The 57,671-nt window shown below is 70.0% G+C and carries 49 protein-coding genes and 1 tRNA gene (1 of these 50 running past the window's edge); 22 read left to right on the forward strand and 28 right to left on the reverse strand.

Features of this window, described 5'->3' with window-relative positions; genetic code table 11:
- On the reverse strand, positions 1-310 hold a 310-nt coding region (locus tag PFX91_RS19865; RefSeq protein ID WP_285734104.1), incomplete at its 3' end, for a ClpX C4-type zinc finger protein.
- Between the two features lie 288 nt (positions 311-598).
- Between PFX91_RS19865 and PFX91_RS19870 the strand changes: the two genes are divergently transcribed.
- Positions 599-1,303: a hypothetical protein gene (locus PFX91_RS19870; RefSeq protein ID WP_285734107.1), complete on the forward strand. Its 705-nt coding sequence runs from the start codon at positions 599-601 to the stop codon at positions 1,301-1,303.
- Positions 1,304-1,332: 29 nt separating this feature from the next.
- On the opposite strand, the gene PFX91_RS19875 is transcribed toward PFX91_RS19870, so the two are convergent.
- The gene (locus tag PFX91_RS19875) at positions 1,333-2,412 is read right to left on the reverse strand and encodes a TetR/AcrR family transcriptional regulator (RefSeq protein ID WP_285734109.1); all 1,080 of its coding nucleotides are present in this window, start codon (positions 2,410-2,412) and stop codon (positions 1,333-1,335) included.
- Positions 2,413-3,552: 1,140 nt separating this feature from the next.
- On the opposite strand from PFX91_RS19875, the gene PFX91_RS19880 reads away from it, so the two are divergent.
- Entirely contained in the window at positions 3,553-5,997 is a 2,445-nt protein-coding gene (locus PFX91_RS19880; RefSeq protein WP_285734111.1) for a M14 family metallopeptidase, read from the forward strand.
- A gap of 761 nt (positions 5,998-6,758) precedes the next feature.
- Here PFX91_RS19880 and PFX91_RS19885 read toward each other — a convergent pair.
- Entirely contained in the window at positions 6,759-7,100 is a 342-nt protein-coding gene (locus PFX91_RS19885; protein WP_285734112.1) for a hypothetical protein, read from the reverse strand.
- Positions 7,101-7,189: 89 nt separating this feature from the next.
- Between PFX91_RS19885 and PFX91_RS19890 the strand changes: the two genes are divergently transcribed.
- Positions 7,190-8,326: a Shedu immune nuclease family protein gene (locus PFX91_RS19890; protein WP_285734113.1), complete on the forward strand. Its 1,137-nt coding sequence runs from the start codon at positions 7,190-7,192 to the stop codon at positions 8,324-8,326.
- Between the two features lie 159 nt (positions 8,327-8,485).
- Here the strand turns inward: PFX91_RS19890 and PFX91_RS19895 are convergent.
- The 4 genes from PFX91_RS19895 to PFX91_RS19910 all read right to left on the reverse strand — a co-directional run bounded on the left by PFX91_RS19895 (position 8,486) and on the right by PFX91_RS19910 (position 10,186).
- Positions 8,486-8,559, reverse strand: a tRNA-Val gene (locus PFX91_RS19895).
- 50 nt (positions 8,560-8,609) lie between these two features.
- Positions 8,610-9,068, reverse strand: coding sequence for a peroxiredoxin (locus PFX91_RS19900; protein ID WP_285734115.1), 459 nt, complete (start codon positions 9,066-9,068; stop codon positions 8,610-8,612).
- A 91-nt stretch (positions 9,069-9,159) separates the two neighbouring features.
- Positions 9,160-9,585, reverse strand: coding sequence for a DUF3052 domain-containing protein (locus PFX91_RS19905; protein WP_285734117.1), 426 nt, complete (start codon positions 9,583-9,585; stop codon positions 9,160-9,162).
- A 190-nt stretch (positions 9,586-9,775) separates the two neighbouring features.
- On the reverse strand, positions 9,776-10,186 hold the full coding sequence (locus tag PFX91_RS19910; protein ID WP_285734119.1) for a YjbQ family protein: 411 nt from the start codon (positions 10,184-10,186) through the stop codon (positions 9,776-9,778).
- 127 nt (positions 10,187-10,313) lie between these two features.
- Between PFX91_RS19910 and PFX91_RS19915 the strand changes: the two genes are divergently transcribed.
- Positions 10,314-11,957 carry an alkaline phosphatase D family protein gene (locus tag PFX91_RS19915; protein WP_285734120.1) on the forward strand — a complete coding sequence of 548 codons (1,644 nt, stop codon included), beginning with the start codon at positions 10,314-10,316 and terminating at the stop codon, positions 11,955-11,957.
- 43 nt (positions 11,958-12,000) lie between these two features.
- Here PFX91_RS19915 and PFX91_RS19920 read toward each other — a convergent pair whose 3' ends face one another.
- Both PFX91_RS19920 and PFX91_RS19925 read right to left on the reverse strand, forming a co-directional pair.
- Positions 12,001-13,116 carry a hypothetical protein gene (locus PFX91_RS19920; protein ID WP_285734122.1) on the reverse strand — a complete coding sequence of 372 codons (1,116 nt, stop codon included), beginning with the start codon at positions 13,114-13,116 and terminating at the stop codon, positions 12,001-12,003.
- Positions 13,117-13,384: 268 nt separating this feature from the next.
- On the reverse strand, positions 13,385-14,644 hold the full coding sequence (locus tag PFX91_RS19925; RefSeq protein ID WP_502888341.1) for a PucR family transcriptional regulator: 1,260 nt from the start codon (positions 14,642-14,644) through the stop codon (positions 13,385-13,387).
- Positions 14,645-14,959: 315 nt separating this feature from the next.
- On the opposite strand from PFX91_RS19925, the gene PFX91_RS19930 reads away from it, so the two are divergent.
- The 5 genes from PFX91_RS19930 (at position 14,960) to PFX91_RS19950 (ending at position 19,990) form a co-directional block, all read left to right on the forward strand.
- The gene (locus PFX91_RS19930; protein WP_285734124.1) at positions 14,960-15,937 is read left to right on the forward strand and encodes an ACP S-malonyltransferase; all 978 of its coding nucleotides are present in this window, start codon (positions 14,960-14,962) and stop codon (positions 15,935-15,937) included.
- Positions 15,938-15,939: 2 nt separating this feature from the next.
- Entirely contained in the window at positions 15,940-16,896 is a 957-nt protein-coding gene (locus tag PFX91_RS19935) for a beta-ketoacyl-ACP synthase III (protein WP_285734125.1), read from the forward strand.
- Between the two features lie 104 nt (positions 16,897-17,000).
- The gene (locus tag PFX91_RS19940) at positions 17,001-17,240 is read left to right on the forward strand and encodes an acyl carrier protein (protein ID WP_285734127.1); all 240 of its coding nucleotides are present in this window, start codon (positions 17,001-17,003) and stop codon (positions 17,238-17,240) included.
- Between the two features lie 128 nt (positions 17,241-17,368).
- Entirely contained in the window at positions 17,369-18,607 is a 1,239-nt protein-coding gene (gene fabF, locus PFX91_RS19945; RefSeq protein ID WP_285734129.1) for a beta-ketoacyl-ACP synthase II, read from the forward strand.
- 210 nt (positions 18,608-18,817) lie between these two features.
- Positions 18,818-19,990 (forward strand): EAL domain-containing protein, encoded by a 1,173-nt coding sequence (locus tag PFX91_RS19950; RefSeq protein ID WP_285734131.1) that lies wholly within the window; start codon positions 18,818-18,820, stop codon positions 19,988-19,990.
- Between the two features lie 63 nt (positions 19,991-20,053).
- Here the strand turns inward: PFX91_RS19950 and PFX91_RS19955 are convergent, their stop codons facing one another.
- Positions 20,054-20,944 carry an SGNH/GDSL hydrolase family protein gene (locus tag PFX91_RS19955; protein WP_285734235.1) on the reverse strand — a complete coding sequence of 297 codons (891 nt, stop codon included), beginning with the start codon at positions 20,942-20,944 and terminating at the stop codon, positions 20,054-20,056.
- A gap of 739 nt (positions 20,945-21,683) precedes the next feature.
- On the opposite strand from PFX91_RS19955, the gene PFX91_RS19960 reads away from it, so the two are divergent.
- Positions 21,684-24,011 carry a hypothetical protein gene (locus PFX91_RS19960; RefSeq protein ID WP_285734133.1) on the forward strand — a complete coding sequence of 776 codons (2,328 nt, stop codon included), beginning with the start codon at positions 21,684-21,686 and terminating at the stop codon, positions 24,009-24,011.
- A 99-nt stretch (positions 24,012-24,110) separates the two neighbouring features.
- Here PFX91_RS19960 and PFX91_RS19965 read toward each other — a convergent pair whose 3' ends face one another.
- From PFX91_RS19965 to PFX91_RS20000, 8 genes are read right to left on the reverse strand one after another with little or no spacing between them, the layout of a single operon-like run.
- Entirely contained in the window at positions 24,111-24,479 is a 369-nt protein-coding gene (locus PFX91_RS19965) for a metal-sulfur cluster assembly factor (protein ID WP_285734135.1), read from the reverse strand.
- On the reverse strand, positions 24,479-24,955 hold the full coding sequence (gene sufU / locus PFX91_RS19970) for a Fe-S cluster assembly sulfur transfer protein SufU (protein WP_285734137.1): 477 nt from the start codon (positions 24,953-24,955) through the stop codon (positions 24,479-24,481). The genes PFX91_RS19965 and sufU overlap by 1 nt, the downstream gene beginning before the upstream one ends.
- Before the next feature lie 13 nt (positions 24,956-24,968).
- Positions 24,969-26,270, reverse strand: coding sequence for a cysteine desulfurase (locus tag PFX91_RS19975; protein WP_285734139.1), 1,302 nt, complete (start codon positions 26,268-26,270; stop codon positions 24,969-24,971).
- 3 nt (positions 26,271-26,273) lie between these two features.
- Positions 26,274-27,035, reverse strand: a complete 762-nt coding sequence (gene sufC / locus PFX91_RS19980) for a Fe-S cluster assembly ATPase SufC (protein WP_285734141.1) — start codon at positions 27,033-27,035, stop codon at positions 26,274-26,276.
- A gap of 8 nt (positions 27,036-27,043) precedes the next feature.
- Positions 27,044-27,379: a non-heme iron oxygenase ferredoxin subunit gene (locus PFX91_RS19985; RefSeq protein ID WP_285734142.1), complete on the reverse strand. Its 336-nt coding sequence runs from the start codon at positions 27,377-27,379 to the stop codon at positions 27,044-27,046.
- Complete coding sequence (gene sufD, locus PFX91_RS19990; protein WP_285734144.1) at positions 27,372-28,532, reverse strand: Fe-S cluster assembly protein SufD; 1,161 nt, start codon at positions 28,530-28,532, stop codon at positions 27,372-27,374. The genes PFX91_RS19985 and sufD overlap by 8 nt, the downstream gene beginning before the upstream one ends.
- A 1-nt stretch (position 28,533) precedes the next feature.
- Positions 28,534-29,946, reverse strand: a complete 1,413-nt coding sequence (gene sufB / locus PFX91_RS19995) for a Fe-S cluster assembly protein SufB (protein ID WP_285734146.1) — start codon at positions 29,944-29,946, stop codon at positions 28,534-28,536.
- A gap of 19 nt (positions 29,947-29,965) precedes the next feature.
- Positions 29,966-30,742: a helix-turn-helix transcriptional regulator gene (locus tag PFX91_RS20000; RefSeq protein WP_285734148.1), complete on the reverse strand. Its 777-nt coding sequence runs from the start codon at positions 30,740-30,742 to the stop codon at positions 29,966-29,968.
- Between the two features lie 320 nt (positions 30,743-31,062).
- Here PFX91_RS20000 and PFX91_RS20005 point away from each other — a divergent pair, with 320 nt between their 5' ends.
- Together PFX91_RS20005 and PFX91_RS20010 are read left to right on the forward strand one after the other, a co-directional pair.
- Positions 31,063-32,007 (forward strand): ABC transporter ATP-binding protein, encoded by a 945-nt coding sequence (locus tag PFX91_RS20005; protein WP_285734150.1) that lies wholly within the window; start codon positions 31,063-31,065, stop codon positions 32,005-32,007.
- 119 nt (positions 32,008-32,126) lie between these two features.
- Positions 32,127-32,951 carry an ABC transporter permease gene (locus tag PFX91_RS20010; protein WP_285734152.1) on the forward strand — a complete coding sequence of 275 codons (825 nt, stop codon included), beginning with the start codon at positions 32,127-32,129 and terminating at the stop codon, positions 32,949-32,951.
- Positions 32,952-32,980: 29 nt separating this feature from the next.
- Here the strand turns inward: PFX91_RS20010 and PFX91_RS20015 are convergent, their stop codons facing one another.
- Positions 32,981-33,679, reverse strand: a complete 699-nt coding sequence (locus tag PFX91_RS20015) for an RICIN domain-containing protein (protein WP_285734154.1) — start codon at positions 33,677-33,679, stop codon at positions 32,981-32,983.
- Positions 33,680-33,805: 126 nt separating this feature from the next.
- On the opposite strand from PFX91_RS20015, the gene PFX91_RS20020 reads away from it, so the two are divergent.
- From PFX91_RS20020 to PFX91_RS20035, 4 genes are all read left to right on the forward strand, one after another.
- A complete protein-coding gene (locus tag PFX91_RS20020; RefSeq protein ID WP_285734156.1) occupies positions 33,806-34,210 on the forward strand; it encodes a hypothetical protein in 405 nt (134 codons plus the stop codon).
- A 6-nt stretch (positions 34,211-34,216) separates the two neighbouring features.
- A complete protein-coding gene (locus PFX91_RS20025) occupies positions 34,217-35,149 on the forward strand; it encodes an EamA family transporter (protein WP_285734157.1) in 933 nt (310 codons plus the stop codon).
- Positions 35,150-35,304: 155 nt separating this feature from the next.
- Positions 35,305-35,532: a hypothetical protein gene (locus PFX91_RS20030; protein ID WP_285734159.1), complete on the forward strand. Its 228-nt coding sequence runs from the start codon at positions 35,305-35,307 to the stop codon at positions 35,530-35,532.
- A gap of 163 nt (positions 35,533-35,695) precedes the next feature.
- Entirely contained in the window at positions 35,696-36,811 is a 1,116-nt protein-coding gene (locus tag PFX91_RS20035) for a COX15/CtaA family protein (protein ID WP_285734161.1), read from the forward strand.
- Here PFX91_RS20035 and PFX91_RS20040 read toward each other — a convergent pair.
- Together PFX91_RS20040 and PFX91_RS20045 are read right to left on the reverse strand one after the other, a co-directional pair.
- Positions 36,744-38,033, reverse strand: coding sequence for a PrsW family intramembrane metalloprotease (locus PFX91_RS20040; RefSeq protein WP_285734162.1), 1,290 nt, complete (start codon positions 38,031-38,033; stop codon positions 36,744-36,746). The genes PFX91_RS20035 and PFX91_RS20040 overlap by 68 nt on opposite strands.
- A 129-nt stretch (positions 38,034-38,162) precedes the next feature.
- Complete coding sequence (locus tag PFX91_RS20045) at positions 38,163-39,128, reverse strand: heme o synthase (protein ID WP_285734163.1); 966 nt, start codon at positions 39,126-39,128, stop codon at positions 38,163-38,165.
- Between the two features lie 695 nt (positions 39,129-39,823).
- On the opposite strand from PFX91_RS20045, the gene tkt reads away from it, so the two are divergent.
- The 5 genes from tkt to pgl all read left to right on the forward strand — a co-directional run bounded on the left by tkt (position 39,824) and on the right by pgl (position 46,529).
- Positions 39,824-41,917, forward strand: coding sequence for a transketolase (gene tkt, locus PFX91_RS20050; RefSeq protein ID WP_285734164.1), 2,094 nt, complete (start codon positions 39,824-39,826; stop codon positions 41,915-41,917).
- 93 nt (positions 41,918-42,010) lie between these two features.
- Positions 42,011-43,117 (forward strand): transaldolase, encoded by a 1,107-nt coding sequence (gene tal / locus PFX91_RS20055; protein ID WP_285734165.1) that lies wholly within the window; start codon positions 42,011-42,013, stop codon positions 43,115-43,117.
- Positions 43,118-43,277: 160 nt separating this feature from the next.
- A complete protein-coding gene (gene zwf, locus PFX91_RS20060; protein WP_285734238.1) occupies positions 43,278-44,831 on the forward strand; it encodes a glucose-6-phosphate dehydrogenase in 1,554 nt (517 codons plus the stop codon).
- 28 nt (positions 44,832-44,859) lie between these two features.
- Positions 44,860-45,786, forward strand: a complete 927-nt coding sequence (locus tag PFX91_RS20065; RefSeq protein ID WP_285734166.1) for a glucose-6-phosphate dehydrogenase assembly protein OpcA — start codon at positions 44,860-44,862, stop codon at positions 45,784-45,786.
- Positions 45,783-46,529: a 6-phosphogluconolactonase gene (pgl, locus tag PFX91_RS20070; protein WP_285734167.1), complete on the forward strand. Its 747-nt coding sequence runs from the start codon at positions 45,783-45,785 to the stop codon at positions 46,527-46,529. Before PFX91_RS20065 ends, pgl begins: the two co-directional genes overlap by 4 nt.
- A gap of 82 nt (positions 46,530-46,611) precedes the next feature.
- Here the strand turns inward: pgl and PFX91_RS20075 are convergent, their stop codons facing one another.
- Both PFX91_RS20075 and PFX91_RS20080 read right to left on the reverse strand, forming a co-directional pair.
- A complete protein-coding gene (locus PFX91_RS20075; protein ID WP_285734169.1) occupies positions 46,612-48,789 on the reverse strand; it encodes a PDDEXK family nuclease in 2,178 nt (725 codons plus the stop codon).
- Positions 48,790-48,937: 148 nt separating this feature from the next.
- Positions 48,938-49,363: a hypothetical protein gene (locus PFX91_RS20080; RefSeq protein ID WP_285734171.1), complete on the reverse strand. Its 426-nt coding sequence runs from the start codon at positions 49,361-49,363 to the stop codon at positions 48,938-48,940.
- 359 nt (positions 49,364-49,722) lie between these two features.
- On the opposite strand from PFX91_RS20080, the gene PFX91_RS20085 reads away from it, so the two are divergent.
- Positions 49,723-50,868, forward strand: coding sequence for a hypothetical protein (locus tag PFX91_RS20085; protein WP_285734173.1), 1,146 nt, complete (start codon positions 49,723-49,725; stop codon positions 50,866-50,868).
- 24 nt (positions 50,869-50,892) lie between these two features.
- On the opposite strand, the gene PFX91_RS20090 is transcribed toward PFX91_RS20085, so the two are convergent.
- From PFX91_RS20090 to PFX91_RS20110, 5 genes are all read right to left on the reverse strand, one after another.
- Entirely contained in the window at positions 50,893-53,109 is a 2,217-nt protein-coding gene (locus PFX91_RS20090; RefSeq protein WP_285734174.1) for a TIGR03986 family type III CRISPR-associated RAMP protein, read from the reverse strand.
- Positions 53,106-53,852 (reverse strand): hypothetical protein, encoded by a 747-nt coding sequence (locus PFX91_RS20095; protein ID WP_285734176.1) that lies wholly within the window; start codon positions 53,850-53,852, stop codon positions 53,106-53,108. Before PFX91_RS20095 ends, PFX91_RS20090 begins: the two co-directional genes overlap by 4 nt.
- Positions 53,853-53,855: 3 nt before the next feature.
- Positions 53,856-55,475 (reverse strand): RAMP superfamily CRISPR-associated protein, encoded by a 1,620-nt coding sequence (locus tag PFX91_RS20100; protein WP_285734177.1) that lies wholly within the window; start codon positions 55,473-55,475, stop codon positions 53,856-53,858.
- Positions 55,472-57,289, reverse strand: coding sequence for a hypothetical protein (locus PFX91_RS20105; RefSeq protein WP_285734179.1), 1,818 nt, complete (start codon positions 57,287-57,289; stop codon positions 55,472-55,474). The genes PFX91_RS20100 and PFX91_RS20105 overlap by 4 nt, the downstream gene beginning before the upstream one ends.
- Before the next feature lie 168 nt (positions 57,290-57,457).
- Positions 57,458-57,671, reverse strand: the final stretch of a protein-coding gene (locus PFX91_RS20110; RefSeq protein ID WP_285734181.1) for a hypothetical protein. It continues 491 nt past the right edge of the window; the window shows 214 of its 705 coding nt (coding positions 492-705); its start codon lies beyond the right edge, outside the window — the gene reads right to left on this strand; it ends in the stop codon at positions 57,458-57,460.

The following is a 57,671-nucleotide window of genomic DNA, read 5'->3' on the forward strand; positions in this document are numbered from 1 at the left end:
GCTCACTCTCCGACCGCACCCGCTTGTAATGGTTGTACACCGCCACCGACAACGCCTTCTTGGCCTGATCCTGACCGATCACATACGAGTCCAGGAACTCATAGATCTCCCGAGGCTTGGGAAGGGACTCGTCCTCGTTCCCCGTGGGAAGGGCGCCGTCCTCGTCCTCCATGATCTCGTTGCACAGGCCGACGCACTCGTCGCAGATGCAGATATGGCCGGGGCCGGCGATCAGTCTGCGGACCTCGCTCTGGTCCTTGCCGCAGAACGAGCATTTGAGCAGGGGCCCACTGGCACCGGTGCGTGTCACTGGAAACGTTCTCCTCACGCGGGTCGCGCCCGGGTGTGTCGGTGAGGTCACAAGCCAGATGTTTTCAACATCCGAAATCTCACGGTATCCCCTGCCGGAACGGGTGGCAAAGCAGCGCCGTCGCGCATCGGTCAACCATGATTGACTTCTTCGGCCTGTCAACATAAGTTGACAAGCCGAGGGTTCGACCTCTCGGACCAGCGAAGACGTGCGCGAAGCCGCAGGGCTTGCGCCTTCCGGAAGCGAGCAGCCGGGGACATGGTGCGTGTCCCGGGAACGGAGGAGACCATGACCGTCGCGTTCGACGACGAGCCCGAGCAGCCGCACGTGTGGACGGACCGCGGTTTCACCGCCCCCGACGCGCGTCGCTGGATCGGGGCGGGGTTCACAGTGGAGGAGGCGGTGCGCTGGCGCGAGGCCGGCGTGTACCGGCCCAGGCCCGCGCAGGCGTGGCGGACCGCGGGGGTGACGCCCCGGACTCTGCGCCCTCTGCTCAGGGCCGGGATGACGCCCCGGGACGCCGTGCGCTGGCACGAGTTCGGCTACTCCCGCGCAGAGGCCGTGGAACGACACCTGGCCGGCGAGCATCCCCGTCCGCGGCGTCCGTGGCGCACGCTGCTGCCCGTACGACGGAGCCGCGGTCTCGACCTGAGCGACGCGCAGGCCGAGTTCATGGACGCCCTGCTGTCGATCGGGGTCCCCGCGACCACGGCCCGCGCCTACCTCGACGCCGGTTGGCGGCGGGAGGAGGCGGCGCTCTGGGCCCACTCGGGGGTCGACCCGGTGCGGGCGGGGGTGTACCGGGCGCTGGGGTTCTCCGCACGCGAGGGGAGCGCGCCGGCTCGGGACGGCCGCGAGGCCCTGGACCTGCTATGCCAGTGGTGGGACGCGGGTGTACCCCGTGGTGAGGTCGCCGCCTGGGTGAGGGCGGGGCTCGGTCCGGCCGCCGCCGCCCGGGCCAGGGCCGAGGGCTCCGGACCACCGACGGTCTGACCCGCTCGTGCGGTCGCCGGCCCCTCGACCTACCCGTGGGCCGTGATCGGGTCGAAGGAGGCCACGGCGTGGCAGGCACCGGGGGCCTCGGAGCGGGCCGTGATCCGCCCGTCCTCGACACGGACGGCGGCCTCCGTGGCGTCGCCGACCGCGGTCACGCCCGCGGCGGCGGCGATCCGACCGGACTCGTCGAACACCACGCGCAGGCGCGGCCAGGCGCTCTCGGGGAAGGCCTGGCGTAGACAGCCGCACAGGTCGGCCACGGCCAGCCGGGCCAGGGGGATCCGTTCCGCCGGGTCGTCGGTGACCACCACGGCGGTCACCTCCACTCCCTCCGGAGCGGAGCGCAGGGCCTCCTCCGCCGCCTCCAGGCGGCCCACTCCCAAGACGGCCACGACCCCGTCCCCCGCCAGGGACACGGTTCGTCGGCGGACCGCGTCGAAGACCTCCGGCGGCGACCACTCCCGATCGACCGGTCCGGCCGAAGGCGCGTACACCAGGCGGGGCGGCGGCCAGGCATCGTCCAGGTCCAGGTCCGCCAGGCGTTCGCAGGCGCGGACCACCGTGAAGGGGTCCACGAAGCCGGGCGCGATCCCGAGCACCTGCCTGGCCCCGTGCAGGGTGGTGAGCACGCTCTCGGCCACGCGCACCCGGCGTCCACCCGGCTCGGACGGGGGCTCCAGCGCCTCCAGCGCGTCGCCGAGCAGGATCGCGTTCAGCCGCATGAGTTGGGCGAACGCGTCGCGGTTCGCGTCGCCGGCGAGGATCTCGGGGGTGAGAGCGGAGCCGATCAGCGAGGGTCGACCCGTGAGGGGGAACCGGGAGACCCAGGCCCGGGCGAGCGCGCCCAGTACGGCGCGAGGGGTGTGTCCGGGCTCGGAGCGCACGTTCTGGGCGACGTGCTCGGCGCCCTCGGCCAGGACCGAGAAGTACAGGGCGCGTTTGCCGGGGAAGTTGGAGTAGACGGCGCCCCGGGTGAGATCGACACGTTCGGCGATGCGATCGACCTTGGCGTCACGGAAGCCGTGCTCGGCGAACTCCTTCCTGGCCGCGGACAGCACACGCGCCCGGTTACGGGCCTGTTGTTCCGCCCTCGTGAGCCGGGCCATCGTCCTCCTTCGCCTCAATGTCCGCCCCATCCTACGTTGGGATATCCCCGTCACCCAGATACTCTCCACATCCAGATGCTGAGAGCATGTGAAGTGAGGGTCCACCGACCATGGGCGCGTACGCGTTCCGCACCCGCGGTCTGGTCGAACGCTTCGGAGGGACCGAGGCCCTGGCGGGGGCGGATCTCGCCGCACGACCCGGTTCGGTGCTCGGTGTCGGGTCTCCCAAGGCCTACATGCAGTACCTGTTCTCGGGGGATCCCGGTCATGGGCGCCGGACCGAACGGCATGCTCTCCAGCGGCCTGAGCATCGACATCGCCATGGAGAAGGGCGTCTTCGACCGGTTCCGCGGCCTTCCCGTCAGCCGGCTCGCCCCCTTCTCGGCTCGGTCCCGGCCGACATGGTCCGGTACGCGGTCGCTGTGGCGCTGCTGTTCGCGATCGCTTCCTTCTGGGGTTCCGGGTCGAAACCGACGCGCCCTCCGCGCTCGCCGCCGCACTGGCGATCGGTTTCGGCTCCGCCCTGAGCTGGGTCACCGTCCTCCTCGGCGTGCTAGTGCGGAACCAGAACACCGTCCTGGCGTTCGCCTTCCTCGCCTTCCTGCCACTGCTGCCGGGGACGAGCCTGGCCGCCCCGGCGGACACGCTCCCGGGCCGGCCGCGCGCCTGGGCGGAGGTCGACCCGGCCTCCCGAGGAAGTACCCGGCGTCCGGGTCCTCGCTCGATCCGAGCCCCGTACCGCGCCCTGTACCCCACTCGCTCGGTGTCCGTCCGGTGTCCCGGTCCCGTGAGGAACCCCCGTGTCGACGGCCCCGGCCTCGAACCGGAGCCCCAGGTTCGGGGAATTCATGCTCTTTTTCCCCTTTGGTGACCTTGACGTGACTCAGGCGACACGGCAACCTCTGACGCACAGCCAGATGTGGGTGCGCGACGGTGACCGCGCCGTCCACCCGGGCACTTCCCCCCGACCCCCGCCCCTCCCCATCCCAGAGCACGTAGATCCCCACAACGGTGTGAGTGCTGTCGAGTGGTCCCGCGGTCGGTCCGACCGTGCCCGTAGCCCCCGCCCGAACGGCGGTGGCGCCACAGGTCGCGGACGACGGGTGACCGACCCGCTCCGTGCTGAGCAGAAGGACTGGGATGCGACAGTCAGTGACATCGTCACGGCATCGGCGTGTGAGCCGGGCCGGCCTCTCCATGGGGACGGCCATAGCGCTGCTCCTGCCGACGGCGGTACCGGCGTCCGCCGAACCCACCACGACGAAGTTGGAACTCGACGAGACGTCGGTGGTGGAGATCTTCCTCCAGGACCGCGACGAGTTGGACCGGCTGGTGGAGCTGGACGGCGACATCGCCCAACTGGAACCGACGGCCGACGGCGGCTTCGTCGCCCAGGCCGTGGTCAGCCCCTTCGCGTTGGACACCTACAACGAGGCGGGCCTCACCTTCGGTGACGTGATCTACACCGAGTCCGACGCCGAGGAGCGTCTGGCCGAGCGGGAGGAGACCATCGCCCGGCTGCGGGCGGAGAACGAACCCGCGGCCGAGGACGGGGTGGGCACCCTGTCCGTCACCGAGGACCTGGAGATCCTCCGGGCGGACTACTTCGAGAGCCGTAACGGCGACTTCCTGTCCGTGGAGGTCAGGTCCAGCCTCGGACAGACCGAGAACTTCCAGCTGACCGTGGAGCGCGACGCCGGGCCCGGCACCGAGATCGGCGACGGCGGAACGCAGACGCTGGGTCGCTTCGTCGACGTCGGCGTGTACATGTACCACCGCGGCCAGGCCCGGGTGGACGAGCGCCCCGAACGCATCCGGGTCACCAGTCCGCACGGCGGCAGTGCCGTGGCGAAGGTCACCGAGTGGCTGCCCGACCCCGACAGGCCCGGGGACCCGCTGCCCTACACCGACTTCCTCAACGCCTACATGACGCCGGGCGAACTCTACGACCGGATCCACCAGATCGCCGACGAGTACCCCGACATCGCCGAGGTCATCGAACTGCCCCACCGGACCAACGGCTACCGCCGTCACGCCCAGGCGATCCTCGGAGTGAGCGTCAACGGCCAGAACGCCGCACGCGGCGTGGTCGTGGAGACACTGGCCTACGGCCACGAGGGAGGAAACGACGTCGTCGTGGACCTGTCGGACCCCTCCAGGCCCGACTCCGCGTTGTCGGTGGACGTGGAGGGCGACGAGATCACCGTCCACCTGGCCACCGACGGCGACGGTGCCGTCACCACCACCGCGGCCGAGGTCGTGGACGCGATCAACGCCGCGGCCGGCGACATGGTCCGAGCCTTCACCTTCCGGGGCAACGCCGGCCAGGGGGTGGTCCGTGCCGAAAGGGTCCAGGCCGACGACTTCCTCAACGCCCCCGAGGAGGTGTCGCGTGAACCGGCCCCGGTCTACGCGCTGCGCATCGGCGCGACGAGGGACGGGTCCAAGACCGGGGTGCTGGGCTATGCCCAGGAGCACGCCCGGGAGTGGCAGACCCCGCTGGTGACCATCGAGACCGCCGAACGCCTGGTGCGCAACTACGGCATCCACGACACCACCACCGAACTGGTGGACGAACTGGACATCTTCCTGATGCCCTCGTTCAACCCCGACGGCGCGAACTACTCCTTCTATGACGTGCCGCTGCACCGCAAGAACATGACCAACTACTGCGACACCGACGGGGCCCGCGACCAGTGGGCCGTGGCGCAGGGAGCGCAGTGGGGCGTGGACAACAACCGCAACTACGGTGCCTACACCCTGTGGGACGGTTACTCCGGCGCCTCCTTCAGCTGCACCGGCACCAGCTTCGCCGGTCCCCGGGAGCTGGGACCGCTCTCCCAGCCGGAGAACAAGAACCTGGTGTGGTTGGTCGACACCCACGACAACATCGACTTCTCGATGAACATCCACTCCTCCGGCGACTACTTCATGTGGTCCCCCGGCGCCTACATCGCCGACGGCCGCGTCTCCACCCCCCGACCGACCGCGATGCAGGAGAGCTACTTCTGGGAGGCCTCCGCCGGCATCCTGGGCGCGATCAAGGAGCACCGCGGCACCGTGGTGACCCCGGCCCGTACCGGCCCGATCATCGACGTGCTCTACTCCGCGGCGGGCAACTCCGGTGACCACCTGTGGTACGAGAACGGGATCTTCGCCTGGAACTTCGAACTGGGCCAGGCCGGGTTCCAGCCACCGTGGGAGGAGGCCCACGCCCAGGGCATGGAGTACGCCAACGGGCTGTACCACATGCTGGAAGTGGCCCTGGACTACCAGAACGACCGGTTCCGGCCGCGTTCGGACGTCTCACCGCGCCCCGGTGAGCACGACGGACCGGTGGAGGTCACCTTCAGCACCAACGAACCCGCCGAGATCTACTACACCCTCGACGGCAGCCGTCCGACCTTCGACTCCCCCAAGCTCGAACTGACGGGGGTGCGCGGCGGTCTGGAGACCCTGCTGATCGAGGAGACCACCACCGTTCACTGGTTCTCGGTGGACATCGCCGGCAACGCCGAAGGCGGTTACGACCCCGACGGCAACGCCCGCAACCACCGCCGGGGCACCTGGACCGTTCTGGAGTAGTCCTCAGAGCACGGTGAGGGGCGCGGGTCGCGGGTCGCCGGTCTCGGACGGGCGCGGACGGCGGCCCGCGCCCCACGTGTGAGGGCTGGAGCCCTGCGAGGGGCGGGGTGGAGACGGCGAGGTGGTGGGGGCGGGTGAGGCCCCGGGGTGGGCGTGGTGGGCGGGCGAGCAGGTGGACGGCGGATCCCGGACGGGTGTGGTGGCCGGGTGTGGACGGCGGTCTCCGACCTACTATTTCCCCGTGATCTTGCTCCCAGCGTCACTGGGAGCGCCCGACAGTGACACCCCGAGCAAGATCACCGGGAATAAGGCACGCTTCTCCACCCGGGCGGCACAGAGGAAGGCCTGCTGTTCCCTGGCGGGGACCGGGAAGGGGCCGAGGAGACCGGAGGAACGGACCACGGTGACGGCCGGGATCGGGAGGCGGCCTTCCCGACACCACCATGATGGACCAGTGGATCTTGCTCCCGGTGCCACCGTCGACGGTCGACAGTGACGCCGGTGTCACTGTCACAGGATCGTGCCGCGCGGCGATCGCCACCACCTCTTGGAGGCGTCCATGGCGCAGATAGACATCGGACCACCGACGGTCTCGTACCCAAGGATCACAGGAACCGAAGCAGTATTACGGATTCCAAGCCCTGAGCGCTTCCCGTCAGGAGGCCCACCCCAATCTAAAGGCCCCTGGAAGTCGTTCCGCCAAAACCTTGGTCATATACGGTAGGGGCATCCAGAACTCCCCTCTCCTGGAACCGACGGCCTCACCACTGCTGACTGGCCGCAAAGCACGCCTTGAGCCAGAGCGCTTCAGAGGGGTCGAGGATCACATCACCGACCACGGGAACGTCTCCAAGAAACCTTCTGGCATCCGGAGAAACGCCTTCCGTGTCGGCCCCCAATGTTGGCGGCCCTTGCATCAGTTTCGGCTTCCAGCCCACATCGGAGTGGAGCAGGATCGCGTGACCCTCACCCTGCTTGCGCACGAAGACCAACTGCCCGCCGTGTTCGTTGACGAAGCGGGACACATAGTCATTCTCTGAAAGAGCATGGCCACTCAGTTTAGAGAGTGTCCGGCCAAGCTCGGCCCGGATTTCCTTGTTCACCCGCAGAACGTTAGCTCCTATGGCATTCTCGTTCAATGGGGTACAGATCAGGATCTACGCTCGTACGACTCATGAGAGAAGCGCGTCGGATGACCGACTCGACCGAGGTCCTCCGCCACCTTGACGCGGCACTCGACTTCACGACCTCGGGCCCGGACACCGGCGGACACCGCTACCCGAGAGGCGCTGCACTCGTCAGGCACCTCCGGGAAGCCTCTGCTGCGGCCAGCCGACTCAACCACGCAGAACTGAGCACCCGACTCTCCCACTTCGCCGACTACGCCGCCGGGGAGCTCCCCTTGTCACTCCTCGAAACATGGTACATACCTGGCCACAGGGAGTATGAAGAAAGATTCATGCAAGCGATTCTAGCGGTTGGTCTGAACCGCGGCGCTCAGATGATCGAGGAGTTCATGAAGGATAGACCCAACGCGAACGCGCACGAGGTGAACGAGTGGTTCCAGAGGGCAGCTAAAGCGATGGAGCAATGGAGCATCGGGGAGAGTCGAATGGGGGGCATAAAATTAAAGCAAGACAAAAAAGATCATCTGACCTGGCTCAAGCGCATCCAGCTTGTCTTCAACGATGCAGCAGACCAAATAAGCATCCCACCTGATGTGGTCAAGGAAATATCAGAGATACCCGGGTCCGAGCTGATCGCTCAAGCAGTCCAGTGGCAAAGACGAAGGTCTGCACTTACCCGTTTGCGCACCGTTATAGAGAACCCGAAAAGCACCGAGAAGAATATCCACAAAGAGCTCAAGCAACAAACCTGGATTTTTGGCGGTCGTTACTTGAAAGAGATCGCCCGGCGACGTCTCACGACAACCGATGAGATCGACATACCGCTCCTACGTGGCGATGGGTCGCTTCATGTGATCGAATTGAAAAAGGCTGTGGTCCCCAACCTCGTGGAGCCGCTGCGCTCTCACTATGCCGTAGGAACCGAAGTCCATCGTGCCGTATCCCAGGCCGCCAACTACCTGCGCTCCCTGGACGAGAACCGGGCGTTGATACTCGCCGAGCACGGAATCGAGTGTCGCAGAACCTTCGCGACCGTCTTGATCGGCCACTCCAGATTCATCGATCGTGCATACGATCCGACTGAGGTGGCTGCCACCCTCAGAACTTACAACGCCGCGCTGAGCCGGATCGAAGTGATCACCTATGGGGAGTTGATCGAGGCGGCCGAGCGTACTCTCAGTCTCGACGAAGAGCCCGCCTGACTCGTCCGTGAGCCCCGCCAAGGCCCCGTTCGGCGACCTCAGGCCGCCGGACGGCGTGATCCTGGTGGACCTCGGGCGAACCGACGACAACCCCCGGGAAACGACGAGACGACCCCGCGAGGCGACCAAAGGCCCCCGAGCAGGGTCGTCCTGAGTCCGTGGGCGCGAAGGGACTCGAACCCCTGACCTATTGCTTGTAAGGCAATTGCTCTGACCAACTGAGCTACGCGCCCTTGCGTCGCACGAGATCATACCGCTTCGCGGTGGTCCTCGCGCCCAGGTCTCAGACGACCTCGCGCAATCGCTTCAGGTACTCCTCCACGTCGCGCGGCTCGCCGGGCCCGGTGAGGACCGACCAGCGCACGACGCCCTCCGCGTCGATCAGGAAGGTCCCCCGGCGGGCGACCCCCCGTGTGGGATCGAACACCCCGTAGTCCTCGGCCACCCGACCGTGCGGCCAAAAGTCCGACAGCAACGCGAAGGGGAACCCCTCGCGGTCGGACCAGGTGCGCAGGGCGAAGACCGAGTCCACCGACACCGCCAGGACCTCGGCGCCGAGCTCGGCGAACTCGGCGTGACGTCGACTCAGGTCGGCGAGCTCGCCCGAGCACACCCCGGAGAAGGCCAGTGGGTAGAAGACCAACAGGACCGGGCGACCACGCAGGGAGGCCAGACGGACGTCCTGTCCGTACTGGTCCTGAAGCGTGAACTCGGGCGCGGCGGCCCCCATGGGCACGTTCATGTGTCGCTTTCCTCGACCCGCGATCCGCCGGACGGCGGACATCGCTCAGTACCGCGCGCCCTCCGACGGGACGCGCGGCACCGTACACCTTTTATCGCTTGGGGACGACCAGGCGCGTGCCCGACCAGTCGGCGCCGACGCTGACGGCGCTGGTCTGGGAAAGTCCCGACGTCGTCGCGGCCTCGGCGACGTCGTTGGGGGACACGTGCAGTTCACGCCCGGCCTTCGGCGTCAGTACCAGGATGGTCCCGCCGTCGGCGATGGTGGTCACGGTGTCCATCAACGCGTCGGTGAGGTCGTCCTCCTCGTCGGAGCGCCACCACAGCAGTGCCGCGTCGACGTCCCCGTCGTAGTCCTCGTCGACCAGCTCCTCACCGGTGATCTCGGTGATGGAGGCGCGCAGGCCCTCGTCGACGTCGTCGTCGAAGCCGAATTCCTGCACCACCTGACCCGGCTTGAATCCGAGTCGGTCAGCCAAGCCACGTTCGCTCTGTGCCTGGCCCGCGGTCGCGCTCACGAAAGTTCTCCTCCACAGATGGTTTTTCTCAATCTTGCCTGCACGAAGCAGTTGTCACAACGATGCCGGGCCGTTTTCGTCGCCCGTCACGTGCATTCCCGACCATCGCTGATGGCCTAGTTCACACGCTAGTGGCATGTTCCGTCAACGCGCTGCCAAACCTGCCCGGTTTCCTTTTCCCCCGACCTCCTCAGGAGGAGGTCAGGAAGGACAACCGCACCCGCCGGTCCGGGTTGTCCACGTTCAGGTCGACCACGGCGATGGACTGCCAGGTGCCCAGTCCGAGTTCGCCTCCCAGGACCGGAACGGTCGTCTGGGGCGGTATGAGGGCCGGCATCACGTGCGAGCGCCCGTGCCCTGGGGATCCATGCCTGTGTCGCCACCTGTCGTCGGCCGGCAGCAGGTCGTCCAGGGTGGCGAGCAGGTCGTCGTCGGACCCCGACCCGAGTTCGATGATCGCCACACCCGCGGTGGAGTGCGGGACGAAGACGTTGAGCAGGCCGTCACCGCCCGTCCGGGCGACGAAGTCGCCGCACTCCCGGGTGATGTCGGTGATGCTCTCGGATCCACCCGTGTGCAGCTCAAGGATCTGTGTCCGCATAGCGCCACCTTCGCGCAGGTACGGCGCTCGTGCAACCACCTGTTCGCACATGTGGATGGCGTACCGCCCCATGACCGAGCATACTCATCCACCAGGGGTGCGAACCTGGACGAAGGGAGGGGAAGCGGTGACTGCTTCTTTACGCCTGGGCCCCCTGCTCAGGCACCCGGGGTCGACCACGGCCACGGTGTGGCTGGAGACGGACGCGCCCTGCCTGGTACGAATCCTGGTCGACGGGACCACGGTCGCGAGCGCGCGGACCTTCACCGTGCACGGTCATCACTACGCCCTCTGCACGGTCGAGGAGCTGACACCCGGCTCACGCCGGCCCTACGAGGTGTTCCTGGACGAGGATCGGGTCTGGCCCGAGCCCGACAGTCCGTTCCCTCCCAGCACCTTGAGCACCGTGGACCCCAAGACGCCCACACGGCTGTTGTACGGCTCCTGCCGCACGCCCACAGGCGACGCCCCCGAGGGCGTGGTCCGCTACGGACCCGACATGTTGAGGGCCGCCGCACGGCTTCTGGCCGGCGAACCCGTGGAGGGCGATCCGGTCCTGCTGCTCATCGGCGACCAGGTCTACGCCGACGAGGTCCAGGAGCCCATGCTCGCCTTCCTGGCCCGGACCCGTGGACAGGACGATCCCGATGGCGCCCCCGCGGACGAGGTGGTCCGCTACGAGGAGTACGCCGAGCTGTACCGGCAGGCCTGGAGCGACCCCCAGGTGCGGTGGCTGTTGTCCACCGTGCCCACCCTGATGATCTTCGACGACCACGACGTGCGCGACGACTGGAACTCCTCCTCCGCTTGGCGCCGCGACATGGACCGGCTTCCCTGGTGGCGCACGCGCATCACCAATGCTCTGGGCTCGTACTGGGTCTACCAGCACCTGGGGAACCTGTCCCCTGAGGAGCGGGACCGGGATCCGCTGTGGAAGGCCGTGTGCGGGGTCGACGACGACGCCGCGGAGGAGGTCGACGCGTTCGCCTGGCGGGCGCACAGCGAGCCCTCCTCCTACCGGTGGAGCCACCGTCACGACCTCGGCCCGATCCGGGTCCTGGTGACCGACACCCGCTGCTCCCGGGCACTGGGCGAGGACGACCCCTCCGACGGCTCACGGTCGATCCTGGGACCCCGAGGCCACCAGTGGCTGGACGAGCACCTCACCGGTGGCCCCGAGCACGTGGTGGTCGCCTCCACCGTCCCCGTCATGCTGCCTCCGGCCGTCCACCACCTGGAGGCGTGGAACGAGGCGGTGTGCGCGGGGGCCTGGGGCCGGGCCCTGCGCGAACCGGCCGAGAGACTTCGGCGAGAGCTGGATCTAGAGCACTGGGCCGCCTTCCAGTACTCCTTCCGCCGTCTGTCAGACACGGTCGGTCGAGTCTGCCGGGGTGAGCGCGGTCCGGCGCCGTCGACCGTGCTCTTCCTGAGCGGCGACGTACATTTCTCCTACCTGGCGCGGGTCCGGGGCGTGGGCGGCAGGGTGGCCCAGCTGGTCTCCTCCCCCCTGTGCAACCAGGTGCCGCCCTCCATGCGCCGGATGATCCGTCTGTCGGCGAGCCGACTCCTGCAACCGGTCGGACGGATCCTGTCGTGGTCGGCCAAAGTCCCCGCACCCGCCCTGCGCTGGCGGTTGGAGGAACCCCCGTACTTCGGCAACACCCTCGGGGAGGTCTCCTTCGACGGGCGCGAGGCGCGCGCGGCGTGGTACCACTGCCACGAGGGCGGCGCGGACGCCCTGCCGACGGTGCGGCGTCGGGCCGAGCTCTGAGAGTCCGACACCGCACCGTTCGTTCCCCGTGCCCGGTCCGCGGTCAGTGCTTGTTGGCGTGGGGGCGCCGGGTGGACGGCGTCCCGCGCCGGGTCCGGCGCACCGCGAGTCCGATCGCGCCGCCGCCCTGCCTCAGGATGGAGCGGGCCCGGTCCACGGTGTCCCACGCGACGCCGGGGAAGGGAGCGGCGCCGTCGCCGGTGCCGGCTCCGCCCGCGGTCACCGGCTCGGGCCTCCCCGTGTCCCCGCCGGTCTCCGAGCCCTCCAGGTGCGGCAGCACCCGGGTCGGACGGAGCTCGCCCTCGGCGGTGCCCGCCCGCGACGCCTCCCGCGTGGACCCTTCGCCCTCGCCGCGCTCCGACCCTTCGGAGTCCTCGGTGCCCTCACGGGAGTCGGTGGTCAGGTGGGGGAGCACCTCGGTCGCCTCCTCGTCGGCTCCGTCCAGCGGACGGAGGGGGCGGGTGCGCTCTTCGGCCGAGACGCCCTCGTCGTCGGCGCTCTGGCGCTCCTGCTCCACGGACCGTTCCCAGGCCTTCTCCTCCTCCTGCGCACGCCGCGCCTGCTTGGCGTTCTCGGCCCGCCAGGCGCGCCAGGACTTCCTCAGGGTGGTGACGATGGGCCAGGTCACCCGGGCCGGACGCGACAGCGCGTGCCACAGGTAGGCGGTGGTGCCCCATGCCTCCATGGCGCGACGCGCCCTGGTGATGGTGAAGAAGGTGGGTATGGCCAGCAGCAGTTGCGGCCAGGCCAGCAGCAACGCGGCGAACAGGGGGTACATGCCGCCGCCCACCACCGACGCCGCGGCACCGATCACCACCAGGACCAGGGCCAGGGCGATGCGCAACTCGGTGAACTGCCGGAAGCGGTGCAGTGAGCGTCGCGCGGACACCTGCGGGGAGAGCCCCTCGGGCAGGGGCGTGGGCTGTACCACCAGCGCCAGCAGGAGGGTCCCCACACCCACGCTCGCGGCCAGCAGGATGGTCCACCCCGAGGCGGAGAGCGTGCCGCCGACCAGGAGGTGGACCACGCCCAGCACGGGCAGTGGGGCCGGGAGCCAGAACAGCGCACGTCTGCGCAGTTCGCCCTCCTGCGTGGGTTGGAGAACGAAGTCCTTCGTCCGATGGAAGAACCGGGAGAAGATCCTCGGTCGTTCTGCCACAGCCTTAACCCCCAAGAATGTCGTAACGGGCGGTGCGGGGACCCGCGCCCGAGGATGGAATGTCAGTTCCACCGGTCCCATCGTCCAACCGCCCACCACAAAGTTATCCCTTTTCGCGCAGCCCCCGGACGCACACGGTCAGTTACCGATATGCCCGACGCAGGTGAAACCTCCATAAGCGAGCAGACATCGAAGGCAACGATCAGGTTACGCGCTCGGTTCCCCGAATCGGTCGCGTGGCTGTTCGGCACGGCCCGGCGGCCCTCGCTCAGCCCTCCCCCTCCTCTGAGAGCCGGCCGAGGGCGACCGCCACCCGCAGGACGAAGGATCCACGTCCGTCGGAGGGGACTCGACCGGTGAGCTCGGCGATCCTGCTGAGCCGGTAACGGACCGTGTTCGGGTGCACGAACAGCATCCTGGCGGTGGCCTCCAGGGACGAGGCGTGCTCCAGGTACACCGACAGCGTGTCCAACAGGGGCGACCCCGCGTGCAGCAGGGGGACGTACACCTCCTCCACCAACTGGCGACGGGCCTCGGCCTCGCCCTGGAGCGCGCGTTCGGGCAGCAGGTCGTCGGCGAGCACGGGGCGCGGGGCGTCCGGCCAGGCGGCGGCCACGCGCAGCCCGTTGACGGCGGCCCGCGCGGAGGCCCCCGCGGCGTTCAGGTCGGGGACGGCCGGGCCCACCACCACCGGCCCGGGTCCGAAGAGCCCGGCCAGGGGTTCGGCGGCCGCCGCGGGCAGTTCTTCGACCGGGTACCTGTCCCCCACGCCCACCACCACGACCACGCGCCTGCCCTGTGTGCCGGCCAGCACGTCGTGCCCGAGGCGGCGGGCCGCCGCGCGCAGGTCGTCCAGGACCTTGCCCCCGTCGTCCTCACCGATCTCACCGACCATCGCGATGACCGGGGTGTGCGACCACCCCAGAGCCGACCCCCACGTTCGGAGTCCGTCCTCGTGGTCGCCGTGCAGCAGGGCGTCGACGATCAGCGCCTCCAGGCGGGCGTCCCAGGCGCCTCGGGCCTCGGCCGCGCGCGCGTAGATCTTCGCGGAGCTGAAGGCCACCTCACGCGTGTAGCGCAGCACCGCCTCGCGCAACTGCTGGGCTCCGCCGGGCGCGGCCAACTCCTCCACCTGGCCTTCGACCACGTCGATGACCACACGGATCATGTCGACGGTCTGTTGGAGGGAGACCGAACGGGTGAGTTCGCGCGGCGCGGTGCCGAAGACCTCGACGGTGATGGCGGGACGCCCGCGCTCGGGGTTGCGGAACCAGTCGACGAAGGCGGCCACACCGGACTGGGCGACCAGTCCGATCCACGACCGGTCCTCGGCCGACATGCGGCGGAACCAGGCCAGGCGCTGTTCCATGCTCGCCACGGCGGCCGTGCCGAGTGCGCCCATGGACCGCTCCAGCCGCCGTACCGTCTCGGCCCGGACACGCTCCTCCTCCACGGTCGGGACGTTCCCTCCCTCCGGGGCCGCGGCGTGCCCTCCGTCCTCCTGTCGCGACGGGGTCCCGGTGCTCACCGTTCCTCCCCGCGGGGGCCGCCCCGGTGCTCGGACCGGGTGGAGGTCCAAAGGACCGCCGCCCCGCATGGCTCGTTCATGTCGTTCCCTCCTGGAATCGATTGGTCCCCCTCCTTCGGGGAAGGGGGGAAGTCACACCCCAGGTGGACCATCGGGTGCGCGCCCGGCGTACCGTCGAAGGGCGGTCCCTCATCGGTCTTCCGGCTCGTGGCGGCACCCGTGCACCGCTTTGTGGGGTCCCCACAAACGGTACCGAGTGAACTTCGTGTGCCTCCCCATCTGACTGGTGATCTCCTACAGGGCAAGGTTGATGTCGTGCTTGTTATCGTTGCTCCCGGCCAAGGTGCCCAGGTTCCCGGCTTCCTCTCCCCATGGATCGAACTGCCCGGCGTCGCCGAGCAGTTGGCGGCGTGGTCGGAGGTGACCGGGCTCGACCTGGTGCGCTACGGCACCACCGCGGACGCGGAGGAGATCCGCGATACCGCCGTCGCCCAGCCCCTGCTGGTCGGCGCCGGACTGGTCGCGGCCTCCGCCATGCTCGGCCCCCTGGCCTCCCCCTCCCCCGGGCTGCCCGCGGAGCGCTCCCTGGTGGACGCGGTCGCCGGCCACAGTGTCGGCGAGTTCACCGCCGCGGCGATCGCCGGGGTGCTGAGCCCCAAGGACGCGCTGGCGTTGGTCGCCGAGCGGGGGCGGGGTATGGCCGACGCCGCCGCGCGGACCGAGACCGGTATGACCGCTGTTCTGGGCGGCGACCGCGAACAGGTACTGAAAGCCATCGCCGAGGCCGGTCTGACCCCCGCCAACGACAACGGCTCGGGACAGATCGTGGCCGCCGGCACCAAGGAGCGGCTCGCCGCGTTCGCCGAGAACCCGCCCGAGCGGGCCCGCCTTCGCCCCCTGGCGGTCGCGGGCGCCTTCCACACCGAGCACATGGCCCCGGCCGTGGAACGGGTACGCAGGACCGCGACCACCCTGTCCCCTTCCGACCCGACCGTGCCCCTGCTCTCCAACGCCGACGGAGCGGTGGTCGACGGTGGTGCGGAGTACCTGGAGCGGCTCGTCTCCCAGATCTCCTCCCCGGTGCGCTGGGACGCCTGTACACAGACCCTGGCCGACCTCGGGGTGACCGCCCTGATCGAACTCACGCCCGCGGGTACCCTCACCGGCCTGGCCAAGCGCGCGCTGCGCGGCGTGGAGCTCCTCGCGGTGAAGACCCCCGACGACCTCGACCGCGCCACGGCCCTCATCAAGGAACACGCCGGTTCCCCCGCGGCCGACGATCAGGAAGGCTAAGCATGTTCAGCTCCCCGAGTTCTCCCGGAGGCGCGGCGATCGTCGCCTTCGGCGAGTACCAGCCCTCCCAGGTCGTCACCAACGCCGATCTGGAGAAGCGCGTCGAGACGACCGACGAGTGGATCCGCAGCCGCGTCGGGATCAAGGAACGACGCATCGCCGGCCCTGAGGACACGGTGGCCGGCATGGCCGTCGCCGCCGGCGGCAAGGCACTGGCCGCGAGCGGGCTGTCCCCCCAGGACATCGACCTCGTGATCGTGGCCACCTGCACACCACAGGACCAGATCCCCAACACGGCCGCCACGGTCGCCGCCCGGTTGGGCGTCCCCGCCCCGGGCGCCTTCGACCTCAACGCCGCCTGCGCGGGCTTCTGCTACGCGCTGGGCGTGGCCTCGGACATGGTCCGCGCCGGCAGTTCGCGCAACGCGCTGGTCATCGGCTCGGAGAAGCTCAGCGACTGGGTGGACTGGGACGACCGCGGCACCTGTGTGATCTTCGCCGACGGGGCGGGGGCCGCGATCGTCTCGGCCTCCGAGGAGCAGGGCGTGGGTCCCGTGGTGTGGGGCTCCTCCGGCGACCGTGCCGACAAGATCTACCTGCGCGATCACCGCTACCTGTACCAGGAGGGCCAGGCCGTCTTCCGCTGGACCACCACCGAGCTGTACAAGGTGGCCCTGGAGGCCCTGGAGCGGGCCGGGGTGCAACCCTCCGAGCTGACCGCGTTCGTCCCCCACCAGGCCAACCTGCGGATCGTGGAGTCCATCGCCAAGAAGCTGGGAGCGCCACAAGCACTCGTGGCCCGCGATATCGTCACCGCTGGCAACACCTCCTCCGCGTCCATCCCGCTCGCACTCTCTCGCATGATCGGACGCGGGGAACTGCCGTCGGGAAGCACCGTGCTCACTCTGGGCTTCGGCGCGGGGCTGGTCTACGCGGCTCAGGTGATCCGCATCCCCTGAGCACCACCCGACTCCGCGGCGGCACCGCGGGACCGGGGCCTCACACCCATGGTCCATGCGGCGGTCCCGCACCAACACGAATCACCAAGCAAGGAGAACACGACATGGCTCACAGCGAGCAGGAGATCCTGGCCGGCCTCGGCGAGATCATCGAGGAGATCGTCGGCACCGAGCCCTCCGAGGTCACCCCGGAGAAGAGCTTCGTGGACGACCTCGACATCGACTCGCTGTCCATGGTGGAGATCGCCATCGCCGCCCAGGACAAGTTCGGTGTGGAGATCCCGGACGACCAGCTCAAGGACCTCAAGACGGTCCAGGACGTCATCACCTTCATCCAGAAGTAGCGCGTTCGGGGCGCCGGGACCGTACCGTGTCCCGGCGCCGAGCCCCGTCGCCACGAAGGCCCGTTCACCACTGCCACAGCCTCCCGGCCCCGCGGCCGGGCACGACCCACGAGAAGGGCGATCGGATCATGTCCAAGACCGATGTCGTCGTCACCGGCCTCGGCGCCACCACCCCTCTGGGGGGTGACGTCGCGACCACATGGTCCGCGCTCCTCGACGGACGATCTGGCATCACCACGCTGCCGCAGGAGTGGCACGAGTCGCTTCCGGTGCACTTCGCCGGGCAGATCGCGCAGGAGCCCTCCGAGAAGCTGCCCCGTCCGCGTCTGCGCCGCCTTGACCGTACCCAGCAGTTCGCGCTGATCGCCGCGCAGGAGGCCTGGACCGACGCCGGCTCTCCCGACGTCGACCCGGTGCGTCTGGGAGTGGTGGTCTCCAGCGGCATCGGCGGCATCCTCACCATCCTGGAGCAGTACGACACCTTCCGGGAGAAGGGCTGGAAGCGGGTCTCCCCCTTCACCGTGCCCATGCTCATGCCCAACAGCCCGGCGGCGGCGATCAGCCTGGAGTACACCGCCAGAGCCGGCTCCCACGTACCGGTGAGCGCCTGCGCCTCCAGCGCCGAGGCCATCGCCAACGGGGTGGACATGATCCGTTCCGGTCGCGCGGACGTGGTGATCGCGGGCGGTACCGAGGCGGCGATCCACCCGCTCAACATCGCCTCGTTCGCCTCCATGCGCGCCCTGTCCACGCGTAACGACGATCCCCAGCGTGCCTCCCGCCCCTGGGACGCCGACCGCGACGGCTTCGTCATGGGCGAGGGGGCCGGCATCCTCGTCCTGGAGTCGGCCGAGCACGCCGCCAGGCGCGGTGCCCGGGTCTACGCCCACGCCGCGGGCGTGGGTTACACCAACGACGCCTACGACATCGTCCAGCCCGAGCCGGAGGGCACCGGGCAGGCCCGCGCCATCACCATCGCCATGGCCGACGCCGACCTCGCGCCCGAGGAGATCGTGCACGTCAACGCGCACGCCACCTCCACTCCCGCCGGGGACGTGGGGGAGACCCGCGCGATCCGCGCGGCGCTGGGCGACGCCGCCGCCGATCGGGTGGCGGTGACCTCGACCAAGTCGATGACCGGTCATCTGCTGGGCGGCGCGGGCGCGGTGGAGTCCATCGCCACCGTTCTGGCCCTGCACGAGGGGCGCATCCCACCGACCATCAACATCGAGAAGCTCGACCCGGAGGTGGCCGTGGACATCGTTCGCGACAAGCCCCGGGACATGCCGGCCGGCGACGTGGCCGCGCTCAACGAATCCTTCGGGTTCGGTGGCCACAACATCGCACTGGTCTTCCGTCGCGCCTGAGACGGGACCGAACCGACCACGACGACGCCCGCCGGATGTTCCGGCGGGCGTCGTCGTGCGCGTGCGCGACGTCACGGTGGTCCTCTCACCCCGTCGCGGTCCGAACACCGTCGAACGAGAGCCGTGGACCCGCCGAACAGGGGCTGAAGAGGGGTGGAACTCCTGTGAAAGACGCTTCCGGTGGGGCCGGTCAGCGGCCAACATGGGGTCGTGTCCGCCCTTGGTTCCCCGCACACTCCCCCGGCCTGGCGCGACGGGCCCGGTCCCACCTCCCGTCCCACCGGGGGCTCTTCCTGTCACCGCCCGATCGTGGACCTGAACTCGGGGTCCGTGGTGGCCGTCGAGGTGATCGCCGCCCCGCCTCCTCGCGGGCCCGGTACCTCCGTGGAGGCGGCCGTCCAGGAGGGGTCGGCGACGGTCGAGTGGCTCGTGGCCCTGGTGCGGGAGGCGGCCCTGGCCGAGAGCCTGTTGCCTCTGGTCCTGCCGCTGCCCGCGAGGGCGTTGATGTGGGAGGGGTTGGCGTCACTGGCGGAGACCCGTCTACGGCGTGAGGGCCGCCGCCCTCGCGACGTCGTCTTCATGCTCGGCCCCGAACTGTCCGAGCTGGCCGCCCCCATGGTGGTCGCGGGGACCTCCCGCCTGCGCTCGGCCGGGTTCCGCTGTGGCTTCGGCACCGCGATGGTGCGTCCGGATCTGGTGGTGAGGGCCGCGCCCTTCCTGATGCGCATCGACGAGGAGGTCGTCTCGGGGATCGCGCGGGACCAGCGACACGCCACGGTGGTGGAGGGGCTGAGCAGGATCGGGAGGGGCAGCGGCGTGTACGCGCTGGCCGCCGGTGTGGGCTCGGTCGAGGACGTGGTGCGCCTGCGCCGCTGCGGCGTACGTGTGGGAACGGGCCCGTTCTTCGCCGACCGCACCTGGTCACCTGGAGGGCGCGTGACCCCGGTGCCGGAACCGACCGCCGGTCAGGGCGGGGACGACGACGCGGGACCAAGGGTCACCGAGTTCATGGTGCCGCCCGTGGGACTGGACTCCGACGCCACCTCCGAGCAGGTGCTGGAGTCCTTCACCGGAAATCCGGTGCTGAACAGCGTCGTCCTCATCGACCGCCGGGAGCGGCCGGTGGGGGCCCTGGACCGGACCAGGTTCCTGCTGTCGGTGACGGGTCGCTACGGGCACGCCCTGCACGCCAAGCGTCCGGCGTCACGGCTGGCCGAGCCGCCGCGCACGGTACCGGCCTGGATGTCGGCGCTCGCGGCGCTACGGGTGGCCGGACAGGACACCGAACGGGTCTACGACGATCTGATCGTCACCAACGCCTACGGTCAGTGCCTGGGCGTGGTGCACGTCGGCGATCTCATCCGGTCACTGTCACGCGGTTGAGGACGGGGTACGTCGTCTCGCACCGCGGTGTGAGACGACGCGCCCGCGAACGGCCCGGACGGGTCAGTCCACGGGGTCGGGGCCCTTGGTGCCCGAAGGGCTGTTGACCGGTGTCTTCTCTTCGGGGGTGTAGGGGTCGTAGACCGCTTCGTGGGTCCCGCTCCCGTTGAGGGACCTGGCGATCTCCGCGCGGGTGGCCTCGTCGTGCAGGTAGTCCAAACGTGGGCGTTTGGGCAGGCGACCGTCGCCGGAGGAACGTCCCATCGCGCGGCGCCGCAACCACGGCACCAGGTACTGGCGGGCCCAGCGCCGGTTCTCCCTGCGACGCAGGATGCGTGGCAGTTGTCGGGGCGGAGTGCTCCAAGGGGAGGCCCAGGACTCCGGCGGCCCCATGGGAAAGCCGAGGAGGTCGGCGATACGCGCGGCGACGATCTGGTGGCCCGCTCCGTTGAGGTGCAGGCGGTCCTCGCTCCAGGCCCGGGGGTCGGTGAGGGCGTTGAGCGCCCACAGATCGACGATCTCGGTGCCGGTGCGCTCGGCCACGGCGCGCATGTGCATGCTGAACACGGCGATCCGGCCCCGGTAGTAACGAAGGACCGGGATCCAGCCGGTGTCGTGGCCCGAGAGGATCACCACGCGGATCCCGGCGTCGCGCAATCGACGGATGCCCCACTCGAAATGCTCGGCCAGCAGGTCGAGGTCGTTACCCGGACGCAGGACGTCGTTGCCTCCGGCCATGACGGTGACCAGGTCGGGTTTCCACTCGAGCGTCTGGTCGAGCTGCTCGCCGAAGATGTGACGCATACGCCGCCCGCGCACTCCCAGGTTGGCGTAGCGGAAGTCGGGTGTGATGGTGCCCAGATGCTCGGCGAGGCGGTCGGCGAACCCCCGGTACTCGCCACCCGGGCCGCTGTCGTCTTCCATCCCCTCGGTGATGCTGTCACCGATCGCCACGTAGGACCGGATGGGGTCCGGTCTGTTCAGGCGGGCGGCCGCTGGGGGATTCGTCTCAAGGTCTGTCACGTCAACCAATCATCCGGCTCGACCGTTCCGCGCATGAGCCAGCGCCGAGAGAGCGCGGGAACGGATCCTGGCGAGGGGCGCGTGGGGGCGCCTGCCCGTGTCCGAACACCGTCGACCCCTGTCGGCCACGGGGCGCGGCCTTGTGGCCGAAGGTCGTTCGGGCGATGACAGTGCCCGTCCAGCATACCCGCGGTCGATGACGGGAAGCCTGGGTCGGAGCACGTCGGGAACCGCGGCGGCATGACCGTCGCACCTGTGCCCGGCGCCCAGGTGTCCACGCGGGAGGACGTGGGAGCACCCCTGCATGGCGAACGTGCGGCCGACGCGTTATGAGCCGAAGATCCACTATGAGGTAGATCACATATTCATGCAGGTCAAGGGTAGGGAACCACATCCCCATGGCCCTCACCCACCGTGGTTGTAAGGTGAACGGCTCAGGGCGGGCCTACCTGGGGGTACCCATGCGACGCGCGGACACGTACGATCTCGGGGAAGTGCTCACGGCACCCCTGTCCCTCGGCCCGCCGTGCCCACCCACGGTGCACCGGACCGGTCCACGGTCCGGCCCCCGCCCGGGTGAGGGGCGCGTACTGTGGTGCATCGAACCGAAGGCCCGTGCGGTTCCTCCCCAATTCACGTGCAGACACCAGGAGGTCGAGGTCCCCAGCGGATGAACGCCGTCTCTCCGATCTGCCTCGTCGACCTCGCGCCCGCGCTGCGATGGTCGAGATCGCCGGATGTGGCACCCCTGCTCCACCATGACCGCCTGATCGATGGCTGGTGGCACTCGCTCCCGATCGCTCGTGTGCTGGACATAGCGGGCCCGCCCTGGCTCGCCCATGTCATCGCCCGTCTGGCTCTGGAACAGTGGGCGCACGTCCCCCTGGACGAGTTCCTGCCGACCCTGCGCACCCAGGACGTGGACTGCTCCGACCTGTCCGAGCCCGTCCGCGGCGCGATCGTCTCCACCGCCGGGAGCTGGGAGCGCCTCGTCTCCACCAGCCCCCAGGAGATCAGTGAGTGGCGACTGTCCGGTTGCGGCGCCATGGACGTGGTGAGCACGGTGGCCTGGCGTGCGCTACAGCCCTGCTGTGAACTGCCCTCCGGCCCCACACCGTCCCCCGCGTTGATGATGGAGGCCGTACGCACCATCGCCCATTGGATGCCCGACTCGGCCCCCGAGCACGTGCGCGACGCACTGGAGTACCTCAGCTCGGCCACGGGCGCGGGGAGCGGGGCGGACCTCGGCGAGGACGAGGGAGCGGAAGGGAGTCCTCCGCAGACTCCGGCGACCCGCGCGATCCGCACCCTGCGGGCGCTGCGTGCCCAGCGCGCCGAGGAGCAGGAGTCGGAGGCCGCCGTCGGCGAGCAGAGCGCGGCCCCCACCGCCGTGGTCAGCTCCGCCGCGATGATCCCCACCTCGGCGCTGAGCGCCGAGGTGGTCAACGGCGACGGGCTTCAGGACGGCGGCGCAGGCGACCTCCGCTCGCAGTTCCGCAGTTCTCTGCTGGGCCCGGGGCGGACCCTGCGCCGTCCCAGCTTCGGCCCGCCCAAGGGGATGCGCGCCGACCAGGCAGAGGAGCCGCCCCCCGCGCCCGTTCTGGGCCGGCATCCCTTGGTGGATCTGGTGGAGGAGATGTTCCGTTCCTGGCCCGAACTGGAGCGCACGGTCGCGGCCGAGCGTCTGTTCGCCACCGATCCCATCAGCATCCGCGTCCTGTCGGAGCAGATCGCGGTGGACGTCACCGAGATCCGCGCCGCCCAACGCAAGGTGGAGGAGCGCCTTCTGCGCTGGCTCAACGCACCCGAGGGCGCGGCGATCACCAAGCACCTGCGCGAGCTGTCCGAACAGTTGGGGGCGGCGACCACCATCGACCGGCTGATCAACTCCCACCCCGACCATCCGGTGGAGGTGCCGACCCTGCACACGCCCCTGTGGCGGGTGATCATCACCCTGTTCACCGACCGACGTCTGTACAACGGCTGGTTGATCGCCGACGACCCCAACCGTCTGCGCTGGCAGACCCGGGAGCTTCTGGGCGACGCGCCCAGCATGACCGAGGCCGCCATCCGCCTGGGCCGGATCGGTATCCGTCAACAGGAGCTGCGCGCCTGGCTGCTGAGCACCCCCGGGGTGAGCCTGAGGGACGGACACGTGTTCGTGGACTCGTCGGTGCCCATGGAGATGCCCACGGGCCACGCCGGTCACACCGCCTCGGAGGAGTCGGGGGCCACCACCGAGAACGGGCTGCCGATACGGCGGCGCCCGGAGTCCTCCGTCTCCGACTCCGCGACCGATCAGCGGCAGGAACCCGCATCGGCACCGGACGCCGCCTTCGGCACCTCCGCCCTGGACCCGCGACGCGTCGTCCCGCCCTCCCCCCAGGGCGGGCGGCCCTACGGTGCCCCGCCCGGGGCGCCGACACCGCCCGCGGCCCCACAGGTCCGCCCCGACGCGAGCGATCCGGCCTTGGCGGCCCGCTGTTTCCGTGCCCCGGACGGGCGCTGGTGGCACCGCATCGACATCACCGCCGACCATCTCAACGGGGCCCCCGTGGCGGTCCCGACCGGATACGCCACCCACCTGGGTCTACAGCCCGGCCGCCTGCTGTGCCTGACCGCGCCCGGAGCCGACCTGCTGGTGCTGGTGTGGCGTGACCAGCCCGCCTTCGACTCCCTACGCCCCCTGCTGCGCCGTCAGGCGGCCCAGCCCGGCGACCGCATCTTCATCACCGTGGCGGGTGACCGCCTGGACGCGCGCAAGCTGCCCGCCACCGACCTGAGCAACCACTCCCCCGCGGCACGAGCCCTGCACCTGAGCGGATACACCGCGCCGGCCTCCACCGAGGAGGCCCTGCGGATCCTCTCCCGACGTATCACCGACAACGACGACGAGTCCCTCGCCGTCGAGCCGCGGTCCCTGGTCGACCGGCTGGCCCTGCGCGGGGACAACGACATCGCGGCGGAGTTGCGGGCGGGGTTGTTCGCCGCCCACTGAACGGACGGCCTCGATCCGACGGTGGGAAGGACGTACCGCCGACGAGTGCGGGCCGGGACCCGAACAGGTCCCGGCCCGCGTCACGGGGACATCCGTGTGTCAGACGTTGAAACCCAGCATGCGCAGCTGGTCACGCCCGTCCTCGGTGATCTTGTCCGGACCCCACGGCGGCATCCAGACCCAGTTGATCTTGACGTCGCGTTCGAACTCGTCCAGGGCGCTGGTGGCCTGGTCCTCGATGACGTCGGTCAGGGGGCACGCCGCACTGGTCAGGGTCATGTCCAGTGTGATGGTCGTGTCATCGGTGTTCACCCCGTAGAGCAGACCCAGGTCGACGATGTTCACACCCAGCTCGGGGTCGATCACGTCCTTGAGGGCCTCGCTGATCTCCTCGGCCAGCGCCTCCTCCTCCGGAGAGAGGGAGGCGTTCGGGGTCGCCTCGGTCTTTGTCGTCTCGTTCTCACTCATCAGACGGCTTCTTTCTCCAGGGACTGTGACACGGCGTCCTTCCAGGCCATCCACCCCAACAGGGCGCACTTGATCCGCGCGGGGTACTTGGACACGCCGACGAACGCCACCGCGTCCTCCAACACGTCCTCGTCGGGCTCGCCCCGGCCTCTGGAGTGCATCAACTCCGTGAAGGCCTCCAGAGTGGTCATACCCTCCGCGACGGTCCGGCCGATGAGCAGGTCGGTCAGCACCGAGGTGCTGGCCTGACTGATCGAGCAGCCCATCCCCTCGTAGGAGACGTCACTGACCACGGCCTTCTCGTCGAGCCCGGCGGCGCCCTCGGCCGGGGTCAACGCCACCCGGAGCGTCACCTCATCCCCGCAGGTGGGGTTGATGTGGTGCGCCTCGGCGTTGTGCGGATCCCGCAGGCCCTTGTGGTGCGGATTCCGGTAGTGGTCCAGGATGATCTCCTGGTACATCGCGTCCAACTGCATGGTCGTCCTTGTTCTAGGGCCGGGTCCCGAAGAACTTCTGCGCGGCTTCGACGGCTTCGACGAGCGCCTCCACATCCTCCGGCGTGTTGTAGAGGTAGAAGGAGGCTCGCGTGGTCGCGACGATACCCAGCCTGCGGTGCAACGGCCAGGCGCAGTGGTGGCCCACCCGGACCTCCACCCCCCTGTCGTCGAGTACCTGCCCCAGGTCGTGCGGGTGGATGTCCTCCACCACGAAGGACACCGCGCCGCCGCGGTCCACCGCCTCGGTGGGTCCGACGATCCGGACGCCCTCCACCTCGCCCAGGCGCCGGAGCGCGTACTCGGTGAGCGCGTGCTCGTGCTCGGCCACCGCGTCCATGCCCACCTTGGCAAGGTAGTCGCAGGCCGCGGCCAGGCCGACGGCCTGGGGGGCCATCGGCACACCGGCCTCGAAGCGTTGGGGCGGGTCGGCCCACGTGGAGTACTCCATGTGGACCACTCCGATCATGGAGCCGCCGGTGATGAACGGCGGAATGGCCTCCAGCAGTTCCCTGCGTCCCCACAGCACGCCGATCCCGTTGGGACCGAGCATCTTGTGGCCGGAGAAGACCAGGAAGTCCACACCCAGGTCGACGACGTCGACCGGCATGTGCGGAACCGACTGGCAGGCGTCCAGGAACGTCAGGGCGCCGACCTCCCGGGCCCGGTCGACCAGGGGCCTCACCGGGTTGACGGTCCCGAGCACGTTGGACTGGTGGGTGAAGGCCACCACCTTGGTGCGCTCGTTGACCAGTTCTCCGATGTCGGAGAGGTCCAGACGGCCCTCCTCGGTCACCGGGAACCAGCGGAGCGTCGCGCCGGTGCGCTGACACAGCTGCTGCCAGGGCACCAGGTTGGCGTGGTGCTCCATCTCGGTCACTACGACCTCGTCGCCGGGGCCGACCTGGAAACGACGCAGCTGTTCGTCGGCGGTCGCGGCGTTGCTCAACGCGTAGGACACCAGGTTGACGCCCTCGGTGGCGTTCTTGGTGAACACCACCTCACCGACGTCGGCCCCGATGAATCCGGCGATGGTCTCCCGTGCCGCCTCGTAGGCGTCGGTCGCCTCCTCCGCGAGCTGGTGCGCGCCTCGGTGCACCGCCGCGTTGTGGCGTTCGTAGAACTCACGTTCGGCGTCGAGCACCTGACGGGGTTTTTGCGAGGTGGCCCCGGAATCGAGGTACACCAGCGGCCGTCCATCGCGGACGGTCCGGGAGAGGATCGGAAAATCCTCCCGGATCGCCGCGACGTCAAGCAGGCCCGTCCCGGCCCGACCGAACTCGCGGACTGTGGTCATGTGTTACGCGCCCACCTTCACGAAGCGCTCGTAGCCCTCGGACTCCAGCACCTCGGCCAGCTCGGGGCCGCCGGACTCGGCGATGCGACCGTCGGCGAAGACGTGCACGAAGTCGGGCTTGACGTAGTTGAGGATACGGGTGTAGTGCGTGATGAGCATGACGCCCAGGCCGCCGTCGCTCTGGGCACGGTTGATGCCGTCGGACACGACCTTGAGCGCGTCGACGTCCAGACCGGAGTCGGTCTCGTCCAGGATGGCGACCTTGGGCTTGAGCATCTCCAGCTGGAGGATCTCGTGGCGCTTCTTCTCACCGCCGGAGAAACCCTCGTTGACGCCGCGGGCGGCGAAGGAGGGGTCGATGGCCAGGCCCTTCATCGCGCCTTGCAGCTCCTTGGAGAACTGGCGGAGCTTGGGGGCCTCGCCGCGCACCGCGGTGACCGAGCTGCGCAGGAAGTTGGACATGGACACACCCGGAACCTCGACCGGGTACTGCATGGCCAGGAACACGCCGGCGCGGGCGCGCTCGTCCACCTCCAGGTCCAGGATGTTCTCGCCGTCGAGGAGGACCTCGCCCTCGGTGATCTCGTAGCGAGGGTGCCCGGCGACCGCGTAGGCGAGGGTGGACTTGCCCGAGCCGTTGGGGCCCATGATGGCGTGGGTCTCACCGGAGTTGATGGTCAGGTCGACACCCTTGAGGATCTCCTGCCGCTCGTCCTCGCTGATGAGGACGTCGGCACGCAGACCGCGGATTTCGAACTTCGTCATTTCAGGCCTCAGGAATTCTTCTCGTCCAGCGACACGAGTACGTCGTCGCCGTCAATCTTCACGTCGTAGGTGGGGACCGGCTGGGTCGCGGGCGGGTTGAGCGGCGCCCCCGAACGCAGGTCGAAGCAGGAGCCGTGCAGCCAACACTCGATGGTGCCGTCCTCGACCTCGCCCTCCGAGAGGCGGACCTCCGCGTGCGAGCACACGTCCCGCAGCGCGTAGACCTCTCCCTCGGTGCGGACAAGGGCGATGGGCGTCTCGTCGTCCGTCTCGATCCCCAGGACGCCCTCCTCGGGGATCTCGCCGAGTTCGGCGACCTTGACCCAGCGATCCGTCTCACTCATGTGCGGCAAGCTTTCGCTCGACCTTCTCCATGACGTGCTCACGCAGTTCCGGGCTGTCGATCCTGTTGATGATGTCCAGGAAGTAGCCGCGGATGATCAGGCGCCGCGCCTCTTCGGCGGGGATCCCGCGCGAGCGCAGGTAGAAGAGGTGGATGTCGTCCAAACGTCCACTGGCGCTGGCGTGTCCGGCCCCTTGGACCTCACCGGTGAAGATCTCCAGGTTCGGCACGGAGTCGACCCGGGTCCCGTCGGTGAGCTGGAGGTTGCGGTTGTTCTCGTAGGAGTCGGTGCCCTCGGTGCCCTCACCGATGATCACGTCGCCGATCCAGACCGTGTGGGCGCCCTCGCCGCTCAACGCACCCTTGTAGTCCACCCGTGAGCGGGTGTTGGACAGGTTGTGGTTGATCAGCGAGCGGTGCTCGTGGTGCTGACCGTCACCGGCGAAGTAGAGCCCGTACAGCTCGGCGTTGCCGCCGCGGCCCGTGTAGGACACCCGCGGCGACAGCCGTACCAGGTCTCCGCCCAGGGTGATGACGATCGACTTGAAGTCGGCGTCCTTGGCGACCAGCGCGTTGTGCTGGCTGACCTCGACGGCGTCGTCGTCCCACTCCTGGAGGCTGACCAGGGTCAGCCTGGCGCCCTCGCCGACGTGGACGTCGAGACTGCCCGAACGCACACCGGTGCCGGTGTTGCTGATGATGACGGTGGCCTCGGCCATCGGCTGGACGTCGATCACCAGTTGCTCGAAGGCGGTGCCTCCCAGTGCCTTGCGGTCGATCCTGATCGCCTTGTCGGCGACCAGGGAGCGCGGCACGGTGACGACGGTGGCCCGCTCGAAGGAGCTGTAGGCCTGGGCGATCACCCGGTCCGCGGGCAGGCCCGCGGTACCCAGACGCTCGTCGTCCCGGCCGACCTGCTCCACGGTGACGCCCTCGGGCGCGTCGACGGTGACCTCGTCGGTGCCGTCGACGCTCCCGCTCCAGTCGTGCAGGCCCTTGAGGCGGCGCATCGGAGTGAAACGCCACTCCTCCTCACGCCCGTGGGGCACGGGGAAGTCGTTCACGTCGTGGGAGCCGTGCGTGTCGAGCTTGGAGACGGGGATCTGCCCCGGCCCGTGGCTGTGCGCCTTGGGCTCCGTGTTCGTGGTCGTCAACTCAACCCACCGATCCTTCCATCTGGAGCTCGATCAGCCGGTTCAGCTCCAGCGCGTACTCCATCGGGAGCTCCCGTGCGATGGGCTCCACGAATCCTCGGACGACCATGGCCATGGCCTCTTCCTCGGGCATGCCCCTGCTCATCAGGTAGAAGAGCTGGTCCTCGCTGACCTTGGAGACGGTGGCCTCGTGCGCGAGCTCGACGTCGTCCTCGCGCAGGTCGTTGTAGGGATAGGTGTCGGACCGGCTGATCGTGTCGATCAGCAGGGCGTCGCACTCGACCGAGGACTTGGCGTTGTGGGCCCCCTCCTGGACCTGGATCAGGCCGCGGTAGGAGGAGCGTCCGCCCCCGCGCGCCACCGACTTGGAGACGACGCTGGAGGAGGTGTTGGGTGCGCAGTGCACCATCTTGGACCCGGTGTCCTGGTGCTGGCCCTCGCCCGCGAAGGCGATGGACAGGGTCTCGCCCTTGGCGTGCTCGCCCATCAGGTACACGGCCGGGTACTTCATGGTGACCTGGGAGCCGATGTTGCCGTCGACCCACTCCATGGTGGCGCCCTCTTCGGCGACGGCGCGCTTGGTGACCAGGTTGTAGACGTTGTTCGACCAGTTCTGGATGGTCGTGTAACGGCAGCGGGCGTTCTTCTTGACGATGATCTCCACCACGGCCGAGTGCAGCGAGTCCGTCTTGTAGATCGGCGCGGTGCAGCCCTCGACGTAGTGGACGTAGGCGCCCTCGTCGACGACGATCAGCGTCCGCTCGAACTGGCCCATGTTCTCGGTGTTGATCCGGAAGTAGGCCTGGAGCGGGATCTCCACGTGCACGTTCTTGGGCACGTAGACGAACGAGCCGCCACTCCACACGGCGGTGTTGAGCGCGGCGAACTTGTTGTCGCCGGGCGGGATCACCGAGCCGAAGTACTCCTCGAAGATCTCGGGGTGCTCCCTGAGGGCGGTGTCGGTGTCCAGGAAGATGACGCCCTGCTCCTCCAGGTCCTCACGGATCTGGTGGTAGACGACCTCGGACTCGTACTGCGCGGCGACACCGGCGACCAGACGCTGCTTCTCCGCCTCGGGGATGCCCAGCCTGTCGTAGGTGTTCTTGATGTCCTCGGGCAGGTCCTCCCAGGAGGTGGCCTGCTTCTCCGTGGACCGCACGAAGTACTTGATGTTGTCGAAGTCGATCCTGGACAGGTCCGCACCCCAGTCGGGCAGCGGCTTCTTGTCGAACAGCCGCAGGGACTTGAGACGGAGCTTGGTCATCCACTCCGGCTCGTCCTTCTTGGCGGAGATGTCGCGGACGACCTCTTCGTTCAGACCGCGGCGTGCCGAGGCGCCGGCACTGTCGGGGTCGGCCCAGCCGTACTCATAGTTCCCGAGCCCTTCAAGCTCAGGATGCGCGATAGACGTCATGCGCGGACTCCTCCTGGACTCAGACGTCCTTGTGTTGAACCGGGCCCTCCGCCGCCTGGCGGATGGCCTTGGACGCGGGGATGCCTTCCTCCCCGCTCGCCCCGTCCCCCCGTGGGGTGACGTGCGTGGTGCACACACCGTCGCCGTGGGCGATGGTCGCCAGCCTGCGCACCGGGGTCTCCAGCAGACGCGCGAAGGCCTCGATCTCGGCCTCACAGAGTTGCGGGAACTCCGCGGCCACGTGCGCGACGGGGCAGTGGTGCTGGCACAGTTGGTCGCCGCCTCCGGGTGCGGGCGCCCGGCCCGCGGTGGCGGCGTAGCCGTCGTTGGAGAGCGCCTCCGCCAGCAGCCGGACACGCTGGTCCGGCTCGACCGCGTCCAGCATGGGCTTGTAGCGGCGCTCCAGGTCGGCGACCTGACTGCGGGCGAACTCGCTCACCGCCTCGGGTCCGGCCGTCTCGGCCAGGAAACGAAGAGCGTTGGTGGCGAGGTCGTCGTAGGCGTGGACGAAGGCGTCACGCCCGGCGTTGGTGATGGTGAAGACGCGCGCGGGCCGTCCCCTGCGACGGCGTCCGCCGTGGGGTCGGGCGTCGCGGGCCTCGATCATGCCCTCACCGGTCAGGTTGTCCAAGTGGCGGCGGATGGCCGCCGGGGTCAGGCCGAGCCTCTCCCCTAGAGCGGAGGCGGTGATCGGGCCCTCCTCGAGGATGAGCCGCGCGACCCGAGCCCGGGTACCGGTCTCGGCCCCGCGTTCAGGTCCGGTCATGGGACGGGGCACACCGGATGCCTTGGACACAGGTTCCCCTCCCTCCTCGGACACCGCTCCTGTCTTTTGACAACATCAGTGTGGCGTAAATAAGTCCACCTAGGCAAACTCGCCTCCATGCCCTTCGTCACGCAGGGCAGGCTTGCCTAAGATCACACGCAGGATCACACGCGCCTTCCGATCCTCTCCCGGCACGGCCGAGAGACCGGGCCGCACACGCCCCGCGACCGCGTGTCGAGATCACCGTGTCAGGACGCGGACCTCCCTCGGCGGGCGGGTACGAAGTCCGCCGTTCCGTCGCTTCCGGGGCGGTGAGCCCTCCGACGAGACCGGCCGTAGACTCAGGAGCCATGGACACAGCCGCCGTCGAGGTCGTCGATCTGGTCAAGCGCTACGGCGCCACTACCGCGGTCAGCGGCCTCACCTTCAGCGCGCGCCGGGGCGCGGTGACCGCGCTGCTCGGGCCCAACGGCGCCGGCAAGACCACCACCATCGAGATCTGCGAGGGTTTCCGCCGTGCCGACGGCGGACGGGTACGGGTGCTGGGCCTGGACCCGGTCGCCGACGCGAGTGCCCTCAAACCCCGTGTCGGGGTGATGCCCCAGTCCGGCGGAGTGCCCACGGGCGCACGCGCGGCCGAGTGGCTTCGGCTGATGGCCTCCTTCCACGCCCGGCCCATCGCTCCCGACCTGCTGTTGGAACGACTCGGTCTGACCTCTGTGGCCGACACGCCCTTCCGCCGCCTGTCCGGGGGGCAACAACAACGCCTGTCCTTGGCCTGTGCCGTGGTGGGGCGCCCCGAACTGGTCTTCCTGGACGAGCCGACGGCGGGCCTGGACCCGCAGGCTCGCATGGCCACCTGGGATCTGGTGACGGCCCTGCGCGGGGCCGGCGTGGCGGTGATCCTGACCACGCACTACATGGAGGAGGCCGAGCGCCTGGCCGATCGCGTGATCGTCATCGATCACGGCTCGGTGGTGGCCGAGGGCACTCCGGCCGAGCTGACGGGGGGACGTCGCGAGGTGTGCTTCTCCACCGACTCCCCCGTGGACACCGCGCGGTTGGAGTCCGCGTTGCCCGCGGGCAGCCGGGTGGTCTCACGAAGCGTCGCGGGCGACCACCGTGAGTACACGCTGACCACCGAGGACCCCGGCGCCCTGGGTCCGGAGTTCCTGGCCACGGTCACCGCCTGGTGCGCCTCGGCCGGAGTCCTGGCCGAGGACCTTCGCGTGCGACGACGTACCCTCGAAGACGTCTTCCTCGAACTCACCGGCCGGGAACTGCGCGAACGGTGAGGCGTCCCCGCCCACGGAAGAGCCCGAGCCCGCCGTGACGGGCGGACGGCCACAGCACGTAGAAGGAGGCAGGAGCCCTCTCCCCGCCCGAAGGCCGGGGCGTCCGCTCCGAGAATCCGATGACCGAGCACACCTTCGGCGCGTCCACGGGCGCCGCCTCCGAGAACGGCGACACCTCGCTGTTCGCCCCGGCTCCCGGGGCCGCACCGATGTGGCGCATGGTCGCCGCCCAGACCGGCATGGAACTGCGGGTGATGCTGCGTCACGGGGAGCAGTTCCTGCTGACCATGGTGATCCCGGTGCTGCTGCTGGTGGGCTTCAGCCTCGTCTCGGTACTGGACGTGGGCGAGGGCGCTCGGGTGGACGCGCTCACCCCCGGCGTGCTGGCGCTGGCGGTGATGTCCACGTCGTTCACCGGTCTGGCCATCGGCACCGGTTTCGAGCGCCGCTACGGAGTGCTCAAGCGCCTTGGGGCGACGCCGTTGTCCCGGTTCGGCCTGTTGGCCGCCAAGACCCTGGCGGTGCTGGGCGTGCAGGCGATCCAGGCGACCCTGCTGTGCGCGGTCGCGCTGGCCCTGGGCTGGTCCCCCTCGCTGACGCCCCTCGGCGTGTCGGCGGCGATCACGCTGGTGCTGCTGGCGACCGCCGCGTTCAGTTCGTTGGCCCTGTTGATGGCCGGCACGCTGCGCGCCGAGGCGACCCTGGCCGGGGCCAACCTTGTGTACGTGCTGATGTTGGGTCTGGGCGGGGTGCTGTTCCCCACCAGCAGCTTCCCCGGTCCGCTGGAACAGGCCGTCTCGGTGCTGCCGATCACGGCTCTCAGCTCGGGGCTGCGCGCGGTCCTGACCGACGGCACCCTTCCCGGCCTGGGCGCGTTCGCGGTACTGGCCGTGTGGACCCTCGTCGGCGGCCTTCTGGCCAGTCGCTTCTTCCGCTGGGACTGAACGGTCTCCGGCTTCGACCTCCACCCGGTTCAGCCGAGGGGCACCAGCCTCCACCGCTGGTGTGCCTGCCCCTCGTCCGGCGCCTGGGCGACGAGGGTGCCGTTGTCCGGTGCGCCGCCCTGTCCCTCCAGTGCCTGGCCGGTGGCCCGATTGACCAGTCGGATCAGGCCGGGGCCGGCCTCGATCACCGTCCAGTGCTGGTTGGGCGCGCCCGTGCGGGTGAGCATCGCCGCGCCGGGCCCGGCCTCGGGATCCTCGGGGATCTCCAGGAGTTTGCCGCTGCCCACGCCCTCGACCTCGTAGAAACCCCCGTCCAGGGGGACGAACCGCCACTGTTGGTTGTCCTGGTCGTGTCGGTCCCACAGATGTACGTGGGCGCCGTTGGCCGTGGAGCCCCCCGCCACGTCGATGACGCGGTCGCCGTGCGTGTTCTGTAGAACGTAGACGAGTTCGGGGTCCAGGCCCGCCGGATGGGTCTCCTCCTGTTCCTCGGACTCTTCGGACTCCTCGGCCTCCTCGACCGGCTCGGGGCCACCGGAGGGCTGGACGAGGATCCCCGAGACCACCAGGTCCGCCCCTTCGGGCCGTGCGTCGCCGTCGTTGGTGAGCAGACCGGCGGCGTAGCCGCCGACGGCCACGGCCAACAGCAGCGCCAGGGCTCCTGCGACGATCGGCCAGTGGGGAACGTACCGTTCGTGGGCACTGGCGGCACGGCGGCGTCGGGACATGCGAGGGACTCCAGCGGGCTACGGGTGGGGGACGTGGGGACCCACGACCCCGAACCATTTCACACCACCTGGACCGTTTCGTGCATATTCGCTGGGAAACGTGAGCGAAGGGATAGGGTCCCGCCTATGGAAGCGATCGGAGTGCCCTGGTTCATCGCGATCCGCCAGCTGGGGCCACCACTGCTCCTGCTCGCGGTGGGCGGCGCCCTGGTGGTGTGGCGGCGACCGGCGCGCCCCGGTCTGGTGTGGGCCGCCTTGGCGACGCAGCTGGTCGCGGCGGGGTTGCCCTATCTGTGGATCACATCGCAGATCCTCACCGACCAGGCGGAGAAGACGGTCTACGGGTTGGTCATGACCCTGCTGCAACCGCTGGTGGCGATGGTGGCCTGGGCACTGCTGCTGGTCGCGGCCCTGGCCCCGCCTCCGGCCTCCGTCGGGGGTCCTCGACGTGTCCGCGGCGACCGAGGAGCGCGAGGGGCCACCGAGGAGGGGGCGGGGGAGACGGAGAGGACGCCCGAAAACATAGGATGATTTTCCATGAGCGTCTCGGAGCACGACAGGTCGCCGCGGTCCTCGCTCCGCGCGTTGGAGGCGGTGCCACCGGTCTGGCTGGTGCTCGTGGGAATCGTCTCGGTACAGACCGGCGCCGGCGTGGCCAAGGGGCTGTTCGAGTCCCTTCCCCCCGCGGCCGTCGTGTGGTTGAGACTGCTGACCTCGGCGGTGCTCCTGGCCCTCGTGGCGCGCCCGGTGCTGCGCGCCCGCTCACGCTCCGACTGGCTGGTGGTGCTCGGCTACGGCGTCGCGTTGGCACTGATGAACTTCTTCATCTACCAGGCTTTCGCGCGGATCCCCCTGGGCATCGCCGTCACCATCGAGTACCTGGGTCCCCTGGCCATCGCGATCCTGGGCTCGCGTCGCCGGATCGACCTGTTGTGGGCCGCCCTGGCCGGCCTGGGCGTGGTCGCCCTGGGGCTGGAATCGGGCTCGATGGATCCCCTGGGCATCGTCTTCGCCGTGCTCGCCGCGGCGGCGTGGGCGGGCTACATCCTGCTCAGCGCGGCGACGGGTCGTCGGTTCAGCGGCTCTTCGGGACTGGCGATCGCCAGCGTGGTCGGCGTGGTGATCATGGCCCCCATGGGCGTCATCGAGGGCGGAACGGCCCTGCTGGACTGGCGTCTACTGCTGTTCGGCCTGGTGGTGGGGGTGCTGTCCTCGGTGGTGCCCTACACCCTGGAACTGAACGCGCTGCGTCGGATGCCGCCCCGGGTGTTCGGTGTGCTGATGAGCCTGCAACCCGCAGCGGCGGCCCTGGTGGGGCTGGTACTGCTGGGTGAACTGCTCACCCCGTGGCAGTGGCTGGCGGTCGTGTGCGTGATCACGGCCAGCGCGGGCTCCACGCGCACCTCGGCGCACGACGCCGACGGGCGGGAGACCGGCGGGAGGGCGGACGTTGAAGGCCGAGGCCGTTGAGGCCGCATCGGCAAGGCCCCACGGGACCGGGAGGCGGCCCTCCTGAAGCTCCGATGAGAACCAATCGACTACTTAGTGTTTTTGAGTACTCACAAATGGTTATCTGTCCTGGTGGGTCGGCCAAACGGCCCGACCCCGCATTCGGAAGGGGAACCATGCGCACCACCGCCAAGATCACGATGACCGCTCTCTTCACCGCCGGGCTGCTCGGTATGGGCTTCGGCTCCGCCAACGCCGGAGAGTGGAGGGGATACGACAAGGACAACTCGGTCGACCAGGCGTGCGTGTACGCGCAGGACGTGGACGGCACCGGTCTGCTCGGTCTCGGACTCGGTCTGCAGTTGAACCTGCTGAACAACTGCATCAACTTCAACGACGACTAGGACGAGGGCCGACCGTCGTCGGTGCTCTTCTTCGGAGGGGGCTCCCGCCCACAGGAGCCCCCTCCTTTCGTCGTCCGTGGCGTCGGCGCAGGTCGTCGTACGTGGTGTCGGTGCAGGTGGAGCCGGTCACCGGCACGCAAAACGATGTACTACAGTCTGTCGTATGTCTGTTTCCCCGGCCTCCGCGGCACCGGCCGCGAACACACTCCCCCCAGTCGCGGCGGAGGACATCGTCCTCCTCGGAGTCCCCCTGTGGGGCTGGCAGATCGCCGTCGCGGCGGCCGGAGTCCTCGCACTGGTGCTTCTGGCGCGCACCATCTGGAACCCCACCCCGAGGTCCCTGCGCGCCTGGACCCTGGGCAACATCATCGTCAACGCCGGTATCGCCGTCACCGGTGCGACCGTACGCGTCACCTCCTCGGGACTGGGCTGCTCGGAATGGCCCAAGTGCACGCCCGAGAGCTTCGTGCCCATCGACACCGGGCACGCCGCGCTCAACGCCGCCATCGAGTTCGGCAACCGAACGCTCACCTTCGTCGTACTCGCGGTCGCCGTCATCACCCTCATCGCGGTCATCCGCGTGAGACCACGCCGCCGTGACCTCGTCCGGTTGGCCGCCCTCGTTCCCTTCGGTGTCCTGGGCCAGGGCGTCGTCGGCGGTATCACCGTCTGGAGCGACCTGCACCCCGCCTCGGTCGCCGCGCACTTCCTGCTGTCCATGGTGGTGGTCTTCATCACCGTGGCCCTGTACGTACGCTGCCGGGAGCCCGAGGGCAGGCCGCATGTGTCCGTGGGCCCCATGCTGCACGCGGTCAGCATCGGCCTGGTCGTGGTCGGTTTCGCGCTCCTGGTCGCCGGTACCGTGGTGACCGGCACCGGGCCGCACGGAGGCGACGCCGCCGCTCCGCGTTGGCCCTTCGACCTGCACGTGGTCACCCGACTGCACTCGGCGTTGGCCTGGTCGACCCTGGCGGGCTCGGCGTTGGCCTTCGGCATCGCCTTCCGCGGCGGTGCCGGTCGCCCCGTCAAGACGAGCAGCACGTTCCTGCTCGTCACGGTGCTCTTGCAGGGTGTGCTCGGCTACGTGCAGTACGCCCTGGGCCTGCCCGAGAGCCTGGTCGTCCTGCACGTCCTGGGTTCGGCGCTGACCTGGATCGCGATCTGTCGCCTGTACTTCTCCACCACGCGTCTGGTGCCCGTGGGGCGGGACCTCAGCGCAGATCCTGTCGCTGCCGGTGGGACGGGGGGCCTTCTTGCCGAGCACGCGCCCGGGCGATGACATCGGCGAGGTCGGCCCGGTGTAGGAACCCCGAATCCGCCGGGCTCTCCGCCCAGCCGGGGACGACCGGTCGCGGCGACCGCCCCAGGAAGGTGTCCCGGGCCACGTGCATGAGCGCGAGGAAGGCGTCCCGTCTGTTCTTCCAGTCCGATCCGGCCGACCCCGTGTCGACCCGGCGGTGCAACAGCGCCAGTTCGGTCGCGGCCAGTTGGTACTCCCTCATCGCCGTACGGCCTCCACGCCCGGCGTTGCGCGCCGCCCACTCACGGGCCCGTCGACGGGCTCTGAGGGAGCTGAGCATGGTGATGTCGGCCGGGGTGACCAGACCGGTGGCGACGTAGGGCGGCAGGTGGAGGGCGATCGCGCCGACCTGCCTGTGCCGGTCACGTGCGACCAGCGCCAGGATGCCCAGGAGCACACCGAACAGCACCATGTAGGCCACCGCCAGGCCGTGCCAGCCGAAGTAGGTGGACCCGTTCCACAGTCCGTGCAGCAGTACGGCCGCCACCCATCCGGCGACGGGCGCCAGTAGACGCAGCGGACCTGTGCGCATGGCGGCGTAGGCCACCCCGATGCCGATCATCGCGGTGAAGACGGGGTGCCCCAGGGGGGCGACGACCCCGCGGATGGCGAAGGTCGCGACCAGGGTCCCGTCGAAGAACGCGCCGAGGAAGTACAGGATGTTCTCGGTGAAGGCGAAGCCGGTGGCCACCATCCCGGCGTAGACCACCCCGTCGGTGAAGGTGTCGATCTCGTGACGACGCCGCCAGAGCAGGATGAGCAACACCATGCCCTTGGCGCTCTCCTCCACCACAGGGGCGACGATCGACGTGGTCAGGAGGCCTCCCAGCTCCTGTCCGAACAGCGGCACGGTGACGTGGGCCAGCCCCCAACTGTTGAACAACAGGGAGGCCAGCACCGCCACCCCCGCGCCCCAGACGAAGGCGAAGAACAGCACCCACCCCGGTTCGGGTTCGAGTCGATCGAGCATGAGGATCAGCGGTACCAGGATGCACACCGGGACGACCGCGGCCACGAGACTGACCGCGAAGCCGAGACCACCGTCGATCCCCGAGGCGGCCCCTCCCTCCAGGGCGAGCGACCACAGGTAGACCAGCATCCCGATCATGCAGACCACGCTGAGGGCGGTGCCCAGGGCGAGGGTCGGCGAACGGCGGGAGCGGCGGCCTTGCAGGATGGCCTTGCTGTCGAGACGGGGCATGGGCACCGATCGTAGCGGGAAACACGACGGGCACCGCCTCCGGTCGTGGGGCGGGCGCCCGAGCTCCCCGGGGACGGCGAAGGGCGGCGTCCCGATCTTCAGGACGCCGCCCCGGGCTCAGAGGGCTCCTCAGCCCAGGAGGTTGGCGATCAGCGGGTCGACGGTGACCGCCACGAACAACAGCGCCAGGTAGGCGTTGGACAGGTGGAAGAAGCCCATCGTCTTGAGCCGGGCCCCGCTCACCCCGGCACGGGAGCGGCTGAGCAGCCGGTGGGCCTGGACCACGAGCAGCGCCCCCAACGCGATGGCGACCGCGCCGTAGAACCAGGTGGTGCCCGCGACCGGCCAGAAGGCGACCGACACGATCGCGGTGGCCCAGCTGTAGAGCACGCATTCCAACAGCACGCGGCGGTCGCCGGCGACCACGGGGAGCATCGGGACCTTGGCCTGGGCGTAGTCCTCCCGGTAGCGCATGGCCAGTGTCCAGGTGTGCGGCGGCGTCCAGAAGAACACCACCAGGAACAGCACGAACGGCGCCCAGTCCAGACTGTTGGTGACCGCCGCCCAGCCGATGAGCACCGGCATGCACCCGGCGATACCGCCCCACACCACGTTCTGCGCGGTGCGCCGCTTGAGCAGCAGCGTGTACACGAAGATGTAGAACAGGATCGCGAAGACCGACAGCACCGCCGACAACGGATTCACCAGCAGGGCGAACCCGACCGTGGAGCCCACGGCCAACACCAGTCCGTAGACGAGCGCCCCGCGCGGGGTCACCAGTTCCATCGCGCCCGGACGCTGACGGGTGCGACGCATCTCACGGTCGATGTCGCGGTCGATGTAACAGTTCATCGCGTTGGCGCTGGCCGCCGACATGGTACCGAAGAGCAGAGTGGCCACCGCCGTCCACAGCGGAGGAACGCCTCCCGCTGCGACGAACATCACCGGGATGGTGGTGATGAGCAGCAGTTCGATGACGCGCGGCTTGGAGAGCGCGACGTAGGCGCGGACGTACTCGCCGAAGGAGGCTCTGCGGGAGATCTCGGGCTCGGAGCCGCCCCGCTCGGTGTGCGGAGCACGGTTGGTCAGGGCCATCAGTACCGCGTCCCCACGGCCGGACGGCTCGTTCGCGTCCCCACGGGGGGCACCGGCTCGGTTACAGACACGCGGATACCTCGACAACTCTAGGGGTTTCGATACTGCTCGCCACGCGGGGTAGAGCGGATCGACAAAGCGTCAGGATCTGCGGAAACCCCGTCAACGACATACTGTAGTACTTCCTTGTCGGCACCGGAGACCAGCCCCCTGCCAAGGGAAACGTCCCGTCCACGGGACGCTCACCACCTCAGGGGTCGCCGGGGTGGACACCAGGCTCGCATACGCCCCGACACGCCTCCAACGCGCCACCCTCCGAGGAGACCGGGCCACGGCACCGATCGAGCACCCCGCGCAACCGGATCGTCACGGAGGGCTTCGAAGGTTACCCACACCACCCCGTTACCGGCCGGTAGGGGGCGGTGTGGGGCAACGACATCCCGGGTAGCGGACGATAGGCTCGGTCATGGCTGACCCCGTCGTGGTCTCCAGTCCGCGACGGCCGCCGTTCGGGGATATCCGAGGGCGACACGTCCACGTTCCACACAGCCATGCGTGGACACACCCTCCCCTCGGGTCCGCCCTCGTGGCGGTCCATCGGAATGCCCGGCGGTGGTTCGAAGACCAACGCGACCAGCACACCCCGCGTTCCAGCCGCCGGGCGCGGGGAGTGCCCAGAAGGAGAACGAAAGTCCGTGAGCACCCACACCCCGCAGACCCTGGAGTGGTCGGACCTCGACCTCCGCGCCGTCAACACGGTCCGGGCACTGGCGATGGACTCGGTCGAGAAGGCGGGCAACGGACACCCCGGCACAGCGATGAGCCTGGCGCCCGCCGCCTACCTCCTCTTCCAGAAGGTCATGCGGCACGACCCCTCCGACCCCGAGTGGACCGGCCGCGACCGTTTCGTGCTGTCGGTCGGCCACTCCAGCCTCACTCTCTACATCCAGCTCTACCTCGCCGGATACGGGCTGGAGCTGGACGACCTCAAGAGCCTGCGCCAGTGGGGGAGCCGCACTCCGGGACACCCCGAGTACAGCCACACCCCCGGCGTGGAGACCACCACCGGGCCCCTGGGCCAAGGTGTGGGCAACGCCGTCGGCATGGCCATGGCCGCCCGTCGTGAACGCGGTCTGTTCAACCCCGAGGCGGGTCCGGGCGCCAGCCCCTTCGACCACCACATCTTCGCCCTGTGCTCCGACGGCGACGTCCAAGAGGGTGTGAGCCACGAGGCCAGCGCCCTGGCGGGGACCCAGAAACTGGGCAACCTCATCATGATCTGGGACGACAACAAGATCTCCATCGAGGACGACACCCGCATCGCGCACTCGGAGGACGTCGCCGAGCGCTACCGCGCCTACGGCTGGCACGTGGAAGAGGTCGACTGGACCTCCACCGGCGAGTACGTCGAGGACGTCGACGCCCTGTACCAGGCCATCCTGCGCGGCAAGGCCGAGACCGAGCGCCCGACCTTCATCCGTCTGCGCACCATCATCGGCTGGCCCGCGCCCAACAAGCAGAACACCGGCGCCATCCATGGCGCGGCCATCGGCCAGGAGGAGATCTCCGCCACCAAGGCGATCCTCGGCCTGCCCGACGAGCCCTTCGCCGTCGAGGACGAGGTCATCGAGCACACCCGCCGCGCCATCGACCGGGGCCGGGAGGCGCACGCCGCCTGGGAGGTGGGGTTCAAGGCCTGGCACGAGAGCGCCGGCGAGCACGCCGAGCTGTTCGACCGCCTGGTCCACAAGCGACTGCCCGAGGCCTGGGAGAAGAAGATCCCCTTCTTCGAGCCCAGCGAGAAGGGCATGGCCACCCGCAAGGCCAGTGGCGAGGTGCTCTCGGCCGTGGCGCCCGTGCTGCCGGAGCTGTGGGGCGGCTCGGCCGACCTGGCCGGATCCAACAACACCACGCCCAAGGGTGAGCAGTCCTTCCTGCCCTTCGATCGCGCCAGCGAGATGTTCCCGGGCGGCCCCTACGGTCGTGTGCTGCACTTCGGCGTGCGTGAACACGGCATGGGCACGATCCTCAACGGCATCGCCCTGCACGGTCCCACCCGTCCCTACGGCGGCACGTTCCTGGTCTTCAGCGACTACATGCGCCCCGCGGTGCGTCTGGCCGCGATCATGCAACTGCCCGTGGTCTACGTGTGGACGCACGACTCCATCGGCCTGGGCGAGGACGGTCCGACCCACCAGCCGGTCGAGCACCTGTGGTCGCTGCGCGCCATCCACGGCCTGGACGTCATCCGCCCGGCCGACGCCAACGAGACCGCCGTGGTGTGGCGCTCGGTCATCGAAAGCGGTGACCGTCCCGCCGCGCTGGCGCTGACCCGTCAGAACCTGCCCGTCCTGGACCGCGAGGAGTACGCCTCGGCGGAGGGTGCCGTCAAGGGCGGCTACGTGCTGGCCGAGGCGGACGGGGGCGCCCCGGAGTTGATCATCATCGCCACCGGCAGCGAGGTGCAGATCGCGTTGGAGGCCCGTAAGGAGCTACAGCGGGCCGGCACGCCCACCCGGGTGGTCTCCATGACGTGCGTGGAGTGGTTCGAGCGACAGAGCCAGGAGTACCGCGACGAGGTGCTGCCGCCCTCGGTGCGCGCCCGGGTGTCGGTGGAGGCCGGCATCGCCATGGGTTGGCGCGCCTACGTCGGTGACGCCGGGGAGTCGGTCAGTCTGGAGCACTACGGCGCCTCCGCCCCGTACCAGGTCCTGTACGAGAAGTTCGGATTCACCACCGAGGCCGTCGTCGAGGCGGCTCGCAAGAGTCTCTCCAAGGCCGGAAGCTGATTCGGGCGGGCCCCGTCGCACGTGCGACGGGGCCCGCCCCACGTGTGCGACCAGGGGCGACACCTTACTCGCCCCGAGGAAGGCGTGATACCCATGAGCAACGCACTCCAGGACCTCTCCCAGGCGGGCGTGTCCATCTGGTTGGACGACCTGAGCCGGGAGCGACTGCGTTCGGGCAACCTGGCCGAGTTGGTCTCGACCCACCACTTGACCGGAGTCACCTCCAACCCCACCATCTTCGACAAGGCCCTCTCCGAGGGGAACGCCTACGACCAGCAGGTCCACGAGCTGGCCGTGCGCGGGGTCTCGGTGGAGGAGGCGGTCCGTATGGTCACCGCCTACGACATCCGTTGGGCCGCGGACGTCCTGCGTCCGGTCTATGAGTCCACCGACCGCGTGGACGGCCGGGTCTCGTTGGAGGTCGACCCGCGTCTGGCCCACGAGACCGAACGCACGGTCGCCGAGGCCAAGGCGCTGTGGTGGCTGGTGGACCGCCCCAACCTGATGATCAAGATCCCGGCCACGGCCGCGGGACTTCCGGCGATCACCCAGGTGCTGGGGCAGGGCATCAGCGTCAACGTCACGTTGATCTTCTCCCTGGAGCGCTACCGCCAGGTGATGGACGCGTTCTTGGAGGGGATGGAGCTGGCCCGCACCAACGGCCACGACCTCTCCCGCATCCAGTCGGTGGCCTCCTTCTTCGTCAGCCGTGTGGACACCGAGGTGGACAGGCGCCTGAAGGAGATCGGCACCGACGAGGCGCGCTCCCTGCTGGGCCGGGCCGCCATCGCCAACGCCCGCCTGGCCTACCAGGCCCACCAGGAGGTCTTCTCCTCCTCCGAGTGGAAGACCCTGGAGGAACAGGGCGCCAAGCCGCAGCGCCCGCTGTGGGCCTCCACCGGTGTGAAGGACCCCTCCTACGAGGACACCCTCTACGTCACCGAACTGGTGGCTCGCGACACCGTGAACACGATGCCGCAGGCCACCCTGGACGCCACCGCCGACCACGGCCGGATCACCGGGAACACCGTGCTGGGCACCTATGACCAGGCAAGGGCCGACTTCGCCGCGCTGGAGGACGCCGGGATCAACCTGACCGACGTTTTCGCGGTGTTGGAGGAGGAGGGCGTGGACAAGTTCATCAAGTCCTGGGACAGCCTGCTCGGCGCGCTGTCGGCCGAACTCGACAAGCTCTCCTGAGCACCGTGGCCGCTCCCGGCCCGAGCGTCGGGAGGGCCGCGTCCGGCTCTTCATGCCACCGAAACCGTCGTCCGCCGTCCCCTACGGGGCGGCGGGGGCGGACCCGATCGTCCCACCGGCCACTCTCGACAGGAAGACCAGACCCTTGAAAGAACCGGTGATGCCCGGAGCGGTCCCCAACCCGCTCCGCAACACCTCGGACCGCAGACTCCCCCGCATCGCCGGCCCCAGCGTGTTGGTGCTGTTCGGTGTCACGGGCGACCTGGCCCGAAAGAAGCTCCTCCCCGCCATCTACGACCTGGCCAACCGGGGGATGTTGCCGCCGGGCTTCGGTCTGGTGGGGTTCGCCCGACGCGACTGGGAGGACCAGGACTTCGCGGACCAGGCCTACCAGGCGGTACGCGAGCACGCACGCACCCCCTTCCGCGAGGACGTGTGGCGACAGCTGAGCGAGGGGGTCCGTTTCGTGCAGGGCGAACTGCACGACGAGGACGCGTTCGACCGCCTGGCCCGATGCGTACGTGAACTGGACTCCGCCCGTGGCACCGGCGGCAACTACGCGTTCTACCTGTCGCTTCCGCCCAAGCTGTTCCCGACCGTGGTCACACAGCTCAAGCGGTGCGGCCTGGCCGAGGCCGGAGACGACGAGATCCCGCAGGGTGGGGTACGGCCGTGGCGTCGGGTGGTGATCGAAAAGCCCTTCGGACACGACCTGGCCAGCGCCCAGGAACTCAACGCGGTGGTGGACGAGGTGTTCCCGCCGTCATCGGTGTTCCGTATCGACCACTACCTGGGCAAGGAGACGGTCCAGAACATCCTCGCCCTGCGTTTCGCCAACACCCTGTTCGAACCCCTGTGGAACCGCGGTTACGTCGACCACGTGCAGATCACCATGGCCGAGGACATCGGGGTGGGTGGCCGCGCGGGCTACTACGACGGCATCGGCGCGGCCCGCGACGTCATGCAGAACCACCTGCTGCAACTGTTGGCGCTCGTGGCCATGGAGGAGCCCATCTCCTACAACGCGGACGCGATCCGGACGGAGAAGGAGAAGGTGCTGGAGTCGGTGGCGCTGCCCGAGGACCTGGCCACGGGCAGCGCGCGTGGCCAGTACACGGCGGGCTGGCAGGGCGGCGCCCCGGTGCGCGGCTACCTGGAGGAGGACGGTATCCCCTCCGACTCGATCACCGAGACCTACGCGGCGTTGAAACTGGAGGTGACCACCCGGCGCTGGGCCGGGGTGCCGTTCTACCTGCGCACCGGAAAACGTCTGGGCCGCCGGGTGACGGAGGTGGCGTTGGTCTTCCAGGCCGCGCCCCAGCAACTGTTCCCCCGCAGCGACGTCAGTGAACTGGGGCAGAACGCGCTGGTGCTGCGTATCCAGCCGGACGAGGGGGTGACCCTGCGTCTGGGTTCCAAGGTGCCCGGAACCAGCATGGAGGTCCGTGACGTGAGCATGGACTTCGCCTACGGACAGTCCTTCACCGAGGCCAGCCCGGAGGCCTACGAGCGGCTCATCCTGGACGTGCTCATCGGTGACCCGCCGCTCTTCCCCCGGCAGGAGGAGGTCGAGCTGTCCTGGCGGATCCTGGACCCGGTGGTGGAGTACTGGGCCAAGGAGGGGCGTCCTGAACAGTACGGTTCGGGCACGTGGGGGCCGGGGTCTGCCGAACGCCTGCTCGCCCGGGACGGCCGTCAGTGGCGGCGCCCGTGACCGGCCACGACACCCCCGGGAGGAACCGATGATGCTCTACCTGCCGCGTACCACCACCTCGCAGATCACCGAGGCGCTCATGGCGGAGCGCCTCAGTGTGGGCGGCGGCGCCATGAACATGGTGCTGACCCTGGTCATCGTCACCGACGAGGCCGACCACTACGACGCCGTACGCGCCGCCACCGAGGCCGGACGCGAGCACCCCTCGCGTGTGGTGGCGCTGATCAGACGGGACCCCGACGCCGAACCCGCCATCGACGCCGAGATCCGCCGCCCGGGCACCTCGGGACCGGGCGAGGCGGTACTGCTGCGGTTGTACGGACCCTTGGGCGAGCACGCCGACTCGGTGGTCACCCCGTTGCTGGTGCCCGAGGCGCCGGTGGTGGCGTGGTGGCCGGGCGTGGGGCCGGTCAACCCGGCGGCCGACCCGGTGGGCCGTCTGGCCCAGCGTCGGATCACCGACGCCCTGCGCGCCCAGGATCCGATGAGGGACCTGCTGGAACGGGTGGCCGACTACAGCCCGGGCGACACCGACCTGACCTGGACCCGCCTGACGCCGTGGCGCTCGCTGTTGGCCAGCGCCATGGACCAGCCGTGTGGTTGGGTGACCTCGGCCAAGGTGACGGCCGAACCGCACTACCCGAGTGCGGAACTGCTGGCCGCATGGCTCTCCGACCGACTGAACGTACCGGTGGAGCGTGCCGTGTCGAACGGACCGGGCCTGACCGAGGCCCGACTGACCACCGACCAGGGGGACATCGCGATCACCCGGGTGGACGGTCGGGTGGCCACACTGACGCGGTTCGGACAGCCGGACCAGACGGTGGCGCTGCCCCAGCGGTCCGCCGCCGGGGCCCTGGCCGAGGAACTGCGTCGACTGGACGCTGACGAGACCTACGCGAGCGCGGCCCGTCATCTGGGGCCGCTGCTCCTGGAAAGCGGAGCGGGAACATGAACGAACCGGAGATCATCCGACACTCCGACGCGGGAGCACTGGCCGACAGTGTCGCGTTGAAGCTGGTGAACATGATCGTCCAGGCCGAGTCGGACAGGCGCGAGTTCCACCTGGTGCTGACCGGCGGCGGGATCGGCATCCGCGCACTGGAGGCGGTGCACGACCACTCCAAGGAGGCCGGGATGAACTGGTCCCACGTCCACCTGTGGTGGGGCGACGAGCGGTTCCTGCCGAACAAGGACCCCGAACGCAACGAGACCCAGGCGTGCGAGGCGCTGATCGACCGGATCCCGATCCCCTCACGCAACGTGCACCCGATGCCCGCCTCCGACGGCATGGACGGTGACCACATCGAACACGCGGCCACCCGGTACGGACGTGAGCTGGCGGTGGCGGCGCGCGGTCAGGGCCCCGTTCCCGTCTTCGACGTGTGCCTGCTGGGCGTGGGCCCGGACGCACACGTGGCCTCGCTGTTCCCCGGGCTGCCGGGGGTACGCGAGGACGAGGCGTCCGTGACCGCGGTGTACGACTCCCCCAAGCCGCCACCGCGGCGGATCACCCTGACCCTGTCCTCCATCCGCGCCTCGCGTGAGGTGTGGGTGCTCGCCTCGGGTGAGGGCAAGGCCGAGGCCGTACGCCTCGGTCTGGCGGGGGGCGATGTCGACGAGGCCCCCGTGGCCGGGGCACGCGGCTCGGAGAGGACCGTGTTCTGGTTGGACGAGGATGCGGCCTCGCGACTGTAGTCGGGCCGTGTGAGGGCTCGGTCGAAGACCGGTTCGTCCGGTCCGGCCGGGCCCTCACGTGTTCCCGCCGGGGGCGGAGGGGTCAGAGCACGCTGACGTCGGTGTCGAAGAGGTCGGGTAGCGCGTTCGGGGAGGCGATCGCCACCACCGGACGCAGGGGTTCGCCGAAGGAGATCCGTCCGTGTCCACCTCTCTCCCCCGGTTCGGCGTGGGTGATCCAGTCCACGAGTTCGACCGCGCGACCGACGTCCCCGCCGGGCCGGGTCAGGGCGATCACCGTCCCGGCCACGTCACAGCGCGTGTTGAGGTGCACGGTCGCGGCGAAGACGCTCTGGGCCCATGAGCCCCGGCCGACCTCGTGGAGCCGTGTGTCGAAGGCGCGCCGTCGACGCCATCCCGGTGCGGTCAGGCCCACCGCGCGGTCGTCGAAGGTGAGCACCAGACTGGGTCGTTCCTGGGCGCTCAGGCACTCCTCGGCGTCGGTGAGGGAGGTGTCCATCCACACGTCCACCGGCCCGGTGGCCGCCCGGACCAGGGCGGCGCAGGCCGCGTCGAGCAGTTCGGTGTCCACCTGGGAGCGGGCCTCCCGGCACGCCCGCCCGGCCAGGAAGGGCATGGCCTTCTCGTGGTCCCTTCGCCCGTTCCCGTCGACTCGGACGTATCCGTGCAGGACCAGCGGCCAGTCCACACCGGCCCGCCCCCGCAGGGGCAGGGGGCCGTGCGTCAGGCAGAGCACGGTACGCCCGCGTGCCAGCTGGTAGGTGGTGCAGGCGCCGGTGTCGCGGGCGGCCAGGGCCAGGCCCAGGCTCATCGCCTTGGTGCCGGTGGTGATGTCGGCGACGACCGGGGGCGGCGGGTCGGCCCTTCGTTCACGGGTGATCCAGTCCCAGGCGGCGGCGACGACCGCGTCGGTGTCGAAGCCGTCGACGGGCTCGGCGGGAAAACGGACCCGGTCGTGGTACCCGCTCTTCCTGAGCAGGTCGGCGTCCGCGGGTGCGGCGTCGGGGTTCTCCGCGGCGTGCAGGGTGCGCGCGGCGGACTCACGCACCCCGTCGCGCACGCTCTGTCTGGAGGACAGCACCAGAGTGCGGGCGGGCCGATGGGCGTGTACGGCCGTGAGCGTTCCCAGGCGACTGCCGCCGAGGGAGGTGACCAGGACGGGCCGGTCCTCGGGGGTCGGGTGACGTTCGGGCGGTGGGACGGGGGGACCGTCCTGGTCGGGGGGCCGGAGGGGAACGACCGAGGGTCGGGGACCCGGGCCCGGGAAGAAGGCCCTGCGGATGTGCTCGAAGGAGGTCAGACGTGCCAACAGGTCGTCCAGGTTCCACACGTGCACGTTGCGGGCGGTCAGGGCGGGGTTGTAGGCGGTGACGCGCTCGCGCAGACCGGGGACGGCCGGCCCCGAGTAGACGAACAGCACCTGGACGGCGGTGCCGAAGACCCGGCGGGCCTTGGCCACGGTCCATCCCGCCCGGGCCACGACGTCGTCGGGGCGGGTCTTGGCCTCCACGACCAGCACACGGTGCCGGTAGCGCACGACCGCGTCGAAGTCGGCGATGGAACCGTGCGGGTGGCGGGGGTCGGCGACCTGACGCGCCCCGATCACCTCGGTGTCGGAGCGGCGACGTGTATGGCGCAGGAGGTGGGAGAGGATCCGGCCCTCGGTGACGACACCGCGCCGCGCCGCCGGGGACAGGTCGGGAAAGCGCGCTCCAAGTGCCTGCCCTCCCCCTCGCACGAAGAGGCGGACGGGTTCGGGGTCGCTGTCGTCGAGCCAGCGTGCGCCGTGGATTCCGGCGAGGGTGGCCAGGTCGATCCCCTCGTCGACCACGGGAAGCTCGGAGCCGTCGGCCGCGCGCAGGGTGTCGCGGACGGGGTCGAGGTAGTGGCGCCAACGGCGGGCGTGGGGGTGACGGTCGAGGGGCAGGAGCCGTTCGTGCAGGAGCGCCGCGGCCACGCTCATCACCTTGGTGCCTCCGGTGTAGTCCAGGAACCAGGGTCGGCCTCCGTTGGCCCGGTGCAGGGCGGCCAGGGTGTCGTTGACGGGACCGAAGTCGTGGGGGTCGGCCCCCACGCTCACCACCCGCACCGACGCGGGTGCGGCCGACCGTTCCACGGCGGTCGCGACCAGCTCGGCGAGGGCTCGGGTTCGGTCACTGGCGACCAGGGCCAGATGGTCGGCGGGCAGGGTGAGCGAGGACAGCAGTGCGGGGGTGGGGTTGTGCCCGACCAGCACGACGGCGGCACCGGGGTCGTACACGACGTCCTTTGCGGCAGGGGAAGGGGACGGACGTCCACGCTAGTGGACCGGCCCGAGGTTCGGGGGTCGTACGCGACGTCGATGACGCGCCCGACCCCCGGTGCGGGCCTTCCACGCGACTCCGCCGCCGAGCGGCCGGGCCGGGGCCTCAACACCCCTCCCGTACCCGGTGGTCCGCGAAGGCGTCCGCCCCCTCCTTCCCGGTCGGCGGGCCGCCCACCCGGGCCCGGACACCGCTCCGTATCGGAAGGCCGCTGACGACGAACGACCGGCAGGCGGTGACCACGCCTTCGCCGTCACGCACCAGGTCGGAGGGCACGAGCAGGTCCTCGCGTTCGGGGTGGGCGGAGCCGACCACGGAGGAGACGATGAACCACACCCCCTCCTGCGGTTCGGGGAGGTCGGCCCGGGTACGTTCCTCCGCCATCAACGGCACCCCGTCCACCTCCATCCCCACGGGAACACGCACCGCCTCCACCCGGGCGGGCTCGGTGGACCTGGGCCAGCGTCGGATGACGCGCGACCTCTCGTCCACGACCGTCACCACATGCGGTGTCAGGTTGACCACCCGCATCCGGCGACCTCCGTTCCGTTCGTTTCCTCCGGCCCCGACGGCCGTGGCCACGGTCCGCCCCGGCCCTCACCGCAGTCTCTCGGACACATCCGCAGGCTCTGGAACTGCGTACCAATTCGGGAAACGAGAGAAGAATATTAATCATGGTGACTGGTGTCCATTTCATTGCTCTCTCCACAGTTTGATGAAGAGAAGTACTGGGGTCCAAGAATTGACATTTCCCCCACGGTGGTCCTACTTTGATATTCGGCCTCCCGTTGACGCGGGAGTGTCACCTGAGGTCTCACGTCTCTTTCGTACGTGCTCTCCCGGAGGGTCGGGGGAGCGTCCCGACCCCGGATCACCGGGGAGAAGAGTTCGTGAGCACGCACCATTGTTCCGCCTGGGAACTGTTCGGCTCCGCCGCCTTCCTGCGCGCCTTCACGCGCGTTCTGGGGTGCGGGCCCTGTTCCTCGGACGGAACCGCGCAGGGCTGCTCGGGTCACTCCGAACAGTTCTGCGACTATGTCGACCTGTGCGCCGAGTACTGCCCGTGCCCGGTGCACGGCGGCGACCCCGACGGTGTCGTCGCCGTGCGCATGCGGCACGCCGAGCCCGACGGCGACGGCGTCGACCGCACCGCCGCCCACCGGCTGCGCGACGCCTTGGACGACGTACGTCGGGACCGTTCCTACAAGAACCTGCGCCGTGTCTACCCTCAACGCACCGCCAAGGGACAGGTGCGCTGCGCCTTCTCCGAACGCCCACGGCGCTGGGCCCAGCGCCGCGACGTGGCCGCTGTCGCCCCCGAGGTGGTCGACCAGGAGGCGTTGGCCATGCTCGTGCTCACCGCGGGCTGGGGAAACCCCGCCGCGGACCTGCCCGAGGACATCCACCCGGGCGAAACGGTCTCCTTCACAGAGGACGGCAGTGCGGTGCCCGTCGCCGACCTGCACGGACGTTCCCTGACCGAGGTCAGGGAACCGCCCATGGTCTCCACCGCGACCGGCGACTACCTGCTGCGCAAGTTGGCCGAACTGGCCTCAGGACGTGACGCCGACCCCGGTCGCACCCCCGATCAGCGACGCCGTCTGTTGCTGCGTGGGCTGTTGCCCACGATGAACGGCGAGGACATCGCGCGCAGACTCACCGGGGTCCTGGGGCGGATGGCCGTGAACATGCCCCTGCACTTCGCGTTGGTGCAGCAGGCGCGCGGCCGAGCCCGCAGCGCACCCTACTCCCCCGTCCCCGACGTCCCCGAAACGGCTGAGGAGCCCTTCCCTCGGCGTGAGGTGCTCGGCGAGGAGGAGCGCGCCTGGCTGGAGCGCGCCGCCTCGGAGCTGACCGCTCGCGCACAGGAGTCACGGGAGGACTTCGAGGCCGATCCCCACGGTGCCCTCGACGCCCTGGTGTGCGCCCTGCTGGAGAGGAGTCCGACCGTGCCCGCGCTGTGGGCCCGAGCCCAGGACGACCCCGATCTGCGCGCCGACCTGTTGGAGGCACTGGCCGAGACCATCGACGGCTGACCGGCGCGGGGCCCCGCGGTCGGCTCATCCTCCGGGGCCCCCGACCCGGGCGAACCGTCGGGTCAGCGGCTGCAACACGGGATACTCGGCGAACTCGCGCAGGGACATCACCGCGGTCTCCTCCCACGGCAGACGGCCGCGCCACCGACCGGCCAGACACACGTCCACCGCCTGCTCCACCTCACGCCACCGTTCCGGAGCGGGCTCGCCCGACAGACGCCGGCGCACCAGCGAGGTCCCGAAAGCGTCCAGGAAGCCCTGGACCCGGTCCTCGTCGGCCCGCACGACCCCCGCCGCCGGAGTGATGTCCAAGGCGCGGGCACGCCGGTCCACCAGGTACAGCTCCGGTCGCAGGTGCACGCTGCCCATGCCCAGGGACTTGCCCATACCGACCTTGTGGGCGTGCGAGGGATCGCCCCGATCCCCTCCGTCCCACGGATTGTCGAGCAGAAGGGCGCGCATCAGCACACCGAGCTCTCCTTCGGTGAGGTTGGTGAAGGTGACGCGTGCACGGAAGGTGAGCCCGTCCCGCAGGGGAACGATGTCGCGTTGGGTCTCACGGGGCGGCTCGGCCCCAGACCCCGGCGGCAGTACCACCACACCCAGCTCCTCCTGGGTCCGCGCGTCGTAACGGACCGGCGTTCCCAGCTCGGCTCGGTGCCGGTGCAGGTACGTCTTGTACCCGCCCAGGCGCACCCTGCCCTCGTGCGACCACGTGATGACGTCGGGCCTCTCCCCCGTCCCCGCCTCCGGCCCCTGGACCAGGTAGTTGGCGAAGCAGCCGCGTTGAGGGGAGAGAAGCTGGACGCGCAGGGCCGCGCCGTCGGGATAGTCCGGGTCGGGATCGGTGCTCAACGCGCTGCCGAACGACACCCGGCCCTTGGAGGCGCCCGACTCACCGGCGAAGGTGTCGATGTCCCCGAACAGGGCCCGACACACGTCCACGGTGCGTCCGGCCCGTGAGGCCCGGTCGGGATCCCCGTGTTGGGGCCCCAGAAGCGTCTCGGGCAGGGCTCGTCGGATCGGGTCGTCCTCGCTGACGGAGATCCGGTAGCCGCCGGAGCGACCGAAGGAGACCACCGTGTCGGAGGGGTCGAGGTCGAACCAGACCGGTTCGAGGTCACGCCGCGGCAGGCCTCCACCGCCGACTCCGGCCACCGGTTCGCGTCCGGGATCGGCCGGACCGGTGCTGAGGGTGTCGGGGAAGGCGGCGCGCTGGTAGCCGGTGACCTGTTCCGCCGACTCGAACAGCGCCACCATGGAGTCGGGGACGGGAAGGCGCGCGCCCGAGTGGGAGGGGCTCGGAAAGAGATAGGCGTTGCGGCGCTCCCCCGCGGCGACCCCCGTCAGCACGACCAGTGCGCGGATCACCCCGCCCCGCCCCGGTTCACCGGCGTGGCCGCCGCGTGCGCGCAGGTAGGCGCGGGCCTCGGCGTCCGTCGGCGCCACGGCCGCCACCCGGCGCTCCTGCGGCAGGTGGACGGCGTGCACCCACCGGTATTGCAAACGTCCGTGCTGCTCGTGGGTGGTGGGCACGTAGGTGTTGTTCCTGGGAGGGTCGGGGAAGGTGTCGACCCCGAAATCCCAGGTGCGCAGGCTCTCCCGGAGGACCGTGAAGGAGACCTTGAGGGCTCGGCCCGATTCCCCGGTCACCGGGGTGGAGGGCACCTCGACCACGTACCAGCGCCCCTCGTCCTGGGAGTGGAACAGAAAGCCCTGTTTGGTCCGCAGCCCGACGCGGCGCCTGCGGTAGTGGGAGTGCCGTTGGGCCATGATCCGTCGCGCCCGGGCTGACAGGGTGCCGTCGGCACGGTCGGGGTCGATGCGCACGGGCGCGCGGAAGAACAACATGGGCGTGTTGACCGGACCCGTCTCCCCGCTGGTGAGCATGCGTACGGTGTTGCGGACCAATCCGCGCAGGGTGGAACCCGGGATGGCGGGCAGGTGGCGCTCACCGTGGGGGAGACGGAAGGAGGGGCTCACCCGGCCACGTTCGGGGGTCCTCCCGACGAAGGTGGGGGTGAGCGTGGTCAGGGTCAGGTCGATCCACCCCGCATGGGTGCCGTCCACCGTCCTGTCATGGCTACGCAGCAACGCGTCGGTGCGATGTCCGTCGTGCAGGTCGTGGGCGGGCATGGGGGTGTCGGCGAGACGGACCAGTCCATAGGGGGCCGTCGCGTGGAAGGTGCGGGACTCCGGCCCGACCGCTCCGGTGGGATGGGGAACATGGTCGGACCTCAACGCTCCTCCCGTCCGATCTCGTCACCGGTGCCCACGTCGAACTCCGGCCCGGTCGGTTTGACACCCGTGTGCACACCGGTGAGCCGGTGGAAGGCCACCCCCACCGCCCCGGTGTCGGGGTCATCGGCCCAGTACTCGCGCACGGTCAGCCAGGTGCCCGAGCTCTCCAGCGCGGTCCTGCCTCCGGCCTCGGGGCGTGATCGCCCCGAGAAATCGACCCACTCCACCGGGAGCACCGCCCGAGCCCCGGAGGGTTCGCCGGTCACCGAGAAGGGGATCGGTCCGTCCAGGGTCCTGCTGTGCGCGGGGCCGTTCCATCCCTGGAGGAGGAAGGAGCGGTCGCGCGGGCGTGACCACCACGGGAGGGTGCCGGGGGCGTCGGCGCTGATCCATCCGGCCTCGGCTCCCTCGCCGATGCGGATCTGGGCGTGCGGGCCGAAGACGAGGACCTCCAGTATCCGCCAGCGTTCGGGGAGGGGGGAGGGGGCCGACAGGTCCGCGGTGGACGGCTGGTCCGAGCGACGCCACCGCGCTCCCGGGCAGGCGCCGGTGAGGCGGCCGTCGACGAGTTCGGCGAGCAGCCACTGAGGACGCCCCCGGGCGCCGGGGACCCTCCCGGTACCCGTGTCGAGCAGGCGGCACCGGCGACCGTGGAGCAGGACCTCTTCCAGTACCGTCCCGACCTGATCGTCGGTCAGGCGCTGGACCGCCAGGCCGTACGGGCGCGGAGGGTGGTGGTTCACTGTCTACCTCCTTCGTGCCGCCTCGTCGCACCCGGTGAGCGCGGTGCGCAGGGCGTCCAGCCAGCCGCGCGCCGCGGCGGCCTCCGCGCTGTCGGGCTCGAACACGGCGGCGAGCAGGTCCACCGTACGTGGGGGTTCCCCGGTCCCGGTGTGGGTGGTCAGGTGGGCGCGCGTCGCGGTCAGGCGTCCGTTACCGCTTCCGGTGTCCGCGCCGAGGGCGTCGAAGGCGACGGTGGCCAGCTCGCGTACGAGAAGGGTGAACAGGCCGCGTACCGCGTCGTCCGGTTCGCGCACGTCCACGATCACCTCGGCCGTGCCACCGCAGTACAGGTCGGTGGTGAACAACCGGCCCTCGACGGCGTCGCCGAACAGCGCGTCCACGGTCAGGCGGGTGGTGGTCAACGACGCGCCCTCGGTGAGGACCGGCGTGGTGCGCAGGCCGATGCGGGAGGGGCGGGGCGGACCGCGACGCCCGGTGTCGGCGCCCCACCAGCCGTCATGCCACTCACGCCAGCGGGCGGCCGGCGCGCGCAGGTGTTCGGCCATGTCCCGCACCAGACGGCCGGCGATCCGTTTGAGAAGGGCGAACAGGGCGGTGTCGCCGAGCACCGGGACGGAGCGGGTCGACCCGTCGGTGCCCTCGGGGCGGTGCCGGTGCGCCCGGTCCACCGCACCGATCCGTTCGGGGGGAGGGGGGTCCCCGAGCAGGAGCGTTCCGGGGCGGAGTTCACCTCCAGGTCTTCCCAGGGGGTCCGTCCGTTCCGCGACGGCCAGGGTGAGGTGGAGCTCGGCGCGGTGGCGGCGGTCGGGCCGGGTGGTCCGTGCGATGAGGTGTGCGGCGGTCGCCGTTCTCCCGCAGGCGCGTAGACGGCCGGTCAGGGCGGTGGCGAGGTCTTCGGGTGCGCCGCTGAGCGCTCGGGCGCCGTGTTCCCAGCGTTCGGCCCAGGATCGGGAGTGGTAGGCGAACCAGTCGTGCTCGTCGGTGAGATCGTAACGGCGCACCGCCCAGTGGGCGGCGCGGACGTCCCCGTAGCCGCGACCGGTCCGACCGCCGAGGCGGACACCGGGGCCGGTCCCGTCCCGGCCGGTCAGACCGTCGGTGGCCAGCAGCAGGAGGGTGAGCAACCGGGCCTCGTCGGCCGGTGCGGGGACGCGCAGGCGCATGTGCGCGGTGAAGACCGTGCCCGCGGGCAGGATCTCCCACTGCCACACGCGCCCCGTCCGGACGGTGCCCGCGGCCGGATCCACCCGGACACCGGTGCGGATGGCGACCGTGGTGTCCTCGGGGAGTTCGGCGAGGGCGTCGTCCACGTCGAGGAGGCTCGTGGAGGGTGCTCTCCGGTCGGAGGTCGTGTGTTCCCGGTTCGTTCCCAGGAGCGCGTGGACGCTGTCGGGATCGCCGGTGCACGAGGCCAGCTCGTGACGCAGCAGCCCCGCCAGTGTGCTGGCGCGCAGACGGGGCGCACCGGTGAGCGGGTCCCGGTCCACACGCAGGTCCACGTCGCTCTCGGCGGCGTGGCGCGGTAGCGGTCTGGCCGCACCGACATGGGTGTCGGAGAGCAGACGCAGGCGGAAGGTGATCTGCCAGAGCAGCCCGGGGGCGTCCGTGGGATCGTCGCTCACCGGGGGCCTCCCCCGGCGGGGCGTCCCCCGTCCTGTTCCGCTCGTAGGACACGGGTGACCTCGGCCAGCCAGGAGGAGACGAGCACCAGGGCGAGGCGGGGGGCCGCACGCCGCTCCCAGGCGCGTGCGGGGGCGGACAGCCCGCCGGGGTGGTCTTCGGGCGGCAGGCCGTCGGGCAGGGACAGGTCCACGGCCGCGATCGCCTTGGCGTAGGCGGGATCGTGCTCGGGATCGGGTCGGTTCCGCGACCACCAGGCGACGGTGCCCGGCCCGCCCGGTCCCGTCAACCAGGAGAGGACGGTCACCGGGCCTCGGTGACCGGGGTGACGCAGACGGGCCCGGGCCAGGGCACGCACCAGACGGTCGTGCGGGGCCCTGCGAACACCGGTGGGATCGGCTCCCGGGCAGGTGGCGGCCCCTCCGACGAGGAGGCCCTCCAGTGCGGACAGGGCGGCCTCGGGTGTGCGATGGGCAGGGGCGGCGACCTCACGCAGACGCCCCACCAGGCCGGGAGTGAGGGGGGTGAGCAGGTCGACCGAGTCCAGGGCCAGGGCACGGGCATGGTCGCGGACCGGCCGGAGGGCGGCGTTCCACAGGAGTTCGTCGTAGAGGGCCCTCAGTCGCCCGTGCCGAAGGTCGGGCTCGGAGACGGTCCGCGCCGTGACGGCCTGCCCGCTTCTCCCGTGGAGGGGGACGACCGCGGGGGCGAGGGGTTCGGGACCCGCGGGAGGGGACAGCAGGGCGAACTGACCGTGACCGTCCACGACCCGTTCGCCGAGGGGACGCGCCTCCAGGTCACGCACCCGGCCGGTGTCCAGGTCCCGGTCCAGGCGAAGACGCACCACCGACCCCGGCCGGGCCGCCCATCGCTGGGCCATGGGTCCTCGGTAGCCGCGGTGGTAGGCGCCCACGAGCACGGCCTCCACGTGATCGGCCAGGACCCGCACTCCGGTCCCCGGCATACGCGCGGCGAAGAGGTCGAGCACCGCGGGCACCAGGGCCTGGGGACGGGCCTCGCCGTCGGCGCCCGTCAACAGTGCGGAGGACAGCAGCACCAGGTCGAGGGGGCTCCCCGCCGCCCAGGAGGGCGGCCGTACCCGCGCGATCCGGTCCGGTGTCACCAGTCGGTCGGGGTCGACCGGAGTCACGTGGACACCGCCATGGGCCCGGGTGCCTCCCGAACCGAGGGTGAGGGTGCCGTGGGCCTCCGCGAGGAAGGCGACGATCCGTTCGGCGAGCCGCTCCAAGGCGGCCGGATCGGGTGCGCGCAACTGCCACCGGGCCTCGAAGACCTGTCCCGCGTCGACGCTCGTGGCGAGGAAGGGAACGCCGTGGGCCGTGTCGTCGGTACGCGAACGGCCCAGATACTGCTCGGTGGTGGTGCTCACGGCGGCCCGCAGGGAACGGTCGGGGGTGAGGGGGTCGCGGACCGCCTGGTAGGGCGTCGTGGGGTCGGTGTCACCGAAGACGTCGACGATGGTGTCGCCGTCCTTGCCCGGGGTGTGGAGGTGGGCGGGCGCCGGGTAGGCGACGGCCGCCCGTGCGGGGCCTTCCTCCGGAACGGGGTCGCCGTCCTGTTCCAGCCGGGGGTGGGCCGTGGCGAAGCGGACCTGTTCCCCCCGCACCACCCAGTCGTGGAGTTCACGGTCGCGACCCGCGCGGTGAAGAGCGGCGGCGAGCATGCCCCGCTGGGCGCGTCCGCCGAGGGTGTGTTCGGAGTCGATGCGCAACGGATCGTAGGAGGTGCGCACCACCAGGGTGTCGGTGAGGAGGTAGCGCAACGGCAGATAGCCGCTCACTCCCGGGTCGTCCACGGGTCCGCCTCCTTCCACGCCACCACGCACCACCGCCCCCGTGTCCCCTACGCCGCCGTCACGGCCGCGGACACACGGTAGTCGCACGCGGGGAGCGCGTACTTCGGCGGGGCACTCCCCACCGACCGGATACCGTCGCGTGTGTCCGGTGCCCTGGCCGGGAGGCCATTAGGAAGACGCGGAGGGGATCGGGGTCCGCTCCGGAACGCCCTGCCGTTCCCCGCTCCCCATGGCGGCCAGGCGCAGGGTCAGCGTGTTCGGGTCGGTGCGGCCGTCCCCGGCCAGGCGCACGTCCACCCGACCTCGGCCGCGGGTGCCCCGCAGGCCGATCGTGGTGGTGGCCAGGCAGGCACGGGCGAGCAACCGCCAGTGCTCCTCCTCC

It is taken from the genome of Nocardiopsis sp. ATB16-24, assembly GCF_030271535.1.
Taxonomy (GTDB): domain Bacteria; phylum Actinomycetota; class Actinomycetes; order Streptosporangiales; family Streptosporangiaceae; genus Nocardiopsis.

Coding starts and splice junctions, on each gene's coding strand:
- PFX91_RS19985 (WP_285734142.1), bottom strand. CDS start 27,379: ATGAGTGAGACGGATCGCTGGGTCAAGGTCGCCGAACTCGGCGAGATC.
- PFX91_RS20015 (WP_285734154.1), bottom strand. CDS start 33,679: ATGTCCCGACGCCGCCGTGCCGCCAGTGCCCACGAACGGTACGTTCCC.
- fabF (WP_285734129.1), top strand. CDS start 17,369: ATGTCCAAGACCGATGTCGTCGTCACCGGCCTCGGCGCCACCACCCCT.
- PFX91_RS19940 (WP_285734127.1), top strand. CDS start 17,001: ATGGCTCACAGCGAGCAGGAGATCCTGGCCGGCCTCGGCGAGATCATC.
- zwf (WP_285734238.1), top strand. CDS start 43,278: ATGCCCGGAGCGGTCCCCAACCCGCTCCGCAACACCTCGGACCGCAGA.
- PFX91_RS20065 (WP_285734166.1), top strand. CDS start 44,860: ATGATGCTCTACCTGCCGCGTACCACCACCTCGCAGATCACCGAGGCG.
- PFX91_RS19880 (WP_285734111.1), top strand. CDS start 3,553: ATGCGACAGTCAGTGACATCGTCACGGCATCGGCGTGTGAGCCGGGCC.
- sufC (WP_285734141.1), bottom strand. CDS start 27,035: ATGACGAAGTTCGAAATCCGCGGTCTGCGTGCCGACGTCCTCATCAGC.
- sufB (WP_285734146.1), bottom strand. CDS start 29,946: ATGACGTCTATCGCGCATCCTGAGCTTGAAGGGCTCGGGAACTATGAG.
- PFX91_RS20005 (WP_285734150.1), top strand. CDS start 31,063: ATGGACACAGCCGCCGTCGAGGTCGTCGATCTGGTCAAGCGCTACGGC.
- PFX91_RS20025 (WP_285734157.1), top strand. CDS start 34,217: ATGAGCGTCTCGGAGCACGACAGGTCGCCGCGGTCCTCGCTCCGCGCG.
- PFX91_RS20020 (WP_285734156.1), top strand. CDS start 33,806: ATGGAAGCGATCGGAGTGCCCTGGTTCATCGCGATCCGCCAGCTGGGG.
- PFX91_RS20030 (WP_285734159.1), top strand. CDS start 35,305: ATGCGCACCACCGCCAAGATCACGATGACCGCTCTCTTCACCGCCGGG.
- PFX91_RS19910 (WP_285734119.1), bottom strand. CDS start 10,186: ATGCGGACACAGATCCTTGAGCTGCACACGGGTGGATCCGAGAGCATC.
- PFX91_RS19975 (WP_285734139.1), bottom strand. CDS start 26,270: ATGACCACAGTCCGCGAGTTCGGTCGGGCCGGGACGGGCCTGCTTGAC.
- PFX91_RS20080 (WP_285734171.1), bottom strand. CDS start 49,363: ATGCGGGTGGTCAACCTGACACCGCATGTGGTGACGGTCGTGGACGAG.
- PFX91_RS20010 (WP_285734152.1), top strand. CDS start 32,127: ATGACCGAGCACACCTTCGGCGCGTCCACGGGCGCCGCCTCCGAGAAC.
- PFX91_RS19870 (WP_285734107.1), top strand. CDS start 599: ATGACCGTCGCGTTCGACGACGAGCCCGAGCAGCCGCACGTGTGGACG.
- sufU (WP_285734137.1), bottom strand. CDS start 24,955: ATGCAGTTGGACGCGATGTACCAGGAGATCATCCTGGACCACTACCGG.
- tal (WP_285734165.1), top strand. CDS start 42,011: ATGAGCAACGCACTCCAGGACCTCTCCCAGGCGGGCGTGTCCATCTGG.
- PFX91_RS19875 (WP_285734109.1), bottom strand. CDS start 2,412: ATGGCCCGGCTCACGAGGGCGGAACAACAGGCCCGTAACCGGGCGCGT.
- PFX91_RS20035 (WP_285734161.1), top strand. CDS start 35,696: ATGTCTGTTTCCCCGGCCTCCGCGGCACCGGCCGCGAACACACTCCCC.
- PFX91_RS19935 (WP_285734125.1), top strand. CDS start 15,940: ATGTTCAGCTCCCCGAGTTCTCCCGGAGGCGCGGCGATCGTCGCCTTC.
- PFX91_RS19900 (WP_285734115.1), bottom strand. CDS start 9,068: ATGAACGTGCCCATGGGGGCCGCCGCGCCCGAGTTCACGCTTCAGGAC.
- pgl (WP_285734167.1), top strand. CDS start 45,783: ATGAACGAACCGGAGATCATCCGACACTCCGACGCGGGAGCACTGGCC.
- PFX91_RS19960 (WP_285734133.1), top strand. CDS start 21,684: ATGAACGCCGTCTCTCCGATCTGCCTCGTCGACCTCGCGCCCGCGCTG.
- PFX91_RS20040 (WP_285734162.1), bottom strand. CDS start 38,033: ATGCCCCGTCTCGACAGCAAGGCCATCCTGCAAGGCCGCCGCTCCCGC.
- PFX91_RS20045 (WP_285734163.1), bottom strand. CDS start 39,128: ATGGCCCTGACCAACCGTGCTCCGCACACCGAGCGGGGCGGCTCCGAG.
- PFX91_RS19965 (WP_285734135.1), bottom strand. CDS start 24,479: ATGAGTGAGAACGAGACGACAAAGACCGAGGCGACCCCGAACGCCTCC.
- PFX91_RS19890 (WP_285734113.1), top strand. CDS start 7,190: ATGACCGACTCGACCGAGGTCCTCCGCCACCTTGACGCGGCACTCGAC.